The organism is Microbacterium gubbeenense DSM 15944 (genome assembly GCF_000422745.1).
GTDB lineage: Bacteria > Actinomycetota > Actinomycetes > Actinomycetales > Microbacteriaceae > Microbacterium > Microbacterium gubbeenense.
This window is the reverse complement of the sequence record NZ_AUGQ01000014.1, coordinates 1-56,121: the sequence shown is the minus strand read 5'-3', so window position 1 is coordinate 56,121 and position 56,121 is coordinate 1. Positions and strand designations below refer to the sequence as shown.

56 protein-coding genes and 1 pseudogene (1 of these 57 only partly in view) are annotated in these 56,121 nt (G+C 68.4%); 36 read left to right on the top strand and 21 right to left on the bottom strand.

Going from position 1 to position 56,121, the window contains the following annotated elements:
- Both G510_RS0109405 and G510_RS17935 read right to left on the bottom strand, forming a co-directional pair.
- On the bottom strand, nt 1-247 hold the 5' portion of the coding sequence (locus G510_RS0109405) for a type II toxin-antitoxin system VapC family toxin (protein WP_029153437.1). It extends 191 nt beyond the left edge of the window; the window shows 247 of its 438 coding nt (coding positions 1-247); the start codon lies at nt 245-247; its stop codon lies off the left edge, out of view.
- Nucleotides 244-510, bottom strand: coding sequence for a type II toxin-antitoxin system Phd/YefM family antitoxin (locus G510_RS17935; RefSeq protein ID WP_084644292.1), 267 nt, complete (start codon nt 508-510; stop codon nt 244-246). The genes G510_RS0109405 and G510_RS17935 overlap by 4 nt, the downstream gene beginning before the upstream one ends.
- Before the next feature lie 116 nt (nt 511-626).
- On the opposite strand from G510_RS17935, the gene G510_RS0109390 reads away from it, so the two are divergent.
- Nucleotides 627-1,259, top strand: a complete 633-nt coding sequence (locus tag G510_RS0109390; protein WP_036322667.1) for a nucleoside/nucleotide kinase family protein — start codon at nt 627-629, stop codon at nt 1,257-1,259.
- Between the two features lie 30 nt (nt 1,260-1,289).
- Here the strand turns inward: G510_RS0109390 and G510_RS18275 are convergent, their stop codons facing one another.
- Nucleotides 1,290-1,442, bottom strand: a complete 153-nt coding sequence (locus tag G510_RS18275) for a hypothetical protein (protein WP_157560512.1) — start codon at nt 1,440-1,442, stop codon at nt 1,290-1,292.
- 58 nt (nt 1,443-1,500) lie between these two features.
- Here G510_RS18275 and G510_RS16215 point away from each other — a divergent pair, with 58 nt between their 5' ends.
- Nucleotides 1,501-3,186: an MFS transporter gene (locus tag G510_RS16215; protein WP_342664730.1), complete on the top strand. Its 1,686-nt coding sequence runs from the start codon at nt 1,501-1,503 to the stop codon at nt 3,184-3,186.
- A gap of 1 nt (nt 3,187) precedes the next feature.
- Nucleotides 3,188-3,742, top strand: a complete 555-nt coding sequence (locus G510_RS0109375; protein WP_029153435.1) for a TetR/AcrR family transcriptional regulator — start codon at nt 3,188-3,190, stop codon at nt 3,740-3,742.
- Here the strand turns inward: G510_RS0109375 and G510_RS0109370 are convergent.
- The 5 genes from G510_RS0109370 to G510_RS0109350 all read right to left on the bottom strand — a co-directional run bounded on the left by G510_RS0109370 (nt 3,739) and on the right by G510_RS0109350 (nt 7,377).
- Entirely contained in the window at nt 3,739-4,377 is a 639-nt protein-coding gene (locus G510_RS0109370; protein ID WP_036322661.1) for an HAD-IA family hydrolase, read from the bottom strand. The two genes, G510_RS0109375 and G510_RS0109370, sit on opposite strands and share 4 nt — an antisense overlap.
- A gap of 70 nt (nt 4,378-4,447) precedes the next feature.
- Entirely contained in the window at nt 4,448-5,839 is a 1,392-nt protein-coding gene (locus G510_RS0109365; protein ID WP_029153433.1) for a PTS ascorbate transporter subunit IIC, read from the bottom strand.
- A 40-nt stretch (nt 5,840-5,879) separates the two neighbouring features.
- Nucleotides 5,880-6,167, bottom strand: coding sequence for a PTS sugar transporter subunit IIB (locus tag G510_RS0109360; RefSeq protein ID WP_029153432.1), 288 nt, complete (start codon nt 6,165-6,167; stop codon nt 5,880-5,882).
- Nucleotides 6,164-6,616, bottom strand: coding sequence for a PTS sugar transporter subunit IIA (locus G510_RS16210; RefSeq protein ID WP_036322657.1), 453 nt, complete (start codon nt 6,614-6,616; stop codon nt 6,164-6,166). The genes G510_RS0109360 and G510_RS16210 overlap by 4 nt, the downstream gene beginning before the upstream one ends.
- The gene (locus G510_RS0109350) at nt 6,616-7,377 is read right to left on the bottom strand and encodes a GntR family transcriptional regulator (protein WP_029153431.1); all 762 of its coding nucleotides are present in this window, start codon (nt 7,375-7,377) and stop codon (nt 6,616-6,618) included. The genes G510_RS16210 and G510_RS0109350 overlap by 1 nt, the downstream gene beginning before the upstream one ends.
- Nucleotides 7,378-7,545: 168 nt before the next feature.
- On the opposite strand from G510_RS0109350, the gene tkt reads away from it, so the two are divergent.
- From tkt to G510_RS0109330, 4 genes are all read left to right on the top strand, one after another.
- Nucleotides 7,546-9,603, top strand: a complete 2,058-nt coding sequence (gene tkt / locus G510_RS0109345; RefSeq protein ID WP_029153430.1) for a transketolase — start codon at nt 7,546-7,548, stop codon at nt 9,601-9,603.
- 70 nt (nt 9,604-9,673) lie between these two features.
- Nucleotides 9,674-10,288 (top strand): flavin reductase family protein, encoded by a 615-nt coding sequence (locus G510_RS0109340; protein WP_029153429.1) that lies wholly within the window; start codon nt 9,674-9,676, stop codon nt 10,286-10,288.
- A 65-nt stretch (nt 10,289-10,353) separates the two neighbouring features.
- On the top strand, nt 10,354-10,872 hold the full coding sequence (locus G510_RS0109335) for a PadR family transcriptional regulator (RefSeq protein WP_029153428.1): 519 nt from the start codon (nt 10,354-10,356) through the stop codon (nt 10,870-10,872).
- 5 nt (nt 10,873-10,877) lie between these two features.
- Entirely contained in the window at nt 10,878-12,533 is a 1,656-nt protein-coding gene (locus G510_RS0109330) for an ABC1 kinase family protein (protein ID WP_051216631.1), read from the top strand.
- Nucleotides 12,534-12,581: 48 nt separating this feature from the next.
- Here G510_RS0109330 and G510_RS0109325 read toward each other — a convergent pair whose 3' ends face one another.
- Nucleotides 12,582-12,986: a GlcG/HbpS family heme-binding protein gene (locus tag G510_RS0109325; RefSeq protein ID WP_029153426.1), complete on the bottom strand. Its 405-nt coding sequence runs from the start codon at nt 12,984-12,986 to the stop codon at nt 12,582-12,584.
- Between the two features lie 8 nt (nt 12,987-12,994).
- Complete coding sequence (fdhA, locus tag G510_RS0109320; RefSeq protein WP_029153425.1) at nt 12,995-14,206, bottom strand: formaldehyde dehydrogenase, glutathione-independent; 1,212 nt, start codon at nt 14,204-14,206, stop codon at nt 12,995-12,997.
- A gap of 120 nt (nt 14,207-14,326) precedes the next feature.
- On the opposite strand from fdhA, the gene G510_RS16205 reads away from it, so the two are divergent.
- The gene (locus G510_RS16205; protein ID WP_051216630.1) at nt 14,327-15,214 is read left to right on the top strand and encodes a helix-turn-helix transcriptional regulator; all 888 of its coding nucleotides are present in this window, start codon (nt 14,327-14,329) and stop codon (nt 15,212-15,214) included.
- 109 nt (nt 15,215-15,323) lie between these two features.
- Nucleotides 15,324-15,521: a hypothetical protein gene (locus tag G510_RS0109310; protein ID WP_157560507.1), complete on the top strand. Its 198-nt coding sequence runs from the start codon at nt 15,324-15,326 to the stop codon at nt 15,519-15,521.
- An 83-nt stretch (nt 15,522-15,604) separates the two neighbouring features.
- Here G510_RS0109310 and G510_RS16200 read toward each other — a convergent pair whose 3' ends face one another.
- The 6 genes from G510_RS16200 to G510_RS0109275 all read right to left on the bottom strand — a co-directional run bounded on the left by G510_RS16200 (nt 15,605) and on the right by G510_RS0109275 (nt 21,667).
- Nucleotides 15,605-16,090 carry an FHA domain-containing protein gene (locus G510_RS16200; RefSeq protein WP_036322653.1) on the bottom strand — a complete coding sequence of 162 codons (486 nt, stop codon included), beginning with the start codon at nt 16,088-16,090 and terminating at the stop codon, nt 15,605-15,607.
- Nucleotides 16,091-16,103: 13 nt separating this feature from the next.
- Nucleotides 16,104-16,982 (bottom strand): SDR family oxidoreductase, encoded by an 879-nt coding sequence (locus G510_RS0109300; protein WP_029153423.1) that lies wholly within the window; start codon nt 16,980-16,982, stop codon nt 16,104-16,106.
- Between the two features lie 12 nt (nt 16,983-16,994).
- Nucleotides 16,995-17,543 (bottom strand): type 1 glutamine amidotransferase domain-containing protein, encoded by a 549-nt coding sequence (locus tag G510_RS0109295; RefSeq protein ID WP_029153422.1) that lies wholly within the window; start codon nt 17,541-17,543, stop codon nt 16,995-16,997.
- Nucleotides 17,544-17,848: 305 nt separating this feature from the next.
- Entirely contained in the window at nt 17,849-18,493 is a 645-nt protein-coding gene (locus tag G510_RS0109285; RefSeq protein ID WP_029153420.1) for an NAD(P)-dependent oxidoreductase, read from the bottom strand.
- Between the two features lie 104 nt (nt 18,494-18,597).
- The gene (gene pgi / locus G510_RS0109280) at nt 18,598-20,256 is read right to left on the bottom strand and encodes a glucose-6-phosphate isomerase (RefSeq protein WP_029153419.1); all 1,659 of its coding nucleotides are present in this window, start codon (nt 20,254-20,256) and stop codon (nt 18,598-18,600) included.
- Nucleotides 20,257-20,281: 25 nt separating this feature from the next.
- A complete protein-coding gene (locus G510_RS0109275; RefSeq protein WP_029153418.1) occupies nt 20,282-21,667 on the bottom strand; it encodes a dihydrolipoyl dehydrogenase family protein in 1,386 nt (461 codons plus the stop codon).
- Between the two features lie 138 nt (nt 21,668-21,805).
- Between G510_RS0109275 and G510_RS0109270 the strand changes: the two genes are divergently transcribed.
- From G510_RS0109270 to pepN, 6 genes are all read left to right on the top strand, one after another.
- On the top strand, nt 21,806-22,627 hold the full coding sequence (locus G510_RS0109270; RefSeq protein WP_029153417.1) for an ABC transporter ATP-binding protein: 822 nt from the start codon (nt 21,806-21,808) through the stop codon (nt 22,625-22,627).
- 1 nt (nt 22,628) lies between these two features.
- Nucleotides 22,629-23,297, top strand: a complete 669-nt coding sequence (locus tag G510_RS0109265; protein ID WP_029153416.1) for an ABC transporter permease — start codon at nt 22,629-22,631, stop codon at nt 23,295-23,297.
- On the top strand, nt 23,294-24,016 hold the full coding sequence (locus G510_RS0109260) for an ABC transporter permease (RefSeq protein ID WP_029153415.1): 723 nt from the start codon (nt 23,294-23,296) through the stop codon (nt 24,014-24,016). Before G510_RS0109265 ends, G510_RS0109260 begins: the two co-directional genes overlap by 4 nt.
- A gap of 16 nt (nt 24,017-24,032) precedes the next feature.
- A complete protein-coding gene (locus tag G510_RS0109255) occupies nt 24,033-24,944 on the top strand; it encodes an ABC transporter substrate-binding protein (RefSeq protein ID WP_029153414.1) in 912 nt (303 codons plus the stop codon).
- Between the two features lie 68 nt (nt 24,945-25,012).
- Nucleotides 25,013-25,519 (top strand): flavin reductase family protein, encoded by a 507-nt coding sequence (locus G510_RS0109250; protein WP_029153413.1) that lies wholly within the window; start codon nt 25,013-25,015, stop codon nt 25,517-25,519.
- A 37-nt stretch (nt 25,520-25,556) separates the two neighbouring features.
- Entirely contained in the window at nt 25,557-28,043 is a 2,487-nt protein-coding gene (gene pepN / locus G510_RS0109245) for an aminopeptidase N (RefSeq protein WP_029153412.1), read from the top strand.
- A 6-nt stretch (nt 28,044-28,049) separates the two neighbouring features.
- Here pepN and G510_RS0109240 read toward each other — a convergent pair whose 3' ends face one another.
- On the bottom strand, nt 28,050-28,646 hold the full coding sequence (locus G510_RS0109240; RefSeq protein WP_157560505.1) for a TetR/AcrR family transcriptional regulator: 597 nt from the start codon (nt 28,644-28,646) through the stop codon (nt 28,050-28,052).
- 144 nt (nt 28,647-28,790) lie between these two features.
- Here G510_RS0109240 and ftsE point away from each other — a divergent pair, with 144 nt between their 5' ends.
- The 12 genes from ftsE (at nt 28,791) to G510_RS0109180 (ending at nt 40,579) form a co-directional block, all read left to right on the top strand.
- Nucleotides 28,791-29,753, top strand: coding sequence for a cell division ATP-binding protein FtsE (ftsE, locus tag G510_RS0109235; protein ID WP_029153410.1), 963 nt, complete (start codon nt 28,791-28,793; stop codon nt 29,751-29,753).
- A complete protein-coding gene (ftsX, locus tag G510_RS0109230; protein WP_029153409.1) occupies nt 29,750-30,661 on the top strand; it encodes a permease-like cell division protein FtsX in 912 nt (303 codons plus the stop codon). Before ftsE ends, ftsX begins: the two co-directional genes overlap by 4 nt.
- A gap of 53 nt (nt 30,662-30,714) precedes the next feature.
- Entirely contained in the window at nt 30,715-31,191 is a 477-nt protein-coding gene (smpB, locus tag G510_RS0109225; RefSeq protein ID WP_029153408.1) for an SsrA-binding protein SmpB, read from the top strand.
- A gap of 135 nt (nt 31,192-31,326) precedes the next feature.
- The gene (locus G510_RS0109220) at nt 31,327-32,094 is read left to right on the top strand and encodes an SDR family oxidoreductase (protein WP_029153407.1); all 768 of its coding nucleotides are present in this window, start codon (nt 31,327-31,329) and stop codon (nt 32,092-32,094) included.
- A 14-nt stretch (nt 32,095-32,108) separates the two neighbouring features.
- Nucleotides 32,109-33,113, top strand: coding sequence for a zinc-binding dehydrogenase (locus G510_RS0109215; protein WP_029153406.1), 1,005 nt, complete (start codon nt 32,109-32,111; stop codon nt 33,111-33,113).
- A 59-nt stretch (nt 33,114-33,172) separates the two neighbouring features.
- Nucleotides 33,173-33,637 carry a prepilin peptidase gene (locus G510_RS0109210; protein ID WP_245563281.1) on the top strand — a complete coding sequence of 155 codons (465 nt, stop codon included), beginning with the start codon at nt 33,173-33,175 and terminating at the stop codon, nt 33,635-33,637.
- Between the two features lie 10 nt (nt 33,638-33,647).
- Complete coding sequence (locus tag G510_RS0109205) at nt 33,648-34,685, top strand: YihY/virulence factor BrkB family protein (protein ID WP_051216629.1); 1,038 nt, start codon at nt 33,648-33,650, stop codon at nt 34,683-34,685.
- Nucleotides 34,686-34,711: 26 nt separating this feature from the next.
- The gene (locus tag G510_RS0109200) at nt 34,712-35,311 is read left to right on the top strand and encodes a CYTH domain-containing protein (protein ID WP_036322647.1); all 600 of its coding nucleotides are present in this window, start codon (nt 34,712-34,714) and stop codon (nt 35,309-35,311) included.
- Between the two features lie 109 nt (nt 35,312-35,420).
- Nucleotides 35,421-36,665 (top strand): N(2)-acetyl-L-2,4-diaminobutanoate deacetylase DoeB2, encoded by a 1,245-nt coding sequence (gene doeB2 / locus G510_RS0109195; RefSeq protein WP_211219172.1) that lies wholly within the window; start codon nt 35,421-35,423, stop codon nt 36,663-36,665.
- Between the two features lie 22 nt (nt 36,666-36,687).
- On the top strand, nt 36,688-37,953 hold the full coding sequence (locus G510_RS0109190; RefSeq protein WP_036322644.1) for an aspartate aminotransferase family protein: 1,266 nt from the start codon (nt 36,688-36,690) through the stop codon (nt 37,951-37,953).
- Nucleotide 37,954: 1 nt separating this feature from the next.
- Nucleotides 37,955-39,163, top strand: a complete 1,209-nt coding sequence (gene doeA, locus G510_RS16195; protein ID WP_051216628.1) for an ectoine hydrolase — start codon at nt 37,955-37,957, stop codon at nt 39,161-39,163.
- A 21-nt stretch (nt 39,164-39,184) separates the two neighbouring features.
- Nucleotides 39,185-40,579: an NAD-dependent succinate-semialdehyde dehydrogenase gene (locus G510_RS0109180; RefSeq protein WP_211219171.1), complete on the top strand. Its 1,395-nt coding sequence runs from the start codon at nt 39,185-39,187 to the stop codon at nt 40,577-40,579.
- A 55-nt stretch (nt 40,580-40,634) separates the two neighbouring features.
- Here G510_RS0109180 and lpdA read toward each other — a convergent pair whose 3' ends face one another.
- Both lpdA and G510_RS16190 read right to left on the bottom strand, forming a co-directional pair.
- Nucleotides 40,635-42,032 carry a dihydrolipoyl dehydrogenase gene (gene lpdA / locus G510_RS0109175; protein ID WP_029153399.1) on the bottom strand — a complete coding sequence of 466 codons (1,398 nt, stop codon included), beginning with the start codon at nt 42,030-42,032 and terminating at the stop codon, nt 40,635-40,637.
- 41 nt (nt 42,033-42,073) lie between these two features.
- A complete protein-coding gene (locus G510_RS16190; protein ID WP_036322641.1) occupies nt 42,074-42,796 on the bottom strand; it encodes a copper resistance protein CopC in 723 nt (240 codons plus the stop codon).
- A 167-nt stretch (nt 42,797-42,963) separates the two neighbouring features.
- Here G510_RS16190 and G510_RS16185 point away from each other — a divergent pair, with 167 nt between their 5' ends.
- The 3 genes from G510_RS16185 to G510_RS0109155 all read left to right on the top strand — a co-directional run bounded on the left by G510_RS16185 (nt 42,964) and on the right by G510_RS0109155 (nt 44,772).
- Nucleotides 42,964-43,416, top strand: coding sequence for an FHA domain-containing protein (locus G510_RS16185; RefSeq protein ID WP_036322673.1), 453 nt, complete (start codon nt 42,964-42,966; stop codon nt 43,414-43,416).
- The gene (ftsR, locus tag G510_RS0109160; RefSeq protein WP_211219170.1) at nt 43,416-44,102 is read left to right on the top strand and encodes a transcriptional regulator FtsR; all 687 of its coding nucleotides are present in this window, start codon (nt 43,416-43,418) and stop codon (nt 44,100-44,102) included. The genes G510_RS16185 and ftsR overlap by 1 nt, the downstream gene beginning before the upstream one ends.
- A 127-nt stretch (nt 44,103-44,229) precedes the next feature.
- Nucleotides 44,230-44,772 (top strand): MerR family transcriptional regulator, encoded by a 543-nt coding sequence (locus G510_RS0109155; protein WP_029153397.1) that lies wholly within the window; start codon nt 44,230-44,232, stop codon nt 44,770-44,772.
- A gap of 53 nt (nt 44,773-44,825) precedes the next feature.
- Here the strand turns inward: G510_RS0109155 and G510_RS0109150 are convergent, their stop codons facing one another.
- Nucleotides 44,826-45,641 carry a ParA family protein gene (locus G510_RS0109150; protein ID WP_029153396.1) on the bottom strand — a complete coding sequence of 272 codons (816 nt, stop codon included), beginning with the start codon at nt 45,639-45,641 and terminating at the stop codon, nt 44,826-44,828.
- A gap of 81 nt (nt 45,642-45,722) precedes the next feature.
- Between G510_RS0109150 and G510_RS0109145 the strand changes: the two genes are divergently transcribed.
- The 3 genes from G510_RS0109145 to def all read left to right on the top strand — a co-directional run bounded on the left by G510_RS0109145 (nt 45,723) and on the right by def (nt 51,484).
- Nucleotides 45,723-49,130, top strand: coding sequence for a pyruvate carboxylase (locus tag G510_RS0109145; protein WP_029153395.1), 3,408 nt, complete (start codon nt 45,723-45,725; stop codon nt 49,128-49,130).
- Between the two features lie 63 nt (nt 49,131-49,193).
- On the top strand, nt 49,194-50,996 hold the full coding sequence (locus tag G510_RS17930) for a MinD/ParA family ATP-binding protein (protein WP_029153394.1): 1,803 nt from the start codon (nt 49,194-49,196) through the stop codon (nt 50,994-50,996).
- Nucleotides 50,993-51,484: a peptide deformylase gene (gene def / locus G510_RS0109135; RefSeq protein WP_029153393.1), complete on the top strand. Its 492-nt coding sequence runs from the start codon at nt 50,993-50,995 to the stop codon at nt 51,482-51,484. The genes G510_RS17930 and def overlap by 4 nt, the downstream gene beginning before the upstream one ends.
- Nucleotides 51,485-51,536: 52 nt before the next feature.
- On the opposite strand, the gene G510_RS0109130 is transcribed toward def, so the two are convergent.
- Complete coding sequence (locus G510_RS0109130; RefSeq protein ID WP_029153392.1) at nt 51,537-53,366, bottom strand: AMP-dependent synthetase/ligase; 1,830 nt, start codon at nt 53,364-53,366, stop codon at nt 51,537-51,539.
- Between the two features lie 163 nt (nt 53,367-53,529).
- Here G510_RS0109130 and G510_RS0109125 point away from each other — a divergent pair, with 163 nt between their 5' ends.
- The 3 genes and pseudogenes from G510_RS0109125 to G510_RS0109115 all read left to right on the top strand — a co-directional run.
- Nucleotides 53,530-54,240 (top strand): lysophospholipid acyltransferase family protein, encoded by a 711-nt coding sequence (locus G510_RS0109125; RefSeq protein WP_029153391.1) that lies wholly within the window; start codon nt 53,530-53,532, stop codon nt 54,238-54,240.
- 41 nt (nt 54,241-54,281) lie between these two features.
- On the top strand, nt 54,282-55,619 hold the full coding sequence (locus G510_RS0109120; protein ID WP_029153390.1) for a class II 3-deoxy-7-phosphoheptulonate synthase: 1,338 nt from the start codon (nt 54,282-54,284) through the stop codon (nt 55,617-55,619).
- A 293-nt stretch (nt 55,620-55,912) separates the two neighbouring features.
- Nucleotides 55,913-56,121: pseudogene (locus G510_RS0109115) on the top strand (ISL3 family transposase); the annotation flags it as partial.

Genomic DNA, 56,121 nt, shown 5'->3' with positions numbered 1-56,121 from the left:
CGTCGGTCGGCGTGAGGACGACGACCTGGCGCCAGAGGTGATCGAAACGCCCCAGCGCGCGGTCGAGCTGTTCCTCAGTGAGTCGCCCCATGCGCTGGGCGCGGGCGAACGACGTGTGGGCCTCGACGTACGCGAGCGCGCTCGAAGCGACCGTACCTGCCGCATCCCATGCACTCAGACAGATCGCACTGCTCGGTTCTTTGATGATCAGCGGGATCAGCGCAGACGTGTCGAAGTATGCCGTCATCCGCGCTGATCAGCCACGAGATCGCTCACGGTGCCTGCGGTGAGGATGGGCTCGGGGAGCGGCTCCCGGGGAGCGGTCGCAGCGCGCGCGAGGCCTTCACGGAGTAGTCGCTCCACCCCGGACTCTGAGACGATCCGGGTGATTCGCGCGACCGGTGTTCCATGATCCGTGACGGTGATCTCCACGCCCTCATCGCGCACTGCGGCAAGGTGGCGGCTGAGGCCATCTCGGAGTTCTCGAACTCCTAATGTGGCGTTAGTCATGATTCAATTCTAGCCATAATTGTGCGCTTGGTCGAGGCGGGAGCTCCTCATGAAAGGCTGCGCCCGTCGCCTTTCACCACGAGACACTCAACGAAATCTTCTGCCAGACTCCCTCCATGCCCCTCGACACCCTGATCGCCCGAATCGATGCACTCGCCGGGTCCTCACCGCGCGTAATCGTCGGCATCGCGGGCAGTCCGGGCAGCGGGAAGACGACGCTCGCGACGGCACTTGTCGAGCAGTTGGGGGAGCGCGCGACGCACCTGCCGATGGATGGCTTCCACCTCGCGAACCGCACTCTCGACCGGCTCGGCCGCCGCGCGCGCAAGGGCGCGATCGACACCTTCGACGGGCACGGATTCGTTGCTCTCCTCGAGCGCGTGCGCCGCGAGACGGATCACACGGTCTATGCCCCGAGCTTTCGCCGCGAGGTCGACGAGCCCGTCGCCGGCGAGGTCGCGATCGAGCCGTCAGCTCGCGTCGTGGTTGTCGAGGGCAACTACCTGCTCTCAGAGCAGGATCCGTGGATCCGCGTGCGCGATCTGCTCGACGAGGCGTGGTTCTGTGAGGCTCCCGCCGATGAGCGCGAGCGGCGGCTCGTCGAACGCCACACCCTCGGTGGTCGCAGCGTCGAGCAGGCGACCGAATTCGCCCGCACCGTCGACGGGGCCAACGCCGCACTCATCGAGCAGACCGCGCACCGCGCGAGCCTGCGCGTCTCGGGTGTCACGTGGGACGTGCGGTCGTGAAGTCGACGATCGCTCGATGTGGGCAGAACCTCAGGCGCCCACTTCGCGATCGTCGAGCAGATTGCGCGTGAATCGACGAAGGTCGCGGTGCAGGTTGGTGTGGGCACCGTCGACGGGAACTTCCGAGCGCAGAATCGCGTCGATGTCTTCGAGCGCTTGAACCACGAGCGAGGGGCGCGGCACGCACCTCCCAAGACGCAATTTCACGAACGAGGTGCTCGCGCGTCAGTGCGCCGTGGCGATGTCAGTCGGAACGCGGATCTTGGCTGTTGGTCGTCCCGTGGCACGCTCCTATCGTGATATCGCAATGAAGCGGCTCTATCGCAGTTTCGCCATAACGTTGATCGGTTGCGACATCGCGATAACCGAGCCCATCGTGCCCAGCATCCCCACAACAAGATCCTTCAAACTGTACCGACCAGACGGTAAAGTAAAGGATCTCGACATGACCACCGCACGTCGCTACCTCAGCCTGTCCGTGCTTATCGGCGCAGTGCTGCTGCTCACGATCGACGCCACGGTGCTGCACCTCGCGGTGCCGGCGCTCGCGCGCGACCTTGACCCCACGGCAACCCAGGTGCTGTGGATCGGCGACATCTATTCGTTCGCGATCGCCGGGCTGCTCGTCACGATGGGCAACCTCGCCGACCGCGTCGGTCGCAAGAAGCTGCTGCTGATCGGCGCCGCGGCGTTCGGTGCTGCCTCGGTGCTCGCGGCGTTCGCACCGTCGGCCGAGATTCTCATCGCGGCGCGCCTGCTGCTTGGCGTCGCCGGATCGACGCTGATGCCGTCCACTCTGTCGCTGATCCGCAACATCTTCACCGACCCCAAGGAGCGCACCCGCGCGATCGCGGTCTGGTCGGCCGCCGCGGCGAGCGGCATTGCCCTCGGGCCGCTCGTGGGCGGCCTGCTGCTCGAGCACTTCTGGTGGGGATCTGTATTCCTGGTGAACGTGCCCGTGATGCTCGCGGTGATCGCGCTCGGGTGGTGGGTGCTGCCCGAGTCGAAGAACCCCTCGCCTCACCGGCTCGATCTCATCTCGAGCGCGCTGTCGATGCTCGCGATCATCCCGTTCGTTTACGCGATCAAGCAGATTGCGGGCGGATCCTTTGGCGTGCCCGCCGTCATCGCGCTCGCAGTCAGCGTCGTCGGCGCGGTCTGGTTCGTGCGCCGACAGCGCAGGAGCGCGGATCCGATGATCGATGTCGAGCTGTTCCGCAACCGCTCGTTCTCGGGCGCCGTCGCCGTGAACTTCATCTCGGTGTTCGCGATGAGCGGCGTGCTGTTCTTCTTCTCGCAGTACCTGCAGCTCGCCCGGGGCCTCGGCGCGCTCGATGCGGGCCTCGCGCAGCTGCCGGCGGCCATCGCCTCGATGCTCGCGATCACCGCCGTCGGTTTCCTGCTCGCGAAGCTCGGCCGAGGGCGCGCGATCGCGCTCGCCCTGACGGTCGGTGCCGTCGGTCTGTTGGTCGTCGGCCTCGTCGAAGGATCCGAGCATCTCTCGCTCGTGCTCATCGCGATGGTGCCGCTCGGTTTCGGCATCGGCATCTCGGAGACGCTCAGCGTCGACGCCGTGGTCTCCGCCGTTCCGCAGGAGAAGGCGGGCGCCGCGTCGTCGATCTCAGAGACCGCGTACGAGCTCGGCGCCGCGATGGGCATCGCGGTTCTCGGTTCCGTGGTCACGGCCATCTACCGTTTCGGCCTGCCGGCAGGAACCCCGGAGGCAGCCCGCGACTCGCTCGCGACCGCGGTCGCCGCACTGCCGGAGGGGCACGCGCTCGAGGCGGCCCGCGAGGCCTTCGTCGTCGCGATGCAGTCGACCACGCTGATTGCCGCGGGCGTGATGCTGGCGGGCGCGGCGGTGGCATTCTTCCTCATCCCGAGCGTGCGCGCATCGCGGGAGGTCGTCGCCAGTAAGGTGAGCTGACATGGGCAGAACGGCTGGGCGCGCGACCGATGACACGCGGCGGATGATTCTCGACGCCGCGATGACGCTCGTCGCGCGGCGCGGCGCGGGCGCCTCGCTCGCCGACATGGCGAAGGCCGCCGGGGTGTCGAAGGGCGGGCTGCTCTACCACTTCCCGACGAAGGATGATCTGCTGCGGGCCGGCGCGATCGACCTGTTCGAGAGCTTCCGCACGCGCGTGTACGAGGCGGCGCAGCCCGAGCCCGAGGGGGTGCCCGGCCGCCTCACCCGCGCATACATCCGCATCAGCTTCGCGGATGCCGCGGGTGACAGCGTGCGCGAGGTCATCGCCGTCGCGGCGCAGCTGATGACCGAGAAGCCGATCCAAGAGATGTCCGATGCCGACGGACGCCGCTGGCGCGACGAGCTCATGGCCGATGGCCTGGCGGATTCGACGGTGCGCCTCATCATCGCCGCTACCGACGGCGTGTCATCGGCACCGCTGTGGGGCACGGTTCTCGACGAGGCCGACCAGCGGGCTCTCGAGCAGGAGCTGCTCGCGATGACGCGGATCTAGGCGGAGATCGTCAACACGGATCCGTCGTAGGAGACCTGCGACAGGTCGTGCACGTGCGCGTCGACGATCGCGCCCTCGAGGTGGTCACCCACGCCGATGACGTACTTGACGCCGGCGGCGCGCGCGGCCGCAATGCCCGCCGGCGCGTCCTCGAACACCGCGCAGTCTGCGGGGGAGACGCCGATCGCCTCGGCACCCTTCAGATAGGGCTCCGGATCCGGCTTGCCGCGCGAGACGTCATCCGCACTGATCACCGCCGGCGGCGTTGCGTGTCCTGCTGCAGCCAGCCGGGCGAGACCCAGCGGGCGGATCGCTGACGTCACCACGGCCCAGCGCTCGACGGGTAACGAGCGGGTCAGCTCGACGGCGCCGGGAAGCGCATCGCACACGTCGGATCCGTCGAGCTCGGCCTTGTCGAGCGCGGCGATCGCCTCGTCGAAGACATCGGGCGCGACGAGCGTGGCCACGGTGTCGGCGGCACGTACACCGTGCTCGACCTGCGTGCGGAAGTCGAACGTCGGCGCGTACACTGCCGCCCAGGCGTCCCACGCGACCGCCGCGGGCTCGAGGGAGTCGACGAGTACACCGTCGTTGTCGAACAGGAGGCCGGAGACGGCAAGGCGAATCTGCTGCATGGATCCATTTTCTACGAGAGATGGCGGGGCAGGGGACACGCCTCCGCCCCGCCAGTGTGATGTGCGCGGGTTACGCGACGGATTCCTTCTCTGCGTCCGCGGCCTTCTTGGCCTTGCGGCCGCGGGTCGCGAAGGTGATGACGTACAGTGCGACGACTGACACGACGATGCCGACGATGATCGCGATCTGTCCGCCGGCCTCGGAGAGGCCACCGAGGATCAGGCCGAACACGCCGTAGTCGGCGTCCGAGAACGTCGCGTTCGACAGCCCGATGTCGCCGAGCACCGGCAGGAGCAGCAGCGGCAGGATCGTGATGGCGAGGCCGTTCACGAACGACGCGATCACGGCTCCACGGCGCCCGCCGGCAGCGTTTCCGATGACGCCCGCGGCCGCACCCGTCATGAAGTGCGCAACGACGCCCGGGATGACGATCGTGGTGCCGAGCGCGACCATACCGAGCATGCCGACGATGCCGCCCGCGAAGCTGACGAGGAAGCCGATGAGCACGGCGTTCGGGGCGAACGTGAAGATGATCGGCACGTCGAGCGCCGGCTTCGAGTTCTTGACGAGGCGCTCGGAGACGCCCTTGAACGCCGGAACGATCTCGGCGAGGATCACGCGCACGCCGGCCAGGATGATGAACACGCCGCCCGAGAAGGTCGCCGCCTGCATGATCAGGAACACGATGAAGTTGGTGCCGCCCGAGAGCTCGCCCTCGATGTACGTCGGGCCTGCGAAGAGCCCGACGATGATGTAGATCACGGCCATCGACAGTGCCACGATCACGGTCGTGTCGCGTAGGAAGCTGAGTCCCTTGGGGAAGTTCATCTCCTCGGTCGACTTCGAGTTGCCCTTGCCGCGCGTGAGCCACGCGATGAGCCCGCCGAACGCGATGCCCGCACCGCCGGTGTGGCCGAGCGCGACGGTGTCGCCGCCCGTCACGCGGCGCATGAACGGCTGTACCAGCGCGGGGGAGACCACCATGTAGATGCCCTGCGCGATCGAGCCCCACAGGATGACCTGCCACTGCGAGAACCCGGCGACGCCGAGGATCACGGCGAACATCGCGGCAATGTAGAACGACACGTGGCCCGAGAGATAGACGTACTTGAACCGGGTCGTGGCAGCCAGCACGATGTTGATGATCATGCCGAAGAAGAAGATCAGAGCGGCGGCCGAACCGTAATCGATCAGCACCTGCGCGACGATCGCCTCGTTGTTCGGCACGACGCCCTGAACGTTGAACGCGTACTGGAACATCTCGCCGAACGGATCCAGGGATCCGACGACAACGCCGGCGCCCGCCGACAGCACGAGGAACCCGACCATCGTGCGGATCGTACCCTTCAGAACGTCGCTGAACGACTTCTGCTGAACGGCGAGGCCGACGAGGGCGATGAGCGCGACGATGATCGACGGCTGGGTGAAGATGTCGAGCAGGACATCGAGAACAGCATCCATGTCAGATGCATTCCTTTCTTACGTCTGGCGGGGCCAGAAGTCAGTCGGTGAGGCCGTGGCGCTTCGCTGCGGCGGCGACCTTGTCGCGGAGTTCCGCGAGGTCGATGATGCTGTCCAGGACGACAACGTCGCCCAGGTGGGAGGCGGCGTCGGCGATGTCGCGGCCGACGAAGACCGCGTCGGCGTCGCCGTTCGCGACGGATCCGAGGTCTGCGTGATCGACATCGACGCCGTCGATCTCGAGCTCCTTCAGAACCTTGTCAATGTTCATGTGCACCATGAAGCTGCTGCCGAGGCCGGTGCTGCACACCGCGAGGAATTTCGTCATTTGCTTTCTCCTGACTTGAGTACCGCCAGGGCATCGGCGGCATTGGTTGCTGCGAGAAGCGCGTCGCGCGTCGCGTCGTCCGAGAGCAGGGCTCCGAGCTCGGCCATCGTCTCGAGGTGACTCGTCGAGTCGGCCGCGGCGAGGCACACGAAGAACGAGATCGGGTGCTCCGCCTCGTCGTTCAGCAGCACCGAGGGGCGCACCCAGAGCGCCGACAGGCCCGTCTTGATCACGCCGCGCTCGGGGCGCGCGTGGGCGAGGGCGATGCCGTAGCCGAGGTCGATGTAGGTACCGCCGTCGGCGATCGATTCGAGCATTGCATCGACATATTCGCGCGAGATGCTGCCGGATTCGAGGAGAGGGGTGCTCACGAGTTCGATCGCGTCGCGCCATCCGCCGAGGTTCTCGGCGAAGAGCAGCGTGTCGTCATTGAGGTGCGTCGTCAGCATCAGATTCGTGCCTCCTGGAGGTTCGGGCCCGCAACGCGCAGGCTGAATTCGATCTCGCCGTTGACCGGCGTGTGGCGCGCGGTGCCGTGGGCGACCGGGCGATCGAGGTCGTCGTACACGGTCGACGCGACGCTCAACAGGCGAAGTCCGGGCTCGACCGCGAGGTTGAGGGCGACATCCGGTGCCGCCTCCGCGACCGACACGCGCATGTCGTTGCGCGCGAGCGTGACGCCGTACGCGTCGCGCAGGTAGTCGTACAGGGATCCCGACGTGAAGTCCTGCGTCGCGCAGTCGGGGAACTTTTCGTACGGAAGGTGCGTCACAACGTGCTGGTGCAGCTGGTCGTTGACGTAGCGCAGGCGCACGAGCTCGATGACGCGCTCGCCGGCGGTGATATCGAGGATCCGAGCGGTGGTCTCGTCGGCGGGGATGAGCTCCTGGCGCAGCACGCGGGTCGTGACCTCGTGGCCTGCGGCCGTCTGCTGGCGGTAGAACCCCGTGACCGCCTCGGCGAATCGCTCGGGGTAGTGCACGCCGGCCTTCGGCTCGGTCACGAAGGTGCCGCGGCCGTGCTCCCTTGTGAGCCAGCCGTCCTGCACGAGGCCGTCGACCGCGTGGCGCAGTGTGATTCGGCTGACGCCGAACTCCTCGCAGAGGGCCTGCTCTGAGGCGAGCTTGTCGCCGACCTCGAGGTTCGAGATGCGTTGGAGCAGATCATCGCGGACGGCGCGGTATTTACTGCGGCCTGTCTGACCTTCCATGCCTGCCTCCTTGCGGGTTCACCGCGACGTCACGGTGAGAAATTGATTATGACGACATGATGACATACGAGTGAACGGTTCGGCAAGTCGGGTATTTCCGCGATAATGTGCTCGTGTTGCGTTTCGAGACATTATGACGTCATAATCACTTGTGACGAAAGGTTCTCTATGACGACGCCCACCATCGCTCCCGCATCGACCTGGGGAAGCCTGATCGATTCCGACACCGTGACGACCGCCCGGCTGCTGTCGGCGGACGCCGTGAACAACGCCGCCTCGGGACACCCCGGCACGGCAATCGCGCTCGCTCCCGTCGCGACGCTGCTGTTCCGCAACCACATCCGTCACGACCCGCGGGATCCCCAGTGGGCCGGCCGCGACCGTTTCATCCTGTCGTGCGGCCACGCAAGCATCCTTCTTTACACGCAGCTGTTCCTCAGCGGTTACGACGTCACGCTCGACGACCTCAAACAGTTCCGCACCCTCGGATCCCGCACCCCCGGACACCCGGAATACGGGCACACGCCGGGCGTCGAGACAACGACCGGGCCGCTCGGTCAGGGCCTCGCGACGGCGGTCGGCATGGCGATGGGGTTCGTTCACGAGCGCGCCGAGTTCGATGAGGACGCCGCGCCCGGCGCATCGCCGTTCGACCGCCACGTGTGGGTGCTGGCCTCCGACGGCGACCTGCAGGAGGGCCTGTCGTACGAGGCCGGCGCGCTGGCTGGACGCATGGCGCTCGACAACCTCACCGTCGTCTACGACGACAACGACATCCAGATCGAGGGCGACACCCGGCTCACGAGCTCGGAGGATGCAGCGGCGCGCTTCACCGCGCAGGGCTGGCACGTCGTCACCGTCGGTCTTGCCGCCGACGGCGACGTCGACATCGAGCGTCTGGATGAGGTGTTGCGCACCGAGAAGAGCGCGGGCAAACCGCGCCTCGTGATCCTCAAGTCGCAGATCGCGTTCCCGTCGCCCGGCGCGGTCGGCACGGCCGGCTCGCACGGCGCGCCGCTGGGCGCCGACGAGACGTCCGCCCTGCGCGAGGTGCTCGGATCCGATCGCGCGCCGTTCGACGTCGCGGACGACGTGATCGAACAGATCGCGACCGTCGTCGATCGCGGCGCCGAGCTGCACGCCGCATGGAACGCGCAGTGGTCCGACTGGCGCGGGGCCGATGCCGACCGTGCCGCGACGCACGACGCGTTCATCTCGCGCGCACTCCCGGCCGACCTCGCCGAGAACCTGCCTGTGTACGAGGCCGGCTCATCCGTGTCGACTCGCGACGCATCGGGCGCCGCGATCCAGGCGATCGCGGCCGCGGTGCCGGGGCTGTGGGGCGGATCCGCGGATCTTGCCGAGCCGAACCGCACGGCGATCGCAGACGGCGGATCCTTCCTGCCCGTCTCAACCGGGCTCGGCACGCCGCGCGGCCGCAACATCCACTGGGGCGTGCGCGAACACGGCATGGCCGCGGCGATGAACGGCATCGCGCTCTCGGGCGGATGGCGCGTCTTCGCCGGCACCTTCCTGGTGTTCAGCGATTACCAGCGCCCCGCGATCCGCCTCGCCGCGCTCATGCAGACGCCCGTCACGTACGTGTGGTCGCACGACTCTGTCGCGCTCGGCCAGGACGGGCCGACCCATCAGCCGATCGAGCACCTGGCATCGCTGCGCGCGATCCCCGGATTCACGGTGATCCGCCCCGCCGACGCGAACGAGACGGTCGCCGCGTGGGCGAACGTGCTTGAGCGCAATGCCTCCGCGGGCCTCGTGCTCGGCCGCCAGGGCGTGCCGGTGCTCGACGTGTCGCGCGAGGCCGTCGCAGCCGGCGTGCGCCGCGGTGCGTACGTCGTGCGCGATGCGGAATCACCCGCCGCGCTCATCATCGCGACGGGCAGCGAAGTCGCGCTCGCTCTCGAATCCGCTGCGCTGCTCGCGGCCGAGGGGCTCGAGCTGCGGGTGGTGTCGATGCCGAGCTTCGAGTGGTTCCGCCAGCAACCTGCGGAGTATCGCGAGAGCGTGTTGCCGGCCGAGCTGACCGCGCGCGTGAGCGTCGAGGCCGCATCCGGTGCGTCGTGGCGCGAGATCGTCGGCGACCGCGGTGAGATCGTCTCGATTGACGAGTTCGGCCTGTCGGCCCCGGCGGATCAGGCGATGGCCGCGCGCGGCATGACGACTGAGAACGTCATCGCCGCCGTACGTCGGGCGATCTCGCACTGATCCACCTCGTCGACGCCCCGCACCGGCCCGTGCGGGGCGTCGACGCGATTCGGGGCCATACGATCGAGATATGGATCACGTCGTCGCCCACCCTGAGACTCTCTACGTCGGCACCCCCGCCTACCTGATTGCCACCGAGAATCCCGACGGGTCCGCAAACCTCGCGCCCGCGTCGAGCTACTGGGCGCTCGGATCTATGCTCGTGCTCGGGCTCGAGGCCGCGGGGCAGACCGCGGAGAACCTCCTAGCACGGCCCGACATCACGGTGAACTTCCCGTCGGGGGATCTCTGGCGATCGGTCCTGAAGCTCGACGGTACGACCGGCCGGAACCCGGTGCCTGCGGATAAGTCGAGGTATCGGTTCGAGGCCGACAAGTTCCAGGCTGCCGGACTCACGCCCGAAGACTCCGAGATGGTTTCGGTTCCTCGCGTCGCAGAGTGCCAGCTGCAGTTCGAGGCGCGCGTCGCCCGCGCGACGCCTGGGCTCGGCGAGAGCTACTACATGGTTGAGGCGGAAGTGCTGCGCGTGCACGCGGATCCCCAGATCCTGAAGCCCGGCACGCTGCTGCCGGATCCGCGGCGCTGGAGCCCCCTCGTCTACCAGTTCCGGCACTTCTTCTCCACGGGCATCGAGCTCGGGTGGCTGCCGAAGTCGCCGACGGCCGACGCGCCGCCGCCCGCCTGAGGGGCTTCCCATTGCGACGTTAACGACATATCGTTGAGTATCGTTCACCCGCAATGGAGGTTCTCATGAGCAGTACATTCTCACCGAACCCTGCCGAGTCGCTCTGGCAGATGATGGATCAGATCCGCGGATCCTTCGACCGTCGCACGCAGGGACCGCGCAAGTCGCGCGGTGACGTGCGCGCGGCGATCCTTGTGCTTCTCGCGGAGGAGCCGATGCACGGCTACCAGATCATCCGCGAGATCGAAGAGCGCAGCGCGGGAGCCTGGAAGCCGAGCGCCGGATCGGTGTATCCGACCCTGCAGCAGATCGCCGATGAGGGGCTCGTGCGCGTCGAGGAATCGAACGCGCGCAAGACCTACGTGCTCACGGACGAGGGGCGCGTCGAGGCGGAATCGGCGGCGGCGCCCTGGTCGGAGCACGAGCGCGGCGGCTCGTTCCAGGCGTTGCCCAAGGCGGGCGTCGAGCTCGCGCACGCGGTCAGCCAGGTGATGCACACCGGATCCGCCGCACAGACCGACGAGGCAATCGAGGTGCTCGCCGACGCGCGCCGTCGGATCTACGCGATCCTCGCCCAGGGCTGACACGGATGGCCCGCGCCGACCGCGCCCGCTACCGGCGGATCCTGCGCTTCGCCGCGCGCGAGCTCGCGATCCAGTGGTGGTTCGAGCTCGCGCTGCCGAAGATCGGGCTCGCCCGGCTGGCGGCGCGGGGTCGCACCCGGCGGCTGACGCGGTTCGCCCGCGGATTCCGCAGCATGGCGCTCGAGCTGCGCGGCCTCATGATCAAGGTCGGGCAGTTCATGTCGTCGCGGCTCGACGTGCTGCCGCCCGAGCTCACGAGCGAGCTTGCCGGGCTGCAGGACGAGGTTCCGCCCGAGCCGTTCGGCGCGATCCGCGCCGTGGCGGAGGGTGAGCTCGGCGCCTCGCTCGAGGCGGCGTTCGCGCGCTTTGACGCGGATCCGGTCGCGGCGGCCTCGCTGGGGCAGGCGCACCGCGCGCGGCTCGCGCCAGAGCTGGCGATTGATGCAGGGTTTGCCGACGTGATCGTCAAGGTGCAGCGACCCGGAATCGATCAGATCGTCGAGACCGACCTTGCGGCGCTGCGGAAGGTGGCGCGCTGGTTGAGCCGAGTGCGCCTGATCTCCGACCGCGTCGACGCACCCGCCCTCGTCGACGAGTTCGCCGGAGTCTGTCACGACGAGATCGACTACCTGCACGAGGCCGCGTCGAGCGAACGCTTCGCCGATGCCTTCGCGGGCGACGAGCGCGTCGCGGTGCCCGGGATCGCGTGGGAGCGGTCCACGCGCCGCGTGCTCACCCTCGAGGATGTTTCCGCGATCAAGATCAGCGACACCGATGGCCTCCGCGCGGCCGGCATCGACCCGACGGAAGTCGCGCCCGTGTTCGCAGCGGTGATGTTCGATCAGGTATTCGGCGATGGCCTCTTCCACGCCGACCCCCACCCCGGCAACATCTTCGTCACGCCCCGCGCCGGCGGATCCTGGTGCCTCACCTTCATCGACTTCGGGATGATGGGCGAGGTACCGGCATCGCTGCGCCGAGGGCTTCGTCGCCTCGTGATCGCGATGGGATCCCGCGATGGCGCGGGCCTCGTCGAGGCCGCCCGCGACATCGGCGTGCTGTTGCCGTCGGCGGACACGAACGAGCTCGAGCGCGCCCTCTCAGCGCTGTTCGATCGTTTCGGAGGTAAAGGCTTCGCGGAGCTGCGCGACGTGGACCCGCGGGAGTACAAGGCGTTCGCCGACGAGTTCGGCGACGTTGTGCGCACCCTGCCGGTGCAACTGCCGGAGAACTTCCTGCTCCTGATCCGTGCGGCGTCGCTGACGTCGGGCGTCGCGATGAGCCTGGATCCCACCTTCAACGTCTGGGACTCGGTCGAGCCCTACGCCGAGAAGCTCGTGCGCGACGAGGGAGCGGGCTTCGCCCGCGATCTCGCGGGGGAGGCGCTCGAGAACGTGAAGATCGCGTGGCGCCTGCCGAGGCGCGTCGATTCGGTGCTGCAGAAGGCCGAGCGCGGCACCCTCACGGTGTCGTCTCCGCAGGTCGAGCGCCGGCTGTCGAAGCTCGAGGCCGCCCTGCGCCGCACGATCTCGGCCGTGATGTTTGCCGGCCTCGCGGTCGCGGGTGCTGTTCTCTACGCACCGGTCGAGGCGCTCGGGGTGACCCTCATGGTCGCGTCGGTGCTGCCGCTCGCGCACGCGCTCTTGGCGCGGCGGCAGTGAGCGAGCGCCGCCCCGCGATCCACTCGACGGGGCGACGCTCGCGCATCGCTACAGCGCGGCGGCGGCTGCCTCGGCGACCGCCTGATCCTGTTCGCCCAGCCCACCACTGACGCCGACCGCGCCGACGACGGTGCCGTCGACGGTGAGCGGCACGCCGCCCGCGAAGATGGCGACGCCGCGCCCGTGCGCGTTGGTCGTGTGGATGCCGAAGAACTGCTGCGTCGGCTGAGAGTTCTCGCCGAGGTCCTTCGTGGTGATGTCGAACGCGCGCGAGGTCCAAGCCTTCGAGATCGAGATCTCGATGCTGCCGATCCACGCGCCGTCCTGGCGCACGTGAGCGACGAGATTACCGCCCGCGTCAACGACGGCGATGTTCATCGGCTGGCCGATCTCGTCAGCCTTCTGCTCGCCGGCTGCGATGATGCGGCGTGCGGTTTCCAGATTCACAGTCATGATTCTCCTCAGAGGTATCCGTTGGGGTTGAGCACGTACTTCTTCGCCGCGCCGCCGTCGAACTCGGCGTAACCGCGCGGGGCATCCTCCAGCGAGATCGGGGTGGCGTTCACGGCTTTACCGATCTGCACCTTGTCGTTCAAGATCGCCTGCATGAGGCGGTGGTTGTACTTCATGACGGGGCACTGGCCGGTCGTCAGAGACAGCGACTTGGCCCAGCCGAGTCCGAGTCGCAGCGACAGCGATCCGGTCTTCGCCGCCTCGTCCACGCCGCCCGGATCACCCGTGACGTACAGGCCGGGAATGCCGAGGGCGCCTCCGGCCGCCGTGACGTCCATGAGCGAGTTCAGTACCGTCGCGGGCGCCTCCTGGCTCGCGTCGGCGCCGTGGCCGCGCGCCTCGAATCCGACGGCATCGACGCCCGCATCCACCTCCGGTGTGCCGAGGATCTCCGCGATCTGATCGCGCGGATCTCCCTTCGATACATCGACCGTCTCGCAACCGATCGACGTCGCCTGCGCGAGGCGTTCGGCGTTGAGATCGCCCACGATGACGCAGGCGGCGCCCAGCAGCTGCGCGCCGACGGCCGCGGCGATGCCGACGGGGCCGGCACCCGCGATGTACACGGTGGATCCGGGGCCCACGCCCGCCGTGACCGCACCGTGGAAGCCGGTCGGGAAGATGTCCGACAGCATCGTGAGGTCGAGGATCTTCTCGAGGGCCTGATCGCGATCGGGAAACTTCAGCAGGTTCCAATCGGCGTACGGCACGAGCACATACTCGGCCTGGCCGCCGATCCACCCGCCCATGTCGACGTAGCCGTACGCCGACCCCGGCCGCTCGGGGTTCACGTTGAGGCAGATGCCGGTCTTGCCCTCCTTGCAGTTCTTGCACCGCCCGCACGCGATGTTGAATGGCACCGAGACGATATCGCCGACCTTGATGAACTCGACGCCCGGGCCGACCTCGACCACCTCTCCCGTGATCTCGTGGCCGAGCACGAGTCCGGCTGGAGCCGTCGTGCGTCCGCGCACCATGTGCTGATCGGATCCGCAGATGTTCGTCGCGACGGTGCGCAGGATCGCGCCGTGCGGAACTTTTCGGCCGACGTTGGCGGGGTTGACGCCCGGACCATCCCTCAGCTCGAACTCGGGGTAAGGGGTGTCGAGTACTTCGACCTCACCCGGACCCTTATAGGCAACCGCTCTGTTTCCCGGCATCTCGCCCTCCCGTTCTGCGGCCTCGTTGCCGCTACGACTGAGTCTCCTCGGTCTGGGCGGGTGGGTGAATCACCCGGTCGGGCCGTTTCGCCTACCCGATCGGATGGGTAGGGTCGGGGCATGACCAACGACGGTGACAGCGCGGTGCGGTCGCGTATCGTGCGGGATGTCGCCGAGGCGGCTTCTCCCGGATACCTGCGGCGCGAGCGGTACACGTCGGCCGAGCGCATGGAAGCGCTTGTCGAGCTGAGCGCCGAGTACTCCACGACGCTCGAGACCGTGCTGGCGTCGCTGCGATCACCGAACCTCGACGATCGTGCGGCACGGCAACAGGCAACCGTGCTCGCGGCCGAGGGACTCGTGCATCTTCGCACCGCGAGCGATCACGCACGCACGATCGATGAAGAGCCCGTCACGACCGCCTTCGAGAGGTTGCGCGACGACCTCCGTCCGCTGATGCGGTTCCGTGACATCGATGTTCAGTTCGTCGAGCCGCCCGTCGACGGCAGGCCGCTCCCGGGCGAGGTGGCGTACGGAGCCAGAGCCGTGGTGCGCGGGGCGATCCTCGCCATGATCGACGACGCCACCGTCTCGCGGGTGCGCACGCAGTGGGACTGCGACGGCACGAACCTCCTCATCGACATGCGCGACGACGGCGACGGATCAACGACCCACAGATCGAGCCAGCTGCGGCTCATAGAAGACCGCGTGGTCGCGCTGCGTGGGCGGATCAGCGTCGAGGCGACTGACGGGTGGGGAACGGAGATGAGTATCGCGATCCCACTCGATCCGCCGCAGGCGAGGGGATCCGCACCTCCCGGCTCGTCGCTCGGCGCGCGCGAGGGCGAGGTGCTCGCGCTCCTCGCCGACGGGTCGCGAAACCGTGACATCGCCGAGAGGCTCTCGATCAGCGAGAACACCGTGAAGTTCCACGTCGCGAACCTCTATCGCAAACTCGGTGTCTCGAGCCGCGCCGAGGCGACGGCTGTGTACCTATCGACCACCTAGGCACTGTTGACGGTCATGTCGTGACGCCCGCTCGCGGACCGCATAGCCTGGAAGGGCAGGATCCGGCGTGCGGATGCGCGCTTGCCGCAACACCGACGGAGGGAAGATCATGCTCGATATCCACACGTGGTGGCCCAAGCTGTCGATCGACGCGAAGCACGAGCTCATCGAGGCGCGCGGAACATCGCTATCGGACACAGTGCGCGATGAGATCACGGCGATCACGGGCGAGGAAGTCCCACCCGATGTCGCCCTGTCCCGAGACGACGTCGAGTTCATCGAGACGCAGCGCGAGCAGGTCGACTGATCCGTCTCGCGGGACACGTTCGGCGCGGGGTCCGCAACTGCGGACCCCGCGCCGAACGTGTTTCCTGCTGACAGCCTCGCGCGTCAGTGCTCGTCGACCTCGACGCCGTCGGGGCGTTCGGATCCGCTCGGATCCGCGGTGTAGTCCGGCCGGCGACGCTGCGGCGGCTGGTCCGAGAACTCGCCTCCCTGACGGCCGCCGAATGGCCGACCGTGGTCGGCGAACTCTTCGCGTTGGAACACTAATCGCCACGGACCGGCCGTGAACGACGCGCCGGTGCGAAGGGTCTCGCTGCGCTCGCCCGGGTGTGTCCCGGCCGCGTGGGGGTTGGCGTTCATCTCGCCCTCGCCGTGCAGCGTGAGAACGTATTCGTCGCGCTCGTCGTGCACGATCGTCGCATGCAGCGCGTCGATGTCCGGAAGCCTCAGCACGCTGCCCGCGGCGGAGCCGATCGTCACCTCATCCAACGTGAGCGAGAAAGTGTGGCGATCCTCGTCTGAAGCGACGATGAGGTGCGGATTGCCCGCGCCCCACGCCGCATGCGTTTCGGTGCCCTGTTCATCGGTCATGGTCGTTCTCCTCTCAGAGGTGCTCGCCGCCGGTGACGGCGAGGATCGTTCCCGATGTGTACGACGCGTCTTCCGAGGCGAGATACACGTATGCCCCGGCGAGCTCCGCCGGCTGCCCCGGGCGCCCGAGCGGGCTCCCCGAGCCGAACTTCGGCACGTTTTCAGGCCAGCCCGTGGCCGGGATCAAAGGCGTCCAGATCGGCCCCGGCGCGACCCCATTGACGCGGATGCCCTCGGGACCCTGCTGGGAGGCGAGGGCCTGCACGAAGGCGACCAGAGCGGCCTTCGTCATCGCGTAGTCGAGCAGCGCGGGCGACGGGGAGAACCCCTGGATCGAGGTCGTCACGATGACCGAGCTGCCGGCGGGCATGAGGGGCAGTGCTTCGCGCACCATCCAGAACGGGGCGTAGAGGTTCGTGCGCATGACACGATCGAATTCCTCCGTGGAGATGTCTGCATCGTTCTCGCGCTGCTTCTGATAGGCGGCGTTCAGCACGAGCAGATCCAGACCGCCCAATGACTCATGGGCCTGGGCCACGCTCGCGCGCGCCGTCGCTTCGTCCGTGAGATCTCCCGGCAGCAGCACGGCGGTACGCCCAGCCTGCTCGACGAGCGCCGCGGTGCTCTCGGCGTCCTCCTGCTCCTCCGGCAGATAGCTGATCGCGACATCGGCGCCCTCGCGCGCGAACGCAATCGCGACAGCGCGGCCGATGCCGGAATCGCCGCCGCTGATGAGCGCGCGGCGTCCGGCCAGCCGTTCAGACCCCTGATAGGAATCTTCGCCGTGATCGGGGCGTGGCGCGGTCTCTTCCGTGAGCCCTGGCTGCGTGCCATCGTCCTGGGGAAGGGGGCCGCGGAGGTGCTTGGTACGGGGATCGGTGATCGTTGTCATCGTCCTGTCCTTTCACGCCGTCTGTCCGCTGTGCGGGCCCTCGGCGATCTCTTCGACGACCTTCGCGCAGAATGCGGGCAGATCGTCGGGCGTGCGACTGGAGACGAGGCCCTCATCGACGACGACTTCTTCATCGACCCACACCGCCCCGGCATTGCGCAGGTCGGTTGCAAGGCTCGGGTAGCTCGTGAGCGTGCGCCCCTCGAGAACGTCCGCTTCCGTGAGGATCCACGCGCCGTGGCAGATCACCCCGACGGGCTTGCCCTGCGCGAAGAAGTCTCGTGCGAAAGCCACCGCGTCTTGATCGAGCCGGATGTGATCGGCGTTGACGACGCCGCCGGGGAGAACGAGCGCGTCGAACTGGCCTGCCGACGCCTCGGATGCCCGTACGTCCACTGACTGGATGTGGCCGTTCTTGCCGGTGACATCGCCCTGCAGCGGTGCGACCATCACGGCCGCAGCGCCGGCCGATTGCACGGCCTCCCACGGGCTCGTCAGCTCGCTGTCTTCGAAGCCATCGGTCGCGAGGAATGCAACTCGTTTTCCGGTGAGGTGTGTCATGAGGTCATCCTTTCGTCGAGCGTTGCCGTGTGATCCCTACACTGCCTCGTCCCGAGGGGATCTGTCGAGGGGGTCCGCTTGGAAGCGGACGGCCGAGATCCGCACCGACAACGACAACGAGGCACGCGGGAACGCGATGACGAAGAAACCGACGGCGTTGCCCGAAATTCTTGGGGCACATTTCTCCGTCGGCGCCGCGATGGTCGCCGGGATCACGCGGTCGCGCATGCGGCGAAGGTACCTCGAACGGCCGTTCATCGGGGCGCCGCTGATGCGCCAGAACGACCACCAGGCCCTCCGGGACGTCAGTAGGCGACGGTGAACCGGGCGCGGCGGTGCCGCGGGGTCGTGATCTCGTCGGCGACTGCGCGGCCGAAGTCTGCGCCCGAGATGAACGACGCGCCCTCGTCGTCGACGAGCAGGATCTCGCCGCCCACGCGGTAGCTGCCGGTCTCCTCGCCGGGAGCGAAGGATCCGAAGCCGCCGGCGGGGCTGATGAAGAACCAGTCGAGCGATTCGTCGGATGCGCGCAGGTCGTCGAGCACGTCGCCGGCCTCGCTGGCCTCCGGCTTGATCGCGTCGGGGAAGCCGTCGGTGTCGATGACCCTCGGGCCTCCCTCGTACGCGAGAAGCGATCCGGCGCCGCCGATCACACCCAGGCGCGTTCCGTGCGCGGCCGCCGCGGAGGCGAGCTCGGCGGTGGCGGGGCGCACGCGGCCCGCCATGTCGCCGCGCGGCGCGAGGGTCGAGACGATGACGTCGAACTCCTCGGCGATCGCGGTCGCGACCTCGGAGTTCGTGACGTCGGCGGTGCGGTACTCGGCTCCGTCGACCGGTTCGAGCGGCTCGCTGCGGCTGAACGAGGTCACAGCGTGCCCCTGGCTGGCGGCGGCAGAGATGATGTGGCGTCCGGCATAGCCGGTGCCACCGATAACGGCGATACGTGTCATGCCGAGCTCAACGTCGACTCGTGGAGATCTATTCCCGATCTCCGGAGTGCCCGGTGGCCGTTATGAGGTGCCAGAACGACCACCGGGCACTCCCGAACCGGTGCCTACTTGCGATGGGCGGCGTAGTACGCGAGAAGGGATCGCGTCGACGCGTCCTGCGTCGAGATCGCGTCTTCGTCGCCCTCGATCGCCGGGGCGATCTGCAGCGCGAGCTGCTTGCCGAGCTCGACGCCCCACTGGTCGAACGAGTTGATGCCCCAGATCACGCCCTGCGTGAAGGTGATGTGCTCGTACAGCGCGATGAGCTGGCCGAGCACGGCCGGCGTCAGCGCGGGGGCGAAGATCGACGTCGTCGGGCGGTTGCCGTCGAACGTGCGGGCGGCCACGAGCGGCCCGGTCGTGCCCTCGGCCTCGACCTCTTCGGCCGTCTTTCCGAACGCGAGGGCTTTCGTCTGCGCGAGGAAGTTCGCGAGGAACAGGCCGTGCACATCGCGACCGCCGTCCTCGAGCGGGTAGGCGGGGTTCGCGAACGCGATGAAGTCGGCGGGGATCAGGCGCGTGCCCTGGTGGATCAGCTGATAGAACGCGTGCTGGCCATTGGTGCCGGGCTCGCCCCAGAACACCTCTCCCGTGTCGGTCGTGACGGGCGAACCGTCCCACCGCACCGACTTGCCGTTCGACTCCATCGTGAGCTGCTGCAGGTACGCGGGGAACCGGTGCAGCTGCTGCGCGTACGGCAGCACGGCGTGCGACTGCGCGCCGAGGAAGTTGTTGTACCAGACGTTGAGCAGGCCCATCAGGACGGGAACGTTCTCGGCCAGCGGCGTCGTGCGCACGTGCTCGTCGACGGTGTGGAAGCCGCCCAGGAACTCGCGGAACACGTCGGGACCGAGGGCGATCGCGAGCGACGTGCCGATCGCCGAGTCGACCGAGTAGCGACCGCCGACCCAGTTCCAGAACCCGAACGCGTTGGCCGGGTCGATGCCGAAGTCGGCGACGAGGTCGAGCGCGGTCGACAGCGCGATGAAGTGCTGCGAGACCGCGCTCTTCTTCGCGTCCTCGCCCGTGAGTCCGAGCCCCTGCCACAGCCACTCCCGCGCGAGGCGCGCGTTGGTGAGCGTCTCAAGCGTGGTGAAGGTCTTCGACGCGACGATGAACAGCGTCGTCTCGGGGTCGAGGTCGGCCGTCTTCTGCGCGAGATCGGTGGGGTCGATGTTCGAGATGAACCGCGCCTGGATCCCGGCATCGGCGTACGGCGCGAGCGCTTCGTAGACCATGACCGGCCCGAGGTCGCTGCCGCCGATGCCGATGTTGACGATGTGCGTGACGCGCTTGCCGGTCGCGCCGGTCCACTCGCCCGAGCGCACCCGGTTCGCGAACTGCTCGATGCGCGCGAGCACCTCCTGCACGTCGGCGTCGATGTCCTGGCCGTCGACGGTCAGCGGGGATCCCGCGGGGCGGCGCAGCGCCGTGTGCAGCACCGCGCGATCCTCGGTGGTGTTGATGTGCTCGCCCGCGACCATCGCGGCATAGCGCTCGGCGACGCCGGTCTGCTCGGCGAGGCGCACGAGCGAGGCCACGATGTCGTCGGTCACGAGGTTCTTCGACAGGTCGACGTGCAGGTCGGCGAGCGAGAGGCTGAGGCGCTCGGCGCGGTCCGGGTCGTCATCGAACCACGCGCGAAGGTCGGGGGAGAAGCCGTCGCCGAGCTCGAGGAGCTCGTTCCAGGCGGATGTCTGGGTGGGGTCGACAGGAGAGGTCATGACTAAAACCTACCGGCCCCCGCGCTCACTCGTAGGACTCGAGCAGTCGCAGCCAGACCTCGCTGATCGTCGGGTACGCAGGAACCGCATGCCAGAGCCGGTCGATCGGCATGTCCCCGACGATCGCGATCGTCGCCGCGTGCACGAGCTCTGACGCGTCCTGCCCGACGAACGTCGCCCCGAGGATGACGCGGCGATCGTCATCGACGACGAGCTTCGCGAGCCCCTGGTACCCGTCGGCGTGCAGGCTCGATCCGGCGATAGCGCCGAGATCGAACTCCACCGTGCGCACGGAGCGGCCCGTCTCGCGCGCGCCCGCTTCGGTCAGGCCGACGGCGGCGACCTCAGGATCCGAGAACACCACGCGCGGAACGGCCGCGTGGTCGGCTGTGGCGGAGTGTCGCTCCCACGGCCCGTCGGCGACCGGATCCCCGTTCAGCCGGGCCGCGATCACGGATCCGGCCGCGCGCGCCTGGTACTTGCCCTGGTGGGTGAGCAGCGCGCGTCCGTTGACGTCGCCGACCGCGTAGAGCCAGTCGGTACCGGTCACGAGCATCGTGTCATCGACGGTCAGCTCGACGCCGACCTTGTCGAGGCCGAGATCGTCGGTCGCCGGTCGGCGCCCGGTCGCCACGAGGATCTCCTCGGCGACGATTGTCTCGCCGTCCGAGAGCGTCACGGTGACGAGCCCATCGGCGCCGCGTTCGACGCGCGAGGTTTCAGTGCTGCGGCGCACGTCGACGCCCTCGGCAGTGAGCGCATCCGCGATCCGTTCGCCGACGAAGGGCTCTTCGTTCCCGAGAAGGCCGTGCCGGGCGAGCACCGTGACGTGAGACCCGAACGACGAGAATGCGAATGCCATCTCGGTGCCGGCGACCCCGCCGCCGAGCACGATCAGGCGCGGCGGCACGTGGTCGGCCGAGGTCGCCTCGCGCGTGCCCCAGGCCTTCGCCTCGGCGAGCCCGGGGATCTTCGGGGCGACGGGCACGGATCCGGTCGCGATCGCGACGGCGCGCGCCGAATAGACGCGCCCGGCGACCTCGACCTGGCCCGGCTCGACGAGGCGGCCGTGGCCGCGGAGCAGGTCGATGCCGGCGGAGGCGACCCATTCCTCCTGGCCGTGGTCGTCCCAGTCGCTCGTGAACGAGTTGCGGCGGGCGAAGACCGCGTCGACGTCGAGGCCTCCTGTGATCGCCTCGCGCGCGCCCGGCACGCGCCGCGCGGCGCGCAGTGCGCTGCCGCTGCGCAGGAGGGCCTTCGACGGCATGCAGGCCCAGTACGAGCACTCGCCGCCGACGAGCTCGGATTCGATCAGGGCGGTGCGGAGGCCGCCCTTGGTGGCGTAGTCGGCGACGTTCTCGCCCACGGGACCGCCGCCGATGACGATCAGGTCGTAGTCGGGGGATGGCATCATGCGACCTTCCTTCGTGCAATGGGGCTCAGGCGGATCGCGCCGGGTGAGAATGAAGATACCCCCGCGGGCGTCGCGGGCATAGGCTTCGAACTGAACCCGACCACACGATCAATGCAGTGAGGAGCACCCCGCGACATGATCGAGTTCCGCGACGTCTCCAAGAACTTCCCCGACGGCACCGCCGCGGTGACCAACTTCTCGCTCGTCGCGCCCTCGCGCAAGACGACCGTGCTCGTCGGATCCTCCGGCAGCGGCAAGACGACTCTGCTGCGCATGGTCAACCGCATGCTCGAACCGACCTCGGGCACGGTCTCGATCGACGGCGACGACGTCGCGGCCGTTCCGCCTGTCGCGCTCCGGCGCCGCATCGGATACGTCATGCAGAACGCCGGTCTCCTGCCGCACCTCACTGTCGCCGACAACATCGCCACGGTGCCGCGCCTCCTCGGCGAGACGCGCCGCGCCGCCCGCGACCGCGCGCTCGAGCTCATGGACACGGTGGGCCTCGACACGCGAATGGCCGATCGCTATCCGCGGCAGCTCTCGGGCGGGCAGCAGCAGCGCGTCGGCGTCGCGCGCGGCCTGGCCGCGGATCCGAACATCCTTCTCATGGACGAGCCGTTCGGTGCCGTCGACCCGATCGTTCGCGCCGAACTCCAGCAGGAGCTGATCCGCCTGCAGACCGAGCTCGATAAGACCGTCATCTTCGTCACCCACGACATCGACGAGGCGTTCCTCCTCGGTGACCAGGTCGTGATCCTCGCCGCCGGCGGGCGCACGCTGCAGGTGGGATCTCCGAGCGAGATCATCGAGAACCCGGCCGACGACTTCGTTCGTGCCTTCATCGGCGCGGAGCGCGGCAAGCGCGCCTTGCGCATCAAGCAGACGCCCAACGGCCCCGTGCTCGTCGACCCCGAGGGCCGCACGCAGGGCACATTGATCGAGGGCGGACCCTGACATGGGGTGGGCGCTCGACAACCTGCCGCTCATCGGCTCGCTCGCACTCGACCACCTGCGGCAGAGCCTCATCGCGATCGTGTGCGGATTCGTCGTATCCCTGCCGCTCGGCTGGGTCGCGTGGCGATACACGCGCGCCCGCGCGATCCTCTTGACGATCACGGGCCTGCTCTACACGATCCCGTCGCTCGCGCTGCTGCTGATCCTGCCGATCCTTGCCGGGTTCCCCGCGACGAGCGAGGTGAACCTCATCATCGCCCTGACGATCTACACCGTCGCGATCATGGTGCGCGCCGTCACCGACGGGCTCGACTCGGTGGATCCGGCCGTCCGGCAGTCGGCCACCGCCGTCGGGTACAACGACACGCACCGGTTCTGGGCCGTCGACCTGCCGCTCGCGGGCCCGGTCATCCTCGCCGGGCTGCGCGTCGCCGCCGTCAGCACGATCTCGCTCGCCACCGTCGGGATCCTCGTGGGAGTCAGCAACCTCGGCTACCTGTTCACGAACGGGCTGCAGCGCCGCATCATCGCCGAGGTGCTCGCGGGCCTGATCGTCGTCGCCCTCATCGCGCTCATCATTGACGCGCTGCTCGTGGTGGCCAAGCGCGCCATGCTGCCGTGGGATCATGAGCCGCGCCGGGGCCGCGGGCGGAAGGCCGTCGCGGTATGAACCTCGTGGCCGACGCGTTCGCGTGGCTGACGTCGTCCGAGCAGTGGACCGGCGACGGCGCCCTCCACCTGCTGATGCTCCAGCACCTCGGGTGGACGATCCTCTCGGTGTTCGTGGCGTCCGTCATCGCGCTGCCGGCGGGGTGGGCCATTGGGCACACCGGGCGCGGTCGCGAGATCGCCGTGGCGATCTCCGGGGCGGCGCGTGCGGTTCCCTCCTTCGGTCTGCTGATCCTGCTCGTGCTGCTGTTCGGCGTGCTGCACAAGCCAGAGGCGGCAGTCGTGACCTTCGTGATCCTCGCGATCCCAGCGCTCTTGGCCGGCGCCTACTCGGGGATCGAGGCGATCGACCGAGCGACGATAGACGCGGCGCGCGCTGTCGGCATGTCCGAATGGCAGATTTTTCTGCGCGTCGAGCTGCCGCTCGGGCTGCCTCTGCTGGTCGGCGGCGTCCGCTCGGCCGCGCTGCAGGTGGTCGCGACCGTCACGATCGCCGCTTACGTGAACCTCGGCGGGCTCGGCCTGCCCATCATCACCGGACTCGCCCTGCGCCGCTACGACATGATCCTCGGCGGCGCGATCCTCGTGGCGCTGCTCGCACTCGCCGTCGACGCGATCCTCGGCCTCGCTCAACGCCGCGCGCTGCCGCGCGGGCTCCGAACCGAATCCCCGACCACCACGCGGGGCGACCGAACTCCGGCCGCTGCGTCCACATCCTGACAGAGAGAAGACCCTCATGCTCTCCACCCGAACCTTCCGCGCCGGCGCGATCGTCACCACGGCGCTCGCCGCCGCGGCTCTCGCGGGCTGCGCGTCGGAAGATCCGCTCGCGACGCCCGAAGAAGAACAAGAATCGGGCGGCGCCGTCGTCGTCGGATCCCAGGCTTACTACTCGAACGAGACCATCGCCGAGATCTACGCGCAGGCGCTCGAGGCCGAGGGATTCGACGTTGAGAAGCTGTTCAACATCGGCCAGCGCGACGCGTACATGCCGCAGCTCGAGAGCGGCGCGATCACGCTATTCCCCGAGTACTCCGGCAACCTGCTGCAGTTCTACGACGCCGAAACGACGGCCCGGTCATCCGACGACGTGTACGCCGAGCTCGAGGGAGCACTGCCCGACGGGCTGACAGCGCTCGAGCAGGCGACGGCGACAGACCAGGATTCCTACACCGTCACCCGCGAGTTCGCCGACGAGCACGGCCTGTCCTCGATCGCCGACCTCGCTGACATCTCGGATCAGCTCACGCTCGGCGGGCCTCCGGAGCTGGCGGAGCGCCCGTACGGGCCCGACGGCCTGAAGAGCGTCTACGACATCGACGTCGAGTTCTCGGGGACGGGAGACACGACGGTGGAGGATCTGCTCGCCGGAACGATCGACGTCGCGAACGTCTTCACTGCGGATCCGCGCATTCAGACGGAGGATCTCGTCGTGCTCGACGACCCCGAGTCGCTGATCCTCGCCTCGAACGTCGTGCCGATCGCGAACGCCGATCGGGCGGAGGAGCTCGCCCCCGTCATTGACGCGGTGAGCGAGAAGCTCACGCCGGAGGCACTCGTCGCGCTCAACGTCTCGAGTCAGGTGGACGAGGAATCGCCGGGCGACATCGCGGCTGCGTGGCTCTCGGACAACGGGATCACGGGCTGAACCGCGGGGTTCTGAAACCGAACGACACACAAATCTGCGTCGGCGTCGGTCAGCGATACCGTCGGATCATGACGTCCTCCGATGATGGTCTGGTCGACCGCTTCAAGAATGTGTTCCGTGATCACCCCGCCGCGGTGACCCTCATCACTGCGAACACGCCCACGGGGCCCGTGGGGCTTACGGCGTCGAGCGTGTCGTCGGTCGCGATCGATCCGCCCGCCGTGTCGTTCTCCGTGACGCGCGCGACGGGCACCGCCGGTGCGCTGCTCCGGGCCGACAACCTGCAGATCCACTTCCTCACGCCCGAGCATGCGGCGACCGCGACCGAGTTCGCGACGTCGGGCGGCAACCGCTACGCCGACGACCAGGGATGGACGTTCGACGAAGACGGCTCGCCGCGCCTCGCGGGCGTGCGCAACCGCCTCACCGGATCGATCATCGATACCGTGTCGGTCGGCGGATCCGTGCTCGTGGTCGCGCAGATCCACTCGGCCGAGCCCGGCGTCGCCGGGAACCCGCTGCTGTACGCCGACCGCGTGTTCCACGCGTTCGACGCCGCGCACGCCGCCGTCTAGCAACGATCGCGCGGGCGTCGGTGCCTACGATGGTGGAATGAGCACCAACCTCGCCGCCAATCTGACCCGCGAAGAGACGGCAGCGCGATCCGCCGCCGTGAGCCTCGCGTCGATCCGTGTCGACCTCGACGTGTCGTCGGCACCCGACCTCGAGCAGTCGGGCTTCCTCACGACGTCGACGCTGCGGTTCGACGCGACCACCGACAAGACGTGGATCGACTTCATCGGAGAATCGGTCGACCGCGTCACGGTCAACGGCGCCGAGCAGCCGATCCTGTGGGACGGCGCGCGGATCGAGGTCACGGGGCTTGCGGCCCAGAACGAGATCGTCATCGAGGCGGTCGGCGCCTACAGCCGGTCGGGCGAGGGCATGCACCGGTTCACGGATCCGGTCGACGGCCGCACCTATCTCTACACGCAGTACGAGCCGTCCGACTCGCGCCGCGTGATGGCCTGCTTCGAGCAGCCCGACATGAAGGCCGCGTACACCTTCGTCGTCACCGCGCCCACCGGGTGGCACGTGCTGAGCAACCAGCGCCCTCTCACGCAGGTCGGCGGGGGAGCGACGCAGACCGTCGAGTTCGCGGCCACGCTGCCGATCTCGTCGTACATCACCTCGGTCGCCGCCGGCCCCTATCACCGGGTGGCCTCGGAGTGGGCGCGCGGCGACGAGCGCGTCGAGCTCGGGGCGTTCTGCCGAGCCTCGCTCGCGGAGCACCTCGACGCGGTCGAGATCTTCGAGATCACGCGTCAGGGGCTCGACTTCTTCTCGGAGGCGTTCGACTACCCCTATCCGTGGGGCAAGTACGACCAGATCTTCGTGCCCGAGTACAACCTCGGCGCGATGGAGAACCCGGGGCTCGTGACATTCACCGAGAGCTACGTGTTCCGCGGCGCCGCGACCGACGCGCAGCGCGAGGGCCGGGCCAACACGATCCTGCACGAGATGGCGCACATGTGGTTCGGCGACCTCGTCACGATGACGTGGTGGGCCGACCTCTGGCTCAAGGAGTCGTTCGCCGACTACATGGGGGCGCACGCCTCGGTCGCAGCGACGCGGTTCACCGACGCGTGGGCGTCGTTCGCCAACCGCCGCAAGGCCTGGGCGTACGAGCAGGATCAGCTGCCCACCACGCACCCGATCGTCGCCGACATCCCCGACCTCGAGGCGGCGAAGCTCAACTTCGACGGCATCACGTACGCCAAGGGCGCCTCGGTGCTCAAGCAGCTCGTGGCGTTCGTCGGCGAAGACGCGTTCTTCGCCGGGGCCCGCGCGTACTTCCGCGACCACGAGTTCGGCAACACCACGCTCGACGACCTCATCGTCGCCCTCGAGGCGGCCTCGGGCCGCGACGTGCGGGCCTGGTCGACGGCCTGGCTCGAGACGACGGGCATGTCGACGCTCACCCTCGACGACGAGCGCGCGACGCTCGTGCAGACGGATCCGCGCCCGCACCGTCTGCGCGTCGGTCTGTATGCGCTGGAGGACGGTTCCCTCGTGCGATCCTGCGGCATCGACGTCGACATCGTCGACGAGCGCACGCCCGTCGAGCTTCCGGACGCCGACCTCGCCCTGATCAACGACGGTGACCTGACGTACGCGAAGGTGCGGCTCGACGCGCGCTCGCTGAAGGCGGTCGAGCGGGCGCTGTCGACGATCGACGACGCGCTCACGCGAGGGCTCGTCTGGTCGGCGCTCTGGAACGCGACGCGCGACGGCAAGCTGTCCGCCGTGCGGTACCTCGAGATCGTCCGCCGGCACGCGCCCGCCGAGCGCAACGTCGGGATCCTCGCGGGAACGCTCGCGAACGCGGCCTTCACGATCAACCACTTCGTTGCGGACGCCGATCGCGAGGACGCGCGCGCGATGTGGCTGGCGACGGTCTGGGAGGGGCTCGAGGGCGCGGAGGTCGGAAGCGGCGCCCAGCTGGCGTGGGCGCGCCAGGTCGGATCCGCCGCCGCGTACGCGAACGGGCGCGCTGGCGAGATCCGCGGGATCCTTGCGGGGGAGCGACCCGCGCCCGATGGCCTCTCGCTCGACGCCGACCTGCGCTGGATCTGGGTGCGCGCGCTCGCGACGGCCGGAGATCTCTCGGCGGCCGAGATCGACGAGGAGAAGGGCCGTGACGACACGATGTCGGGCCGCACCGAGCACCGCGCCGCGCTGGCCGCCCGCCCCGACGCGGAGGTGCGTCGCGAGGCATGGGATCAGGCGTGGAACGACCTCAGCCTGACGAACGACCACCTGAGCGCGACCATCGAGGGCTTCCGCGCCGGCGGACGGCGCGACCTCACCGCGTCGTTCGACGCCGACTACTTCGCGCGGATCCGCGGCGCGTGGGAGAACCGGTCCATCGAGATCGCGCGGCGCCTCGTCGGGGGACTGTTCCCGCAGACCGAGTCGCTCGACCTCGTCGACGGGTGGCTCGAGCAGAACCTCGACGCGCCAGCGTCGTTGCGCCGCATCGTCATCGAGCGGCGCGATCAGCTCGCGCGCGACCTCTACGTGCGGTCGGTGCAGTAGGCGGGATCAACCGGGCAGCGGCCACCACGCGGGCATGTTCTCGAACATGGACCGCGCGTAGGCCTGCGTGTCGTCGCTGTCGCTGCTCGCCCAGAGCTCGATCGTGCTGACCATGCCGCCCGCGATGTACGCCGCGCTGACGTCGGTGTTGTCGGGGACCACGATGCCGTTGTCGCGCATCACGCCGATCGCCGTGTCGGCGCGACGGATGAACTGGTCGCGCATGTGCGCCCGGAACGCGTGGGACACGTCGGATTCGAGCAGCGTGCGGATCGCGCGGCGGTCGCGCGCGACGGCCTCGATGATCGCGACTGTGGCGTCGAGATACGCCCCGGACACGTCTTCGATCGGCCGGCCGTGCGGCGGCGTGACGGCGCTCGCGTCGTCGATGATCGACGCGAACACCTCGGCAGCGAGATCTCCGACGCTGTCGAAGTGGCCGTAGAAGGTGGTTCGGTGCACTCCCGCTTCGCGGCACAGCTCGGCGACGCCGATGCTCGCGAGATCCTCGCGGCGCAGCATGCGGATGAGCGCCTCGGACATACGACGGCGACTGCGGAGCGCGCGCGGATCGTCGGACGTGTCCAGTGAAGAGTGGCTCATGGCCCAATTCTGCACCACGGCGGCGGATCCCACGGGTTCTGGGGCGGTGCCCGGGGAGTCATCCTCTGAAACTGATATGCGTCGCGCGGCGCCCGGGTGTCGCTCGCGTCGCGCGCGAGGAGCCGCGCGTACTGTCGAGGGGACATGATCCGGTTCGAAAAAGTGACGAAGCGCTATCGCGGCACCAAACGCCCCGCGCTCGATGGCATCGACTTCGAGGTGGAGCGCGGCGAATTCGTGTTCCTCGTCGGCGCATCGGGCTCCGGGAAGTCGTCGTGCCTGCGACTCATGATGCGCGAGGACACCCCGTCCGACGGGCGCGTGCTCGTGCTCGGGCGCGACACCCGCACGCTGAGCGACAGGCGGGCGCCGTATTTCCGGCGCAACATCGGCACCGTGTTCCAGGACTTCCGGCTGCTGCCGACCAAGACCGTCTCGCAGAACATCTCGTTCGCGCTCAAGGTCATCGGCCGCTCGCGCGCCTTCATCAAGTCGGCCGTTCCCGAGGCGCTCGAGCGCGTCGGGCTCGAGTCGATGGGCAAGCGCATGCCGCACGAGCTGTCGGGCGGCGAGCAGCAGCGCATCGCGATCGCCCGGGCCATCGTCAACCGGCCCGCGATCGTGCTGGCCGACGAGCCGACCGGAAACCTCGACCCGACCACGTCGGTCGAGGTCATGCGCGTTCTCGAGGCGATCAACGCCGCCGGAACGACGGTCGTGATGGCCACGCACGAGGCCGGATTCGTCGACCAGATGCAGCGCCGCGTGATCGAGCTGCGCGAGGGCGTGCTGATTCGTGACGACGTGCGCGGATCCTACGGCGACACGTCGGCCGTTCACACGCTGCGCCCCGAGGCCGAGCGCGGGGCTGCCGCGCTGGCCGCGCTCACCGCGGCGCAGGAGGTGCAGCGCGAGACGCTCACCGGAATGCTCCCGGCCGTTCAGCCTGATCAGGAGGACGAGCCCGAGGCCGTCGAGCCCGAGGCCGTCGACGAGCCGGAACGCGCGGCTCTGCCGCAGGTGGACGTCGAGGTCGACGAGCTCGGCATGGCCGATCGGCTCGGGCTCGAAGATTCGCGTGACGACGAAGTGGGGCCGACCTCGTGAATCTCTCCCTCATCCTGTCGGAGGCATTCCAGGGGCTGCGTCGCAACGCGTCCATGGTCATCTCCGTCATCCTCGTGACCTTCGTGTCCCTCACCTTCGTCGGTGCTGCGCTGCTGATGCAGGCGCAGATCCAGAAGACGAACTCGTACTTCCAGGACCGGGCGCAGGTCGATGTGTACATGTGCTCGTCGATCTCCGACGGCGACACCTGCGTCGACGGCACGGCGACCGAAGAGCAGATCGCGTCGGTTCAGGACCAGCTCGACGGATCCACGCTCGCGCCGCTGATCGATGAGTGGAGCTACGAATCGCAGCAGGAGGCGTACGACGCGTTCGTCGAGAGCTTCGATGACGAGCTGTCCGGCCTCATCACGGTCGAGCAGACGAGCGCGATCTTCCACATCAACCTCATCAACCCCGATCAGACCGACGTGATTCGCGAGGCGTTCAACGGCGTCGCGGGCGTCGAGGAGATCACCGACCAGCTCGAGTACCTCGATCCGCTGTTCACGACCCTGACCATTGCGACCTACATCGCCGTGGGCGTGGCCGTGCTCATGCTGATCTCGGCCGTGCTGCTGATCTCGACGACGATCCGGCTGTCGGCGTTCGCCCGCCGCCGCGAGGTGGGCATCATGCGCCTCGTCGGCGCCTCGAACGGCACGATCCAGACGCCGTTCGTGCTCGAGGGCATCATCGCGGCATTCATCGGGGCCGCGCTCGCGAGTGCCGCGGTACTCGTGGGTGTGGGCGTGGGCGTGGAGGGCTATCTTGCCGGCGAGGCCGGTGCGATCCCGTGGATCACGCTCGCCGATGCCTGGTACGTGGTGCCGCTGATCGTCGTGCTCGGCGTGCTGATGGCTGCGATCTCCGCGGGCGCGGCGATTCGCCGCTGGTTGCGCGCTTGATCTCTGGCATAGACTAGAGGGCTGCAGCGTCCGTAAGCGAAGGAGGTGCGCGCATGCCTCGTGAGAAGGGCGAGAAGGTCGTGGCGGTCAACCGCCGCGCACGACACCAGTACACGATCGAGAAGACCTATGAGGCCGGTCTCGTTCTGAGCGGCACCGAGGTGAAGTCGCTACGCGCGGGCCACGCGAACCTCACCGACGGTTACGCGTTCATCGACAAGGGCGAGGCCTGGATCGACCAGGTGAACATTCCGCAGTACTCGCAGGGCACGTGGACCAACCACGCCGCCAAGCGCCAGCGCAAGCTGCTGCTGCACAAGGAAGAGATCACGAAGCTCGGGCACAAGGTCGCGGTCGGCGGATATACGCTCGTGCCGCTCAAGCTCTACTTCGTCGACGGCCGCGCGAAGGTCGAGATCGGCCTTGCCAAGGGCAAGACCGAGTTCGACAAGCGCCAAACGCTGCGCGAGCGCCAGGACAAGCGCGAGGCCGAACGCGCCATGCGCTCACGCAATCGCCTCGGTGACTGAGTCAGTATGCCTACCCGGCGGGCGACCTCTCGCATCGTTCTCCTACATGTGTTGAGATAGGATCATCTGCCGTCTCGCGCCGAATGATTCGGACCGCTTCGAGACACGACTCTCCTGCAGAAAGGCAGATTCCTGATGCACGATCTCTTCGATGTGACGGGCAAGCTCGCTCTCGTCACGGGCTCGTCGCGCGGCCTCGGCCGCTCGCTCGCCCTCGCCCTGGCCCAGGGCGGCGCGCGGGTCGTTCTGCACGGACGCGATGAGGCGGCGCTCGCCGAGACGCGCGCCGCGATCACGGAGGCCACGGGCGCGGACGCCGCCGCCGTCGCGTTCGACGTCACCGATGCGGCCGCCGTCGAATCGGCGGTATCCGGCATCGTCGCCGAGCACGGCGTGCCCGACATTCTCGTGAACAACGCGGGGCTCCAGCGCCGCGCGCCGTTCACCGAGTTCGCCGTGTCGGATTGGGATTCCATCGTCGCGAGCAACCTCTCGAGCGCCTTCTACGTGTCGCGATTCGTGACGCCCGGCATGGCCGAGCGCGGGTCCGGCAAGGTCATCAACATCGGATCCGTGCAGTCGCAGCTCGCGCGCCAGACGATCGCACCGTACTCGGCCACGAAGGGCGGCATCGTCATGCTGACCAAGGGCATGGCCGCCGACCTCGCGCGCTCCAACGTGCAGGTCAACGCCATCTCGCCCGGCTATTTCGCGACCGAGATGAACAAGGCGCTCGTCGAGGACGAGGCGTTCAACTCGTGGCTGATCAATCGCACGCCCGCGCAGCGCTGGGGCGACTTCAAGGAGCTGTGGGGAACGCTGCTGTATCTCGCCTCGGACGCGTCGAGCTTCGTCTCGGGCCAGAACATCTTCGTCGACGGCGGCATGACGGCGGTGGTGTGACCGTGGCTGACACGATGCGCGCGGCGTTCATCGACGCGAAGGACGTGCTCGAGGTGCGCGAGGTCGACGTTCCGCAGCCCGGCGAGGGCCAGGTGCGGCTGCGCGTCGACTTCGTCGGAATCTGCGGATCCGACCTGCACTACTACTTCGAGGGCGCCAACGGCGAGTACGCGGTTCGCGAGCCGCTCATTCCCGGCCACGAGCTGTCGGGCCGGGTCGACCTCGATCCGTCGGGACGCTTCGCGGCCGGCACGCCGGTGACGGTGCACCCCGCGCGCTTCGGCGCCCCCTCGGCGGGCATCGAGGACGAACCGCACCTCTGGGCGGGCGGCTCTTACCTCGGCAGCGCGTCGACCTGGCCGCACACCCAGGGCGCGATGAGCGAGTACATGATCGTCGAGTCGGACATGGTCCGGATGCTCCCGGATGAGCTGAGCATCCGGCGCGCGTCGCTCGCCGAGCCGCTCGGGGTCGCGCTGCACGCCGCGGCGCGGGTCGGGGATCTCACGGGCGCCCGCGTGCTCGTGTCGGGCGCGGGCCCGATCGGGCTGCTGGCGATCGTCGCGGCGCAGGAGCGCGGCGCCGCCCACGTCACGGTGAGCGATGTGCTGCCCGAGACGCTCGAACGGGCGAGTGCGCTCGGCGCCGACCGCACGATCCGCGTGGGCGTCGATGACATGCCGCGCGAGGAATTCGATGTCGTCTTCGAATGCTCGGGCGCGCCCGTGGCGATCTCGTCGGCCGGTGTCGCGGTGCGAAAGCGCGGCACGATCGTTCAGGTGGGCATGGTTCCGAACGAACCGCGCCCGGTGAACCTCGCGCCGATCATCTCGAAGGAAGTCACCCTCATCGGAACATTCCGCTTCCGTGATGAGGTCGACGCGGCCGTTGAGGTGCTCGCGCGCCGAGACGACGTCGAGGCCGTCATCACCCACGAGTTCCCGATCGCCGACGCGGCCCGCGCCTTCGCGGTCGCCCGCGACGGCAGGGTCTCCGGAAAGGTCGTCGTCGCGCTGTAAGACGCGCGTCATCCACAGGCACAAAGTCGACCCCGCGCGATCTCTCTATCGTGGGGCGCGTGCCTGACGCCCTGATGATCGTCGCCCAACTGGGCTTCTGCGGCGTGGGCGCGTGGCTCGCGCACATCGATATCCGCGAGCACCGCCTGCCGAATCGCATCCTCGCCCCGGCGACGGCGTGCCTTCTCGCGGCGTGCGTCGCGGCCGCGGCTTTCGACGGATCCGCGGCCGCTCTCGTCCGTGCGGTCGCGGGCGGGGCGATCCTCGGATCCGCGTACCTTGCGCTGTGGGCCGCGAGCCGCGGCGGGCTCGGCGGGGGAGATGTGAAGCTCGCCGTGCCGATCGGGCTCGTTCTCGCCTGGGACGGGTGGCCCGCGTTCGTCGCCGGCGCGGCGCTCGCGTTCGTGGTCGGCGGCGCGTGGGCGATCGGCGTGCTGGCGACCGGTCGAGGAACGCGCGACACTCACATTCCGTTCGGGCCATGCATGGTGCTCGGCGCTGTGCTCGGGCTGTGCGTCACGTAACGTTGCCTGCATGGGAAAGCTCATTCGTGGTTACCAGGCCGCCGTGAGGTGGGCCCTGCAGCTGCGCGTCGTGCGCGCGTTATTGCTCTACACCGACAGCCGCGGCGGGCTGCTGTCCGCGGCGATCACGTTCCGCATGCTGTTCGCGGTCTTCGCGGCGGTGTTCCTCGGGTTCTCGGTCGCGTCGATCTGGTTGTCGACGCGCAGCGACCTGTGGGAGGCGCTCGTCGAGACCGTCGACGGCGTCGTGCCGGGGCTGGTCGGCCTGGGCGGCGACGGGGCCCTGATCGACGTCTCGAACCTGCCGGACATCACCTCGAGCGTTGCGGCCCCGGTGATCTCCATCATCGCGCTGGTGTGGGCGCTGCTCGGCGGCGTCGGCAACGTGCGCATGTCGATCCGCTCGATCGCCGGCACCCGCCACGACGAATCGAACGCGCTCATCATGCGCGCGTTCGACCTGATCTTCGCGCTGTCGATCGGCGTGCTCGTGATCGCCTCGGCCGTCGTGACCTTCCTCGGCTCGGCGTTCGTCGACACGGTGCTCGAATGGCTGGGCAGCGCCGACAACAACACCGCCGAGGTCCTCACCCGCATCGGCACGGTGCTCGTCACCTTCATTCTCGACGCCGTGATCGTCGCGTGGCTGTTCTGGCTGATGGCGGGCGCGAAGCCCACGTTCGGAGAGCTCATTCCCGGGTCGCTCATCGGCGGCGCGGGCCTGGTGGTCCTGCAACAGGCATCCGGGCTGTTCCTCGGCGGCGCCGACAACAACCCCCTGCTGGTCGGTTTCGCCTCGCTCATCGCGCTGCTGCTCTGGTTCAATCTGTCGGCGCAGGTCGTGCTGATCGCGTGCTCGTACATCGTGGTGACGATCGAGGAGAAGCGCAACCGCGTCGCCGAGCGCCACGGCGCGGAGACGCTGACGCAGCGGGTCGTTCGGTCGGCCGAGCGCAACGTGCGCGTCGCGGAGGAGGCGCTTGCCGCCGCGCGCGATGCCGACCAGGTCGCGCGCGAAAAGGAAGCCGAGCGCGCCGCCGCATCGTAGGATCCGCCCGATTAGGATGAGTGGCTATGGCCCCTGAGCGCTCCGTGGAGATCGAGAAGAAGTTCGACGTCGACGCCGGAACGCCGGTGCCCGACTGGACCGGGGTCGCGGGCGTCGCGCGCGTCTCGGCGGGGGAGGAACGGCACCTCGACGCGGGGTATCTCGACACGGCGGACATGCGGCTCGCGAAGTTCGGCGTCGCGGTGCGCCGCCGGGTGGGCGGCCCCGACGCGGGATGGCACATCAAGGGCCCGCTCGTGAACGGCGGACGGCTCGAGATCGGCTGGCCGCTCAGCGACGAGATCCCCGCGGAGCTGACGGATGAGCTCGCGGAGTGGACGACGGATCCGCTCGCGCCGCTTGCGCGCATCGTCAACGACCGCACCGCGTACGACCTGCTCGACGCCGACGGCCGGGTGATCGCCGAGTTCGTGAACGACCGCGTGCGCGCGAGCGACCTGCGCAGCGGCGTCGACCGCGAGTGGTGCGAGTGGGAGATCGAACTCGGCCCCGCCGCACCCGAGTACATCGACGCGTTCTTCGCCGACATCGAGCGGGTGGCACTGGCCTCCGGCGGTCGCCCCGCCTCCTCGGCGTCGAAGCTCGCCCGCGCCCTCGGCCGCTGACAGCAGAAAACTCGACTCGCGCGGGGGCAGACAAAACCCGCGCCCCGGGCTAGGGTGACCACACGGAGAAGTTGCACCGACCGCTGCGATTCAGTGGAACGGAGGCGAGTTGGCACCAGCACGCGTCATCGGCGCCGACCACGTCGGCACCTGGCAGAACATCCTCGAATCTGCGTCCGTGCTGCGTCGCGACCTCCACCGGATCCCGGAGCTCGCCTGGGAAGAGCACCTGACCGCCGCGCGTGTCCGCGCCGAACTCGACGCGCTGGGGATCCGCTGGCGCGCGTGCGCGACGACCGGCACCATCGCCCGGTTGGCACCCGCCGCGCCGGGGCGGCACGTCGCGCTGCGCGCCGACATCGACGCGATGCCCGTCGCCGAGGAATCGACCGCGCCGTGGACGTCGGAGCACGAGGGAGTCATGCACGCGTGCGGGCACGACGGGCACACGGCGACGCTGCTCGCCACCGCGCGATGGCTTGCGGCGCACGAGGACGACCTTCCCGGCCCGGTCACTCTCCTGTTCCAGCCCGCAGAGGAGGGCGGCCACGGGGCGAAGGGCATGATCGATGACGGCGCCCTCGACGGCGTCGACGTCGTGTTCGGGTGGCACAACTGGCCCGCGCTCGGGCGCGGGCGGATCGCCTGCCCCGATGGCCCCGTGATGTCGGCGAACGGCACCTTCGAGGTCGGGGTCTCGGGCGTCGGCGGGCACGCGAGCCAGCCCGAGGCGACGAGGGATCCGGTTCTCGCCGCCGCCGCGATCACGGTCGCGCTGCAGCAGTTGGTCGCGCGCCGCCTCCCGCCGCAGACGCCCGTCGTCGTCGCCGTCACTTGGATCGACGCCCCGAGCGGCAGCACCGTCACCCCGGCGACCGCCAGGCTCGGGGGAAGCATCCGCGTTCCCGATACCGCTCTCCGCGACGAGGTCTTCGCGATGATCGGCGACATCGCCGAGTCGACCGCTCGCGCGCACGGCGTCAGCGCCGCAATGACGAGCACGAACCGCTACGCGGCCACCGTCAACCATCCGGCCGAGGCGGCGGAGCTGCGCGCGGCCCTCGTGCCCGCCGTCATCGACGCGTTCGGCGGCACGGATGCCTCGGCCGACATCCCGATTCCGGTGATGGCGTCGGAGGACTTCAGCTATTACCTGGCCGAGGTGCCTGGAGCGTTCGCCCTCGTCGGCGCGGGCGACCCGCACTCGTGCCACAGCCCGCGCTACGACTTCAACGACGCGCTGATCGCGCCGGTCGTCCGCGCCTATGCGCGCCTCGCCGGCGCCCCCGAGCTCCCGGCGGCAGACCGCCGCCGGGGATCCGAGAATGACACGCACAGGGTGAGTGATACCTAGCGACAACCGAGAGGAGCCGATCATGGACATGAGTCCGTTCGAGCAGTGGGAATCCGAGATCCGCGGGTATTGCCGCGCTTATCCGACCGTCTTCTCTCATGCGTCAGGTTCGCGACAGGTGTCTGAGGACGGCACCAGCTACATCGACTTCTTCGCCGGGGCCGGCGTGCTCAACTTCGGGCACAACAATCCGCGCATGAAGAAGGCGATGATCGCGTTCCTCGAGGGCGACGGCATCGCGCACAGCCTCGACACCTATACGACGACCAAGCGCGACTTCGTCACCCGGTTCCACGACGTGATCCTCGCCCCGCGCGGCATGGACCACAAAATGCAGTTCATGGGGCCGACCGGCGCGAACGCAGTCGAGGCGTCGCTCAAGCTCGCCCGCCTCGCGACCGGCCGCCAGGAGGTCGTCGCGTTCTCGCACGGGTTCCACGGCATGACGCTCGGGGCGCTCGCGGTCACCGCCAACGACGCCTTCCGCAAGTGGGCCGGCGTGCCGCTGGATCACGTGCTGCGCCTGCCCAACGAGTTCGCGCCGGGCGGCGGCACCGCGAGCCTCGACGCCTACCGCGAGGCGCTCGCGGACGCGTCGTCGGGGCTGCGCCCGCCGGCCGCGTTCATCGTCGAGACGGTGCAGGCCGAGGGCGGTGTGTGGGTGCACAGCAAGGAGTGGCTGCACGCCGTCCAGCAGCTGGCGCGCGATGTCGGGGCGCTGTTCATCATTGACGATATCCAGGCCGGGAGCGGGCGCACCGGATCGTATTTCAGCTTCGACGGCATGGGGCTCGATCCCGACATCATCACGCTTGCCAAGGGCCTCGGAGGGTACGGGACCCCGATCGCGATGAACCTCAACAAGCCCGAGGTCGATGCGCACTGGAGCCCGGGCGCGCACACCGGAACGTTCCGGGGCCAGGGGCTGTCGTTCGTCGCCGGCACCGCCGCGCTCGACTACTTCACCGACGACGAGCTGATGGGCCAGGTCGCCGTCAAGGGCGCGCGCATGGCCGAGAAGCTGCAGGCGATCGCCGCTGCGAACTCGTCGCGCGGGTGGGAGGTGCGCGGCAAAGGCATGATGCAGGGGCTCGACGTCGTCGACGGATCCTTCGCGAAGCGCGTGCAGACGGAGGCGTTCGAGAACGGCCTGCTCATCGGACCGTGCGGAACCGACGGCCGCGTGGTGAAGCTGATCCCGCCGCTGACGACGCCCGACGAGGATCTCGACGAGGGGCTGGCGATCCTCGAGAGGGCCATCGCGGCCGTTGCCGAGGGAGGTGCGTGAGATGCGTGTGCGAGACGACATGACATTCCCGTCCGACGAGTACGAGCGTCGGATCGAGCAGCTGCGGCAGCGCATGCAGCAGCGACTGCTCGACGCGGTGGTGATCACCGATCCGGAGAACCTGATGTACCTCACCGACTACCAGACGACGGGGTACTCGTTCTTCCAGGCGCTCGTGGTGCCGCTCGAATCCGAGCCGTTCATGATCACCCGGCAGATGGAAGAATCGAACGTGCTCGAGCGCACGTGGGTCGAGATCACCCGCCCTTATCCGGATACGGGCGACGCGATCCAGCAGCTGGTCACGTCGCTCAAGGAGTTCGGGCTCGACACGAAGAACGTGGGGTACGAGCGCAACAGCTACTTCTTCCCCGCGTACCAGCAGGATCGGATCCACACGTCGTTCAAGGCGGGCCGTCTGATGGACTGCTTCGGCATCGTCGAGCAGGGGCGCCTGCGCAAATCGCCGTACGAGATCGACGTGATGCGCCGCGCGGCCCGGGCCACCCAGGCGGGCATGACGGCGGGGCTCGCCGCGGCGCAGGTGGGCGCGACCGAGAATGATGTCGCCGCCGAGATCGCGCGGGGCATGTTCACGGCCGGAGGGGAGTATCCCGCCGTGATGCCCTACGTGACGAGCGGGCCGCGCACCATGATCGGACACGCGACGTGGGAGGGGCGCGAGCTGCAGTCCGGCGATGCGGTCTTCCTCGAGGTCGGCGGATGCTATCGGCGATATCACACGGCGATGATGCGCACGGCGCTGCTGCACGACATGACGCCGGCGATGGAGCACGCTCAGGAACGGATGACGACCGCCCTGAGCGAGCTGAAGGCAGTGCTGCGCCCCGGCATCACCGTCTCGGACGCCGACTCGATCGTGCGCACCATCATTTCCGACAACCACGTCGGGGCCGAGCTCGTGACGAGAGCGGGCTACTCGATCGGCATCGCTTTCCCGCCGAGCTGGGATGAGGGATACATCCTCAGCCTCATGCCCGGCGGCAACGCGGTGCTCGACGAGGGCATGACCTTCCACGTCATCCCCTGGATGTGGGGCGTGGAGGGCAAGCGAACGGTCGGCATCTCCGACACCATCCGGATCACCGAGACCGGGTGCGAGTCCTTCTTCGACCTCGAGGAGGGCTTCACGATCAATGCGACGGGCGAGGCCGAGGGTGCAGAGACCCTCGGCCTGCGAGCGGTCTGACCGCGAAAAGGAGGGGACACCATGGCTGAGATGTTCACGGCGACGGATCCGACGACCGGGCTGGTCGTGCGCGAGGTACCCACGCTCGACGCGGCCGAACTGCGAGACGTGCTCCAGCGGGCCGAGGACGCGTACGACGGGTGGCGGCGCTGGTCGATCGAGGATCGAGCGGGCGTGCTGCGAGCGATCGCGGCCGCGATGCGCGACGACGTCGATTCGCTTGCGATGCTGATGACCGAGGAAATGGGCAAGCCCATCACGGAGGCCCGCGGGGAGGTGGAGAAGGCATGCTGGGCGGCCGAGCACTACGCCGACAATGCGGCGGCGTATCTCGCGCCGGTCGAGCTCGCAAGCGACGCGACGCGCTCGTACGTGCAGCACCTTCCGCTCGGTCCCGTGCTCGGCGTGCTCCCGTGGAACGCGCCGTTCTGGATCGCGTTCCGCTTCGCCGCCCCCGCGCTCATGGCGGGCAACACGTGCGTGATGAAGCACGATCGGCACGTGCCGGGATGCGCGCAGGCGATCGCCGATCTGGTCGCGCGCGTCGCGGAGGAGCACGGCGCTCCGCGGGACATCCTGCAGAACGCGCCCATCGGGCACGGCCTCGTCGAGGTCGCGCTGACGGACCCGCGCATCCGCGCGGTCTCGCTCACCGGATCCGATCGCGCGGGTTCCGCCGTCGCGCAGATCGCGGCGCGCGAGATCAAACCGGCGGTCATGGAGCTCGGCGGATCCGACCCCGCGATCGTGCTCGCCGACGCCGATCTCGCGCACGCGGCCGATGTGATCACGACGATGCGGATCATCAACGCCGGCCAGTCGTGCATCGCGGCCAAGCGGGTCATCGTCGAGGAATCGGTGTACGACGAGTTCGTCGCGCTGTACGCCGAGCGGCTCGCCGCACTGAAGATGGGCGACCCTCGATCCGCCGACACGAGGGTCGGGCCGATCGCGCGCGACGACCTGCGGCAGAACCTGCATCGTCAGGTCACGGAGTCCGTGGCGCAGGGCGCGCGGCTGCACTTCGGCGGAGAGATGCCGGAGGGCGCCGGATTCTTCTACCCCGTGACGCTTCTGACGGATGTCGAACCGGGCATGACCGCGTGCTCCGAGGAGACGTTCGGGCCGGTGGCCGTGGTGATGTCGGCGGCGAACGCCGATGCGGCCGTGGCGATGGCGAACGACTCGGCGTACGGCCTCGCGGCGAGCGTGTGGACCGGATCCGCCGAGCGCGGGCAGGAGATCGCGCGGGAGATCGTCGCGGGGCAGGTGGCGGTGAACGGCATCGTCAAGACCGATCCGCGGCTGCCGAGCGGGGGAGTGAAGCGCTCGGGCTACGGCCGCGAACTCGGCCCCGACGGGATCCGCGAGTTCGTCAACCGCCAGCAGATCTGGGTCGGCCCCGCCCGCCCCTGACCATGCACGAGGGCCCGGACCAGAACGGTCCGGGCCCTCGCATGACGCAGGTCGATCACATATTGATCATGTGGCCGGCGAGGCCGTGGAACGCCTCCTGCAGCGCCTCCGACAGCGTCGGGTGCGTGTGCACGTTGCGCGCGGCCTCGAGGGCGGTGAGGTCCCACTTCTGCGCGAGCGTCAGCTCGGGCAGAAGCTCGGAGACGTCCGGGCCGACCAGGTGGCCGCCGAGCAGTTCGAGGTGCTCGGCGTCGGCGACCAGCTTGACGAAGCCGATGGGCTCGCCGAGTCCGTTCGCCTTGCCGTTCGCGCTGAACGGGAACTTGGCGACCTTGACGTCGTGGCCCTCGGCCTTCGCCTGCTCCTCGGTGAGGCCGAAGCTCGCGACCTGCGGCGAGCAGAACGTCGCGCGGGGCATCATGCGGTAGTCGCCGAGCGTCTGCGTCTCGGCGCCGCCGATCGTCTCTGCCGCGACGACGGCCTGGGCCTCGGCGACGTGCGCGAGCTGCAGCTTGGCGGTGATGTCGCCGATCGCGTAGACGCCGTCGACGTTGGTGCGCATGTGGTCGTCGATCGCGACGGCGCCGCGCTCGGTGAGCTTCACGCCCGTGTTCTCGAGGCCGTAGCCCTCGGTGCGGGGAGCGAACCCGACCGACATGAGCACCTTGTCAGCGTCGAGCGAACCCTCGGTGCCGTCCTTCTTCTTGTACGTGACGTGCACGCTCGACCCGTTGTCGTCGGCCGAGGTGACGCCGGTCGAGGTGAGGATGTCGATGCCGTACTTCTTGTACTGCTTCGCGATCTCCTTCGACACGTCGGCGTCTTCGTTCGGCAGCACGCGGTCGGCGAACTCGACGATCGTGGTCTTCACGCCGTAGTTCGACAGGATGTACGCGAACTCCATGCCGATCGCGCCGGCGCCGACGATGACGATCGAACCGGGCAGGTCGCGGTCGAGGATCTGCTCCTCGAATGAGACGACGTTCTTCGAGAGCTCGATGCCCGGAAGCGAACGCACGACCGAACCGGTCGAGATGATGACGTTGTCGGCGGTGATGCGCTCGACGGATCCGTCGGCCTTGGTCACGTCGATCGACTTCGCGTCGACGAAGGCCCCGCGGCCCTCGTACTCGGTGACCTTGTTCTTCTTCATCAGGAAGTGGATGCCCTTGACGTGGGTGTCCGACACCTTGCGGCTGCGGTCGAACGCCGCGCCGAAGTCGAAGGTCACGTCACCGGAGATCCCGAAGAATTCGGCCTTGTGGTTGAAGGTGTGGGCGATCTCCGCGTTCTTCAGGAGAGACTTCGACGGGATGCAGCCCACGTTGAGGCACACACCGCCCCAGTACTTCTCCTCGATGATCGCGGTGTTGAGTCCGAGCTGTGCGGCGCGGACGGCGGCGACATAACCGCCGGGACCCGCACCGAGAATGACGACGTCGTGGTGAGCCATGCCTCCAGCCTAATACGTGCTGGCGGGACGGATCCCGATGGTCACGACCGGCGCGAGCGCGCGATCATCATCACGATGAAGACCACGATCGCGAGCACGATGATGCCGCCGACGATCGAGAGGATCACCGGGGTCGAGATTCCGTCGCTCTCGTCCGCCGGAGCATCGGACGGTTCGGCCGCCGAGGTCGGCTCCGCGGTCGGCTCTGCCGAGGGATCTCCAGACGGACCCGCCGTCGGGGTCGCCTCGGGCGCCGCCGACTCGGTCGTGAAGGTGAACATCTGGCTGGCCGCGTGTCCGTCCTCGTAGACGACCTGCCAGACCACCGTGTACTGCCCGGCGGGGGCGCCGGCGGTATCGACGGCCGTCGACACGGTCGGTCCGTCAACGGTCGCCTCGCCCGTGGCATAGTTCGTGCATTTGCGCGTGTCGGCGTGGCCGGGATCGGCGATGAGCAGCCCGGCGTCCTCGCACGTCTCGTCGAACACGCGGATCTGCGTGGTCGACTCACCGCCGGCCTGCTGCTCCTCGGGGAGCGGGGGAGTGAGGTCGTCGCTGAACGTCAGCGACACCTCCTCCGGCAGCACCTCGACGACACTCGGCTGATCCGTCGTGTCGCTCTCGGGCGACGTGGCGATGAGGTCCGAGTGAGCCGCGGCTGGGGAAGCGACGGCGATCGGTGCGGCGAACGCGGCGACTGCAAGGGCGGCGATCGACACGGAGCGCGCGAGGCGCAGGCGGCGGGGGTGCGAGTCTCGTTCCATCACACGAGCCACAGTACGCGGGCGAGGATATGACCGACCTAGGAGAGCGCCATCTCTGATCGAACTTCGGCGCGCCGCATCGGCCCGATCGGATAGGCTGTGACGAAGAGGAAGGAGCGCCCGTGTCACAGAACTTCAGCGAACCGACATCGGCCGCCACGCGGCACATCCCGCGCATTGACGGGCACGACGGTTCGGGCGATCGCACGCAGACCTTCGGGCACGACTCCGACCTGTCGTTCATCCCGTTCCGCGGCGAGCTCTCGCAGGCCGAACTCGAGGCGATCTCGGCCCTGCCGTCCGGTGCGGCGCTGCTGCTCGTGCGCTCGGGCCCGGCGGCCGGAGCGCGGTACCTCCTCGACAGCGATTCGACGACGGTGGGGCGCCATCCGAACGCCAACATTTTCCTGGATGACGTGACGGTGTCGCGTCGTCACGCCGAGATCACCCGCAGCCGCGGGGCGTTCGACCTCGTCGACCAACGTTCGCTCAACGGCACGTACGTCGACGGCGAACGCGTCGATCGCGCTCTCCTGCGCAACGGCGACGAAGTCCGCATCGGCAAATTCCGACTGAACTTCTTCAGCTCTCCGCGCGACCTTCGGGCGGCGACCTCCTGATGGCGGCGGCGGCCGCAACGAGTCCATCCGCTGCGCCGCTGCTGTCGATCGGTCAGGTGCTCGCGAAACTCAACGGTGAGTTTCCGGCTCTGACCTCGAGCAAGCTGCGGTTCCTCGAGGTGCAGGGGATCGTGACGCCCGAACGCACGTCGTCGGGGTATCGCAAGTTCTCGACCTCCGACGTCGAACGGTTGCGCCTCGCGCTCACGCTGCAGCGCGATCACTACCTTCCGCTTAACGTGATCCGCACGCACCTCGACGACATCGATGCGGGTCGCGAGTCCGATCTGCCGCAGGCGCCGCAGTCGATCCACCCGCAGACGCGCTCGTATCCGCGGGCCGCCCTGCTCGAGGCGTCCGGGGCTCCGGCGCAGCTGCTCAACGACGCTTTCAGTCTCGGCCTCATCCAGCCGGCCGAGGTCTATACGAGCCAGCACGTGGCGCTGCTGCGCGGGCTCGTGGCCCTCGAGCGACACGGCATCGATCCGCGACACGTGCGAGCGCTCCGACAGAGCGCGGAGCGCGACGTCTCGCTGATCGAGGCCTCGCTGTCGACGTCGCTCCGGCGCCCCGACGCGGCGTCTCGATCCCACGCGCACGAGGTCGCTCCGCGGCTGGCCGAGCGCCTCGACGAGGTGCGAGGCATCTTCGTGCAGCAGGCTCTGGACCGGATCCTGCCCGACTGATTCGGAACGTTCGGTCACGATTCATAACGCTTGATCGACACGCCGCGCGCTCCGGAGCGGATGTCGTTGCCGGGGAGGCCCGACCGCCGTACGGTGGGGGAAACGCCTGGCATTTGAGAGGACGAAGATGAGCGCGGGACACCCCCACGACAGCGGATACGCCGTCGATCTGCTCTTCACCGACGGTCTTCCGCAGCTCGACCCCGACAGGGGTTATCGCGGAGCCATCGCGGCGAAGGCGGCGGGCATCACGTACCGTCAGCTCGACTACTGGGCCCGCACCGAGCTCGTCGTTCCGACGATCCGGGACGCAAAGGGATCCGGCTCGCAGCGCCTGTACGGCTTCCGCGACATCCTCGTGCTCAAGCTCGTCAAGCGCCTGCTCGACACGGGCATCTCGCTGCAGCAGATCCGCGTCGCGGTCGAGCAGCTGCACGCCGCCGGCATTCGCGACCTCGCGTCGACGACGCTCATGAGCGATGGCGCGTCGGTGTACCTGTGCACGTCGAACGATGAGGTCATCGATCTCGTCAGCCGCGGGCAGGGCGTCTTCGGCATCGCGGTCGGCAAGGTGCTGCGCGAGGTCGAGTCGACGCTCGTCGACTTCGAGCCCGCCGCTTCGGATCCTGTCGACGAGCTGGCCGCGCGCCGCGTCAAGCGCACCGCGTAACGGCATAAAAAAGATCCCCGCCTTCAGAGGCGGGGATCTTTTTGTACGCGAGGTCAGTGCGCCTGCGGGCCGTTCTCCGGAACCTCGATGTTGCCGGCCTCGACGATGTGGTCGAGAAGCTGATCGAAGTCGGTCGCGAGCTCCTGCGCCGATTCGCCTGGCCACACATGCAGCGGCTTCGCCGCGCCCTGGGCCTGCTGCAGCGAGGTGCGCTCGGGCAGCTGCGGCTCGAGAACCAGGTCGCCGAACATGTCGCGCAGCTCCTTGATGCGGAACTGGTGCTCGACCGACTGCGGCCGCACGCGGTTCACGATGATGCCGAGGGGCTGCAGGCGCGACGAGAGACCGCGGCGGATCTCTTCGATCGCGCGCAGCGCGCGGTCGGCGGCGGCCACCGAGAACAGGCCGGGCTCCGTGACGACGCTCACGCGGTCGCTCGCGGCCCACGCCGTGCGGGTCAGCGCGTTGAGCGACGGGGCGCAGTCGATGAGAACGAGGTCGTACTCGTCCTCGACGAGCGCGAGCGCCTCTTCCATCTTCCAGACATCGCGCACCGAGGGGTGCGGGCCGTCGTAGTTGATGGCCGACGGGCTACCGAGCATGATGTCGATCTTGCCGGGGTGGACCTTGGTCCAGCCACTCGGCGCGATCGCCTGACGGACGGTCTTCTCCTTGGGGTTCTCGAGCACATCGGCGACGTTGAGCCGCCCTGCCGTCGAGACATCGAGACCGGTTGAGACATCGGACTGCGGGTCGAGGTCGACGACAAGGGTTCGGATGCCTCGGGCGAACGCCGCGGAGGCGAGACCGAGGGTCACCGTCGTCTTGCCGACGCCGCCCTTGAGGGAACTGACGCTGAGTACGTGCACAACGCCTACGCTACCGTCCTCTAGGCTGAGAGCTGTCCTCATCCTCAGAAGAATCGGTGAAAACCCGGCCGAAGGAGACAGATGTTCTCGAAGGTTCTCGTTGCGAATCGCGGAGAGATCGCCATTCGCGCGTTTCGTGCCGCATATGAATTGGGCGCTCGCACGGTTGCTGTGTTCCCGGCAGAGGATAGGAATTCTCTGCACCGTCTGAAGGCCGACGAGGCCTACCAGATCGGCGAAGAGGGACACCCCGTGCGCGCCTATCTCGATGTCGACGAGATCGTCCGCGTCGCGGTCGAATCGGGCGCCGACGCGATCTACCCCGGCTACGGTTTCCTCTCCGAGAACCCCGACCTCGCCGCGAAGGCCGCCGAGAACGGCATCACCTTCATCGGTCCGCCCTCGCACGTGCTCGAGATGGCCGGCAACAAGGTGACGGCGAAGGAGCACGCGATCGCCGCCGACGTTCCGGTGCTGCGCTCGACCGCGGCGACGGAAGACGTCCAGACGCTCCTCGACCAGTCCGACGACATCGGATTCCCGCTGTTCGCGAAGGCCGTTGCGGGCGGCGGCGGGCGGGGAATGCGCCGCGTCGACAAGAAGGAAGACCTCGCCGACGCGCTCGAGGCCGCGATGCACGAGGCCGCCAGCGCGTTCGGCGACGCGCGCATGTTCCTCGAGCAGGCCGTGCTGCGCCCCCGTCACATCGAGGTGCAGATCCTTGCGGATTCGTCCGGCCACACAGTGCACCTGTTCGAGCGCGACTGCTCGGTGCAGCGCCGCCACCAGAAGGTCGTCGAGCTGGCGCCGGCGCCGAACCTCGACCCCGAAATCGCGAAGGCCCTGCACCGCCACGCCGTCGCGTTCGCCGAGTCGATCGGATACATCAACGCCGGCACCGTCGAGTTCCTGCTCGAGACCACCGGCCCCCGCACGGGCGAGGTCGTCTTCATCGAGATGAACCCGCGCATCCAGGTCGAGCACACGGTCACCGAAGAGGTCACCGACGTCGACCTCGTGCAGTCGCAGATGCGCATCGCATCGGGCGAGACGCTCGAGGATCTCGGGCTCTCGCAGGAGAACATCGTCCTGCACGGCGCGGCCATGCAGACGCGCATCACGACGGAGGATCCGGCGAGCGGCTTCCGCCCCGACACCGGCAAGATCACCACGTATCGCTCGCCGGGCGGCGCGGGGATCCGCATCGACGGCGGCACGACCGCCGCCGGCTCGCAGATCTCGCCGCACTTCGACTCGATGCTCGCGAAGCTCACCGTGCGCGGTCGCGACTTCCCGACCGCCGTCGCGCGCGCCCGTCGCGCCCTCGCCGAGTTCCGGATCCGCGGCGTCTCCACGAACATCCCGTTCCTGCGCGCCGTGCTCGACGACCCTGCGTTCGTGGCGGGCGACCTGTCGACGTCGTTCATCGATGAGCGTCCGGAGCTGCTGGAGGGTCGCGTGTCGAAGGACCGCGGCACGAAGCTGCTGCGCTGGATGGTCGACCGCACGATCAATAAGCCCTACGGCGAGCGGCCGGCCCTGACGGACCCGCGGACGAAGCTTCCCGCCATCGACCTGAGCGCCGCGGCGCCGGCCGGAAGCCGCAACCGGCTGCAGGAGCTCGGCCCGGAGGGCTTCGCGAAGGCCCTGCGCGAGCAGAAGGCCCTCGGCGTGACCGAGACCACCTTCCGCGATGCGCACCAGTCGCTGCTCGCGACGCGCGTTCGTACGAAGGATCTGCTGAACGTCGCCCCGCACGTGGCGCGTCTCGAGTCGCAGCTTCTCTCTGTCGAGGCCTGGGGAGGGGCGACGTACGACGTCGCGCTCCGCTTCCTCGGCGAGGATCCCTGGGCTCGCCTCGAGCAGCTGCGCGAGGCGCTTCCGAACGTCGCGATCCAGATGCTGCTGCGCGGCCGCAACACGGTCGGCTACACGCCGTACCCGACGGAGGTCACCGACGCCTTCGTCGAGGAGGCCGCCGCGACCGGCATCGACATCTTCCGCATCTTCGACGCGCTGAACGATGTGGACCAGATGCGCCCGGCTATCGACGCCGTGCGCCAGACCGGCACGTCGGTCGCGGAGGTGGCCCTGTGCTACACGGGAGACCTGCTGAACCCGGCCGAGGACCTGTACACGCTCGACTACTACGTGAGGCTCGCGGAGCGCATGGTCGACGCGGGCGCGCACATCCTCGCGATCAAGGACATGGCTGGCCTGCTGCGCCCGGCCGCGGCCGCCAAGCTCGTCACGGCGCTGCGCCGCGAGTTCGACCTTCCCGTGCACCTGCACACGCACGACACGGCTGGCGGTCAGCTCGGCACGCTGCTGTCCGCGAGCGCCGCCGGAGCCGACGCCGTCGACGCCGCGAGCGCCACGATGGCCGGCACGACGAGCCAGCCGTCGCTCTCGTCGCTCGTCGCTGCGTTGGCGCACACGAACCGCGACACGGGGCTCGACCTGCAATCGGTCGCCGACCTCGAGCCGTACTGGGAGTCGGTGCGCGAGGTCTACGCGCCCTTCGAGTCGGGCCTGCGGGGTCCGACGGGCCGCGTGTACACGCACGAGATCCCGGGCGGTCAGCTGTCGAACCTGCGCCAGCAGGCGATCGCGCTCGGCCTCGCCGACGACTTCGAGCTGATCGAGGACATGTACGCGGCCGCCGATCGCATGCTCGGCCGGATCCCGAAGGTCACGCCCTCGTCGAAGGTCGTGGGCGACCTCGCTCTGCACCTCGCCGCCGTCAAGGCCGATCCTGCCGACTTCGAGGCGAACCCTGAGAAGTACGACGTGCCCGACTCGGTCGTGTCGTTCATGGCGGGCGAGCTCGGCGAGCTGCCCGGCGGATGGCCCGAGCCGTTCCGCACCAAGGTGCTCGCGGGCCGCGACATCAAGACGGGCATCACCCCGATCTCCGATGAGGACTCCGAGGCCCTCGCGGGCGATTCGGCGTCGCGCCGTGCGCGCCTGAACCACCTGCTCTTCCCGCAGCCGACGGCCGTGTTCGAAGAGAACCAGCGCAAGTTCGGTGACATCTCGCTGCTCGACACCGACGACTACCTCTACGGCCTCGAGCCGGGTCGCGAGCACGTCGTCGAGCTCGAGAAGGGCGTCGACCTCTACATGGTGCTCGAATCGATCGGTGACGCCGACGAGAAGGGCATCCGCTCGGTCATGACGACCCTGAACGGTCAGCTGCGCCCGGTCGAGGCGCGCGACGAGTCGATCGAGGTCGACGTGCACGAGGCCGAGAAGGCCGACCGCGGAAACACCGGCCATGTCGCCGCACCGTTCTCCGGGGTCGTGACGCTCAAAACGGCACCGGGCGACCACGTCGAGGCGGGCCAGCCGGTCGCATCGATCGAGGCGATGAAGATGGAGGCCGCGGTCAGCGCAACCACGACGGGCGTCGTCGAGCGCGTCGCGATCGCGCAGACGCAGCAGGTGGATGCCGGCGACCTTTTGGTCGTCATCACGCCCGCCGAGTAACATTCCTGAGGGCGGGGGACACCCGCTGCGGGTGCGCCCGCCCTCAGGCTTTCAGGAGTTCCCTTGGCAATCGACCGCACGCCGTCGCACGACGATGAGAACGAAGAGCTCGGTGTGCTCGATGAGCCGGGTACGAGCACGACAGCGATCGATCTCGGAATGACTGCCCAGGTTTCTGTCGTGCTGCCCGCGGGATACCAGGACGACGACCGCGACGACGACGATGTGATCGCCGACGAGTTCGACCACTGGACCGAGGAATCGGCGGAGGTCGAGGACGACGATGAGCCGGACGCTGAGTCCGACGACCGCGATGACCGTGATGACAACGCAGACGAGGCCGGCGACGCGCCGGTTCTCGACGAGACCGACGTCGATGACCGCGATGACGCATCTGACACCGAAGACGTGATCGATGTTGACGCGGATGCCGATGACGAGACGGACGACATCGTCGACGCCTCGGATATCGACGAAGACGAGTCCGACGAAGACGTCGACGACGACGAAGATGTGTCCGACGACATCGACGAAGACGACGAAGACACCGTCGATAACGCCGAGGCCGACGAAGACGACGACGACGCGGCTGAAGAAGCCGAAGCGTTCGAAGACGCCGACGACGCAGACGATCTCGACGAGATCGACGTCGACCTCGACGACGCCGCCCTCGACGAGCCGTCGGGCGAAGCGCATCCGGAGCCGTCGGCAGACGACGCGGCCGATCCCGCCCCCGCAGCCCCCAACGAGCCGCATCCCGCCGCGACCGTGGATACCCAGCCCGACACCGTGCAGGAGAACATCATCGTTCGTGAACCCGAACCCATGCCCGCGGCGGCCTCCGCCGGCGCTGCGAACCGCGTTTCGACGCCCGCTCGGCCGGGGCGCGAGTCGTTCGTGCGGCAGCCGATCGGCGACGCCCGTCGGGATCCCGAGTCGAGCGACGTGCTGACGGACGAGCGACTGCTCGACACGGGAGCGATCCGCAAGCCCGAGCCCGAGGATCCGTGGCGCCGCATCATCTACGCCGCCACGCGCGGGCTCATCAACCTCGGTGACGGGAAGAAGACGCGGGCCCGCAAAGCGCTCATGGCCCGCATCGCGGCGCCGATCCCCGGCCGCGTGCGCTTCGTGCCGGTGATGAGCCGCAAGGGCGGCGTCGGCAAGACGACCGTGACCGCGCTGCTCGGTATGGCCCTCGCCGATGCGCGCGACGACCGCGTCGTCGCGATCGACGCGAACCCCGACCGGGGAACGCTCGCGGAGCGCATCTCGAAGCCGTCCGGCAAGACCGTGCGCGACCTCGTGCGCAGTCACGCCGAGATCACCGGGTACGCCGACATGACGGCCCACGTGACCCGTGACGCGACGCGGCTCGACGTGCTCGCGAGCGACGCGGATCCGCACGTGGCCGATGCGTTCAGCGACCAGAACTATCGCGACGTCGCTGAGATCGCCCAGCACTACTACTCGCTCGTGCTGACCGACACCGGAACGGGAATCATCCACTCGGTCATGGACGCGACCCTCGACCTCGGCGACCAGGTCGTGATTGTGTCGGGCATCAGCGTCGACGAGGCGCGCCTCGCCGCCGAGACGCTCACCTGGCTCGAGACCAACGGCCGCGAGGAGCTCGCGAAGAACGCTGTCGTCGTCATCAACCAGGATCGCCCGGGCACGCCGCTCGTGCGCCTCGATGAGCTCGAGACGCACTTCCGCAGCCGCGTGCGCGACGTCGTCCGGATCCCGTACGACGCGGGCATCGCCACGGGAAGCGCCATCAGTTTCCACGATCTCGACCGCACCACGCGCGACGCCGCTCGCCGCCTCGCCGCGAGCGTGGTCGAGGGGATCCGCGCGTCATGACTGTGAGGGAGATTCGCCTCTACGGCGACCCCGTGCTGCGCACTCCGTGCGAGGAGATCGGCGAGATCGACGAGGGGATCCGTGCGCTCGTCGCCGACCTCATCGAGACCGTCGAGCTCCCGGGCCGCGCGGGCGTCGCGGCGCCGCAGATCGGCGTCGGCCTGCGCGCCTTCAGCTATAACGTCGACGGTGAGATCGGGGCGATCCTCAACCCGCGCATCGTCGAGGTGCGCGGCGAGCCCGTGCCGACCGGTGAGGGATGCCTGTCGGTGCCCGATCTCTGGCACGACGCGCTGCGCCACCCGTATGCGCGCGTCGAGGGCATCGACGTCGACGGCAATCCGGTCACGCTCGAGGGCGAGGGGCTGTTCGCGCAGATGCTCCAGCACGAGACCGATCACCTCGACGGCATGGTCTACCTGCAGCGGCTGACCCGCGAAGAGCGCGGCGTCGCGATGCGCAAGGTGCGCGAGAGCTCCTGGTTCTGAACGACCTCGTGGGGGCGGCGCGGACATCTGATCCGCGCCGCCCCCACGAACGTCAGCCGACAGCGATCGCGGAGGTGCGGTCGCCCGGCGTCGTGTAGATCTCCTCGATCGTCGAGGAGAAGTCCTTCAGGATCACGGCGCGCTTGATCGACAGCTTGGGCGTCAGGTGACCCGAGGCCTCGGTCCACTCGGTCGGCACGATGCGGAACTCGCGGATCGACTCGGCGCGCGACACGCGTGCGTTCGCGGCATCGATCGTCTTCTGGATCTCGTCGCGCACGGCGGGCGAGTTGGCGGCCTGCTCGAGCGTGAGGCCCTCCGACTCGCCGTGCGTCTTCAGCCAGGCGGGCAGCATCTCGGGATCGAGGGTGATGAGAGCCGCGATGAACGGCTTCTGGTCGCCGACGACGACGACCTGGCCGACGATCGCGTTCGCGCGGATCGGATCCTCGAGCATCGTCGGGGCGACGTTCTTGCCGCCGGCCGTGACGATGATCTCCTTCTTGCGGCCGGTGATCGTGAGGTAGCCCTCGTCGCTGAGCGAACCGAGGTCGCCCGTGCGGAACCAACTGCCGTCGAACGACTCCTCGGTCGCCTCCGGGTTGCGCCAGTACTCGCGGAAGACGTTGACGCCCTTGACCTGCACCTCGCCGTCCTTCGCGATGCGCACGGAGACGCCGGGCAGCACGCTGCCGACCGTACCGACCTGAATGTCGCCCGGGCGGTTCACCGTCGCGGGCGCCGTCGTCTCGGTGAGGCCGTAGCCCTCGAGGATCTTGATGCCGAGACCGCGGAAGAAGTAGCCGAGGTGCGGGCCGAGGGGCGCGGATCCCGAGACGGCGTAGGTGACGCGCCCGCCCATCAGATCGCGCAGCTTGCCGTAGACGAGCTTGCCGAAGACCTTGTACTGCAGCGACAGCAGCGGGCTGATGCGCTCACCGTCTTGCTCGCGGCGCGCGTACTCGCTCGCGACGCTCGCGGCGCGGCGGAAGATGGCGCCCTTGCCATCGGCCTCAGTCTTCTGCTTGGCCGAGTTGTAGACCTTCTCGAACACGCGGGGAACAGCGAGCAGCACCGTGGGCTTGAACGAGCCCAGCGTCTTGACGAGGTTCGCGGTGTTGGGCTCGTGCCCCGTCCGGATGCCGGTGTGGATGTACAGCACCGACATGAAGCGCGCGAACACGTGAGCCGTCGTGATGAACAGCACGGTCGAGGCGCCGGGCTGATCGAAGATCTCGCGCAGTTCGACGGCGGCGTTCTGCGCGGTGTCGACGAAGTTGCTGTGCGTGAGAACGCAGCCCTTCGGGCGTCCCATCGATCCGGACGTGTAGATGATGGTCGCGACGTCGTCAGTCCGCGCGAGGTTGCGGCGTCGTTCGACCTCGGCGTCATCGATCTCGGCGCCCTGAGCTCGCAACTCGTCGAGGGCCCCCTCATCCATCCGCCAGTACTGGCCGACGAGCGGCAGCTCGTCGCGCACCTCGGCGAACCGCTTGTCGTGCCCGGCGTTCTCTACCATGAGTGCGACGGCGCCCGAGTCTGACAGGATCCAGTGGATCTGGTCAGCGGAGCTGGTCTCATAGACCGGCACCATGATGATGCCGGCGTAATGCAGCGCGAAGTCGACGAGCGTCCACTCGTACGTCGTCGTCGCCAGGAATCCCAGCTTGTCGCCGGGGCGGATGCCCGAGGCAATGAACCCCTTCGCCAGGGCGATCACCTCGGACTCGAATTCACGCGCCGTCTTGTCGCGCCACCCGTCGCCCTCCGGGATCCCGAAAATCGGCTTGTCGGGAGTCTCGCGCGCGCGATCCGCCAGCAGGTCACTGATGTTGCGCGACGGATCGGACGGGACGAGTGGCTCGGCGGTGACTTCGATCACGGCAGCTCCTTTGATACCGGGGGCACGGCGGTCCGCGCGGAACAGATATCCCGCGAGTCTATTCGGGTGATGCGTCTCCGCGCCACCGAGTTGTCCGCGTTCCACAAGCACCCATCAGCACGACTAGAATCATCGCCGTACCCTTCGACTGGAGTCTCGCGCGTTGTTCTACTGGATCCTGAAGTACGTCATCGTCGGGCCCATCGTCAGGGGGCTGTTCCGGCCGTGGATCACGGGCGCCGAGAACGTTCCGAAGCAGGGCGCGGCGATCCTTGCGTCGAACCACCTGTCGGTCATGGACTCTGTCTTCCTGCCGCTCATGCTCGAGCGCAGGATGTCGTTCCTGGCGAAGTCCGAGTACTTCACGGGCAAGGGCATCAAGGGCTGGGCGACGAAGCAGTTCATGACGGGAACGGGCCAGATCGCGATCGACCGGTCGGGCGGATCCGCCTCGGAAGCCGCGCTGAACACGGCACTGCAGGTGGTCGGCAGGGGAGACCTTCTCGGCATCTACCCGGAGGGCACACGAAGCCCCGACGGGCGGATGTACAAGGGGCGAACCGGCATCGCGCGCATGGCACTCGTCTCGAAGGTGCCGGTCGTTCCCGTCGTGATGGTCGACACAGCCGAGGTGCTGCCGATCGGATCCAAGCGTCCGCGCATCATGCGGATCGGCATCGTCATCGGCGAGCCCCTCGATTTCTCCCGTTACGAGGGCCTCGAAGACGACCGATTCGTACTGCGCAGCGTGACCGACGAGATCATGGTCGCGCTGCAGCGGATCGCCGGTCAGGAGTACGTCGACGAGTACGCCTCGAAGCACCGTGCGCTCGCGGAGAAACGCGGTTCGTCGAAGCCGAGCTCCATCAGCTGAGCTGGCGCCGAGGGGCGCTCCAGAGCCGATAGGATCGTGGAATGCAGCACACCCTCGACGCGCTCGATGCATGGCGCGAACTCCCGATCAAGCAGCAGCCCTCCTGGCCCGATTCGGCCAAGGTCGAGCTGGTGTCGGCCGAGCTGGCGAGTCTTCCGCCGCTCGTGTTTGCGGGCGAGGTCGACGACATGCGCTATCGCCTCGGTCAGGCGGCCGCGGGCAATGCCTTCCTGCTCCAGGGCGGCGACTGCGCCGAGACGTTCGCGGGGGCGACGGCCGATCAGATCCGCAACCGCATCAAGACGATCCTGCAGATGGCGGTCGTGCTCACGTACGGCGCATCGATGCCGGTCGTGAAGATGGGCCGCATGGCGGGCCAGTTCGCGAAGCCGCGCTCGAGCGACTCCGAGACGCGCGGCGACGTGACCCTCCCCGCCTTCCGCGGCGAGATCGTCAACGGCTTCGACTTCACGGAAGAGTCGCGTACGGCGGATCCGTCGCGCCTGCTCAAGGCATACCACACGGCCGCCAGCACGCTGAACCTCATCCGCGCCTTCACGCAGGGCGGCTTCGCCGATCTCCGCGAGGTGCACTCGTGGAACAAGGGCTTCGCCGCGAACCCGGCGAACAAGAAGTACGAGCAGATGGCCGTCGAGATCGACCGCGCCGTGAAGTTCATGGAAGCGGCGGGCGCCGACTTCGAAGAGCTCAAGCGCGTCGACTTCTTCACGGGTCACGAGGGCCTGCTCATGGACTACGAGCGACCCATGACGCGCATCGACTCCCGCACGGGAGATCCGTACGACACGTCGGCGCACTTCATCTGGGTCGGCGAGCGCACGCGCGAGCTCGACGGCGCGCACATCGACTTCGTGTCGAAGATCCGCAACCCGATCGGCGTGAAGCTCGGCCCGACGACGACGCCCGAGACGGCGCTGGCGCTCATCGACAAGCTCGACCCCGAGCGCGAGCCGGGTCGACTGACGTTCATCACGCGCATGGGTGCGGGCAAGATCCGCGAGGCTCTTCCGCCGCTGCTCGAGGCCGTGAAGGCGTCGGGCGCGCAGCCCCTGTGGGTCACCGATCCCATGCACGGCAACGGATTCGCGACGCCGACGGGCTACAAGACGCGTCGGTTCGATGACGTCGTCGACGAGGTGCGGGGCTTCTTCGAGGCGCACCGCGCGGTCGGAACGCACCCGGGCGGCATCCACGTCGAGCTCACGGGTGACGACGTCACCGAGTGCCTCGGTGGATCCGAGGCGATCGACGAGGCCGGCCTCGCGACGCGGTACGAGTCGCTCTGCGACCCGCGCCTGAACCACATGCAGTCGCTCGAGCTCGCCTTCCTGGTGGCGGAGGAGCTCGAAAAGCGCTGACCCCACCCTTCCGGTGACGCAAATGGACCCTCGATTCGATTCGAGGGTCCATTTGCGTCACCGGAACCGTTCGGCGCGCGGCTCCGGTGACGCTTGCGGATCCTCGTTGTCGCGGGAAGAGCCGTTTGCGTTACCGGAAGCGGTACGGCCGAGCTAGACCGCGCCCGTGTTGTCGATGTAGATCGGCTCTTCGCAGTTGAGGGTGTAGTCGGGGTTCGCGTGGCGTTGGCCGGATAGGCGTCGAGGTCTTCCAGGATGGAAGTTCTCACACTGCCCATCCGAAAGACCTCGACGTGCTCCACGCTACCTTCGCGACCCCTGACCTGACCACGTTCTGCCGACTCGACGAGCTCGGCCTCCAAGCTGTCGGGCAGCGCCTTGAGTCGGATCGGGCGGTGATCGAGTGCCGGGTGGTGGATGCGGATCCGTGGTGCCGGGGGTGCGGCGCCGAGGGCGTCCCGCGTGACACGGTGACTCGACGGTTGGCGCATGAGCCGTTCGG

Excerpts from the sequence above, each read along its gene's own strand:
- G510_RS0109200 (WP_036322647.1), top strand. The coding sequence starts at position 34,712 with ATGGCCCCTGAGCGCTCCGTGGAGATCGAGAAGAAGTTCGACGTCGAC.
- G510_RS0109310 (WP_157560507.1), top strand. The coding sequence starts at position 15,324 with ATGCTCGATATCCACACGTGGTGGCCCAAGCTGTCGATCGACGCGAAG.
- G510_RS0109300 (WP_029153423.1), bottom strand. The coding sequence starts at position 16,982 with ATGACAACGATCACCGATCCCCGTACCAAGCACCTCCGCGGCCCCCTT.
- G510_RS0109375 (WP_029153435.1), top strand. The coding sequence starts at position 3,188 with ATGGGCAGAACGGCTGGGCGCGCGACCGATGACACGCGGCGGATGATT.
- G510_RS0109240 (WP_157560505.1), bottom strand. The coding sequence starts at position 28,646 with ATGAGCCACTCTTCACTGGACACGTCCGACGATCCGCGCGCGCTCCGC.
- G510_RS17935 (WP_084644292.1), bottom strand. The coding sequence starts at position 510 with ATGACTAACGCCACATTAGGAGTTCGAGAACTCCGAGATGGCCTCAGC.
- G510_RS0109295 (WP_029153422.1), bottom strand. The coding sequence starts at position 17,543 with ATGACACACCTCACCGGAAAACGAGTTGCATTCCTCGCGACCGATGGC.
- G510_RS0109190 (WP_036322644.1), top strand. The coding sequence starts at position 36,688 with ATGGACATGAGTCCGTTCGAGCAGTGGGAATCCGAGATCCGCGGGTAT.
- G510_RS0109220 (WP_029153407.1), top strand. The coding sequence starts at position 31,327 with ATGCACGATCTCTTCGATGTGACGGGCAAGCTCGCTCTCGTCACGGGC.
- pgi (WP_029153419.1), bottom strand. The coding sequence starts at position 20,256 with ATGACCTCTCCTGTCGACCCCACCCAGACATCCGCCTGGAACGAGCTC.
- G510_RS0109330 (WP_051216631.1), top strand. The coding sequence starts at position 10,878 with ATGGCCCGCGCCGACCGCGCCCGCTACCGGCGGATCCTGCGCTTCGCC.
- G510_RS0109205 (WP_051216629.1), top strand. The coding sequence starts at position 33,648 with ATGGGAAAGCTCATTCGTGGTTACCAGGCCGCCGTGAGGTGGGCCCTG.
- lpdA (WP_029153399.1), bottom strand. The coding sequence starts at position 42,032 with ATGGCTCACCACGACGTCGTCATTCTCGGTGCGGGTCCCGGCGGTTAT.
- G510_RS0109260 (WP_029153415.1), top strand. The coding sequence starts at position 23,294 with ATGAACCTCGTGGCCGACGCGTTCGCGTGGCTGACGTCGTCCGAGCAG.
- G510_RS0109145 (WP_029153395.1), top strand. The coding sequence starts at position 45,723 with ATGTTCTCGAAGGTTCTCGTTGCGAATCGCGGAGAGATCGCCATTCGC.
- G510_RS0109120 (WP_029153390.1), top strand. The coding sequence starts at position 54,282 with ATGCAGCACACCCTCGACGCGCTCGATGCATGGCGCGAACTCCCGATC.
- G510_RS0109350 (WP_029153431.1), bottom strand. The coding sequence starts at position 7,377 with ATGGAAGGTCAGACAGGCCGCAGTAAATACCGCGCCGTCCGCGATGAT.
- ftsE (WP_029153410.1), top strand. The coding sequence starts at position 28,791 with ATGATCCGGTTCGAAAAAGTGACGAAGCGCTATCGCGGCACCAAACGC.
- G510_RS0109340 (WP_029153429.1), top strand. The coding sequence starts at position 9,674 with ATGGATCACGTCGTCGCCCACCCTGAGACTCTCTACGTCGGCACCCCC.
- def (WP_029153393.1), top strand. The coding sequence starts at position 50,993 with ATGACTGTGAGGGAGATTCGCCTCTACGGCGACCCCGTGCTGCGCACT.
- G510_RS0109335 (WP_029153428.1), top strand. The coding sequence starts at position 10,354 with ATGAGCAGTACATTCTCACCGAACCCTGCCGAGTCGCTCTGGCAGATG.
- G510_RS0109255 (WP_029153414.1), top strand. The coding sequence starts at position 24,033 with ATGCTCTCCACCCGAACCTTCCGCGCCGGCGCGATCGTCACCACGGCG.
- G510_RS16205 (WP_051216630.1), top strand. The coding sequence starts at position 14,327 with ATGACCAACGACGGTGACAGCGCGGTGCGGTCGCGTATCGTGCGGGAT.
- G510_RS16215 (WP_342664730.1), top strand. The coding sequence starts at position 1,501 with ATGTCAGTCGGAACGCGGATCTTGGCTGTTGGTCGTCCCGTGGCACGC.
- G510_RS16200 (WP_036322653.1), bottom strand. The coding sequence starts at position 16,090 with ATGACCGATGAACAGGGCACCGAAACGCATGCGGCGTGGGGCGCGGGC.
- ftsR (WP_211219170.1), top strand. The coding sequence starts at position 43,416 with ATGGCGGCGGCGGCCGCAACGAGTCCATCCGCTGCGCCGCTGCTGTCG.
- G510_RS0109180 (WP_211219171.1), top strand. The coding sequence starts at position 39,185 with ATGGCTGAGATGTTCACGGCGACGGATCCGACGACCGGGCTGGTCGTG.
- pepN (WP_029153412.1), top strand. The coding sequence starts at position 25,557 with ATGAGCACCAACCTCGCCGCCAATCTGACCCGCGAAGAGACGGCAGCG.
- G510_RS0109270 (WP_029153417.1), top strand. The coding sequence starts at position 21,806 with ATGATCGAGTTCCGCGACGTCTCCAAGAACTTCCCCGACGGCACCGCC.
- G510_RS16210 (WP_036322657.1), bottom strand. The coding sequence starts at position 6,616 with ATGCTGACGACGCACCTCAATGACGACACGCTGCTCTTCGCCGAGAAC.
- doeA (WP_051216628.1), top strand. The coding sequence starts at position 37,955 with ATGCGTGTGCGAGACGACATGACATTCCCGTCCGACGAGTACGAGCGT.
- G510_RS0109265 (WP_029153416.1), top strand. The coding sequence starts at position 22,629 with ATGGGGTGGGCGCTCGACAACCTGCCGCTCATCGGCTCGCTCGCACTC.
- G510_RS0109285 (WP_029153420.1), bottom strand. The coding sequence starts at position 18,493 with ATGACACGTATCGCCGTTATCGGTGGCACCGGCTATGCCGGACGCCAC.
- G510_RS0109390 (WP_036322667.1), top strand. The coding sequence starts at position 627 with ATGCCCCTCGACACCCTGATCGCCCGAATCGATGCACTCGCCGGGTCC.
- G510_RS0109370 (WP_036322661.1), bottom strand. The coding sequence starts at position 4,377 with ATGCAGCAGATTCGCCTTGCCGTCTCCGGCCTCCTGTTCGACAACGAC.
- G510_RS16190 (WP_036322641.1), bottom strand. The coding sequence starts at position 42,796 with ATGGAACGAGACTCGCACCCCCGCCGCCTGCGCCTCGCGCGCTCCGTG.
- G510_RS0109215 (WP_029153406.1), top strand. The coding sequence starts at position 32,109 with ATGCGCGCGGCGTTCATCGACGCGAAGGACGTGCTCGAGGTGCGCGAG.
- G510_RS0109275 (WP_029153418.1), bottom strand. The coding sequence starts at position 21,667 with ATGCCATCCCCCGACTACGACCTGATCGTCATCGGCGGCGGTCCCGTG.
- fdhA (WP_029153425.1), bottom strand. The coding sequence starts at position 14,206 with ATGCCGGGAAACAGAGCGGTTGCCTATAAGGGTCCGGGTGAGGTCGAA.
- tkt (WP_029153430.1), top strand. The coding sequence starts at position 7,546 with ATGACGACGCCCACCATCGCTCCCGCATCGACCTGGGGAAGCCTGATC.
- G510_RS0109250 (WP_029153413.1), top strand. The coding sequence starts at position 25,013 with ATGACGTCCTCCGATGATGGTCTGGTCGACCGCTTCAAGAATGTGTTC.
- smpB (WP_029153408.1), top strand. The coding sequence starts at position 30,715 with ATGCCTCGTGAGAAGGGCGAGAAGGTCGTGGCGGTCAACCGCCGCGCA.
- G510_RS0109325 (WP_029153426.1), bottom strand. The coding sequence starts at position 12,986 with ATGACTGTGAATCTGGAAACCGCACGCCGCATCATCGCAGCCGGCGAG.
- G510_RS0109365 (WP_029153433.1), bottom strand. The coding sequence starts at position 5,839 with ATGGATGCTGTTCTCGATGTCCTGCTCGACATCTTCACCCAGCCGTCG.
- G510_RS0109360 (WP_029153432.1), bottom strand. The coding sequence starts at position 6,167 with ATGACGAAATTCCTCGCGGTGTGCAGCACCGGCCTCGGCAGCAGCTTC.
- G510_RS0109155 (WP_029153397.1), top strand. The coding sequence starts at position 44,230 with ATGAGCGCGGGACACCCCCACGACAGCGGATACGCCGTCGATCTGCTC.